Consider the following 56,053-nt stretch of genomic DNA (forward strand, 5'->3'; position numbering starts at 1 on the left):
GCGCCTCGTCGTCGTCGGCCACCCGGTAGACCACCGCGACGGGGCCGAAGAGCTCCTGGTGGTGGGCGGCCATGCCCGGGGTGATCCCGGTGAGCACGGCCGGCTCCAGATAGGCGCCCGGGCCCTCGAGCAGCCGCCCGCCGGTGTGCAGGGTGGCCCCGGCGTCCACGGCGTCACGGATCTGGGTTGCCAGCCCCTCGGCCGCGGCGCGGGAGGACAGGGGCGCGAAGGTGCCGGGTGCGTCGGCGGCCGGGTCGCCCGGGGTCAGGGCCTTCGCCTGGCGGGTGAGCTCGGCGACGAACTCGTCGTAGAGGTCCGCGGAGACGATCATCCGCTTGTTGGAGTTGCAGGCCTGGCCGGTGTTGCCCATCCGGGTCGCGAAGGCCGCCCGGGCGGCCTCGGCCGGATCCTCGGCGTCCAGCACGATGTAGGGGTCGGAGCCGCCGAGCTCCAGGACGACCTTCTTCAGGTTCCGCCCCGCGATCTCGGCCACGGCCGCCCCGGCCCGCTCGGACCCGGTCAGCGACACCCCCTGCACGCGGGGGTCGGCGATGATGTCCGCGACCTGGTCGTGGCTCGCGAAGACGTTGACGTATCCGCCGGCCGACACCCCGGCATCGGCCAGCAGCTGCTCCAGGGCCAGGGCGGCCCGGGGGCAGGACTCGGCGTGCTTGAGCAGGATCGTGTTGCCCAGCACCAGGTTGGGGGCCGCGAAGCGGGCCACCTGGTAGTAGGGGTAGTTCCACGGCATGATCCCCAGCAGCACCCCGACCGGGCGCTTCTGGATCACCGCCCGGCCTCCGCCGGAGGCCGTGATGGGCTGGTCGGCGGCGAGTTCCGGGCCCTGCTCGGCGAAGTAGCCGAAGATCTCGGCGCAGAACTGCACCTCCTCGCGAGCCTCGGCGAGGGGCTTGCCCATCTCCTCGGTGATGATCGCGGCGAGCTCCTCGGTCCGCTCGGCGAACAGCTCGCCGGCCCGGGCGGCGACGGCCGCCCGCTCCTGGATCGGCCGGGACCGCCAGTCGTGGAAGGCGGCGTCGGCGGCGGCCAGCGCCTCCTGGACCTGGCCCTCGGTGGCCGTGGGGTGCTCGGCCAGCACCTGGCCGGTGGCAGGGTTGACGGACCGGTAGGAGGACGGGGCGGTGACGGGGACATCAGCGGACATGGCGGGATCTCTCCTCGTGAAACAGGGGGTCGTCAGGATTGTCAGGGTCGTCGGGGCGGGGAACGCCGGGAAGGGGGCGGCCGGGAAGGGGGCGGCCGGAGCGGGACCCGCCGGGGTGCGGGCGGAGCCCGGCCGTCCGTGCCCGGGGCGTCGGCGGGGGCTCACAGCTGCATCGCCACCGCCCGGACCGGGGAACCGTCCAGGCCGCGCAGCCGCAGCGGCAGGGCGCTCAGCAGCGGATCCGGCCAGGTGACGGCGTGCAGGTTCGTCAGGTTCTCGATGATCGCCCCGCCCGCTCCCAGGACCGCCGCGTGCACCGGCAGCTCGAGCGGGCCGGTCGAGGAGGCGTCCGGGGTGCGGTCCGGGTTGAGGGTGTCCACGCCGAGCACGCGCACGCCCGCCGACAGCAGCTGCTCGGCGACGCCCACGTCCAGCACCGGGTGCCGCAGGTAGCGCGGCGTGCCGAAGTGCCGGGACCAGTCGGTGCGGAACAGCACGATCGTGCCGGCGGGGACGTCCTCCAGCTGCGCGCGGACGTCGTCCCAGCCGATCACGGCGTGCTCCCGGAGGCCCGGCACGTGCACCACGCGGGCCGGTCCGACCAGCCGGGAGAGGTCGAGCTCGTCCACGGGCGAGCCGCCGTCCACGGTGTGCAGGGGTGCGTCCACGTGCGTCCCGCTGTGCGTGCCCAGGTGCAGCTCGGCCACCTGGAAGCCGTCCTGCGGGACGGACGCCGCGAGCCGGGAGTCCACCGGCGGGTCCCCCGGGAAGACCTGCATGCCGGCCTCCACGGGGTGGCTCAGGTCAACGAGGAGCATCGGCGGCCTCCTCCGGCCGGCCGGCCTCGCCGGCCGTGTCGACCGCGCCGGCCCTGGCGCTCCCGTCCGCGGCGGCCCCGTCCGGGGCGCCGGGCGCGTGCGCCTCGTCCGCCGCGTCGGAGAGGTGGCGCTGCACCGGCCGGCCCGCCACGACCCTCCCGGCCGCCACGGCCCAGCCCAGGTAGAGCGCCGCGGACACGACGAACGTGGGGATCGTGGCGCCCACCGGGCTCGGCAGCACGTAGGTGAGCACGAGGGACGTGGCCGCGCCGACGAGCCACACCACCACGGCGGCGGGATTGACCCCGCCCCGGTACCAGTACCGGCCGCCGCGCCCCCGCAGGATGTCCGCCGCGTAGGCGCCGCGCTTGACCACGTAGTAGTCCACCAGCATGATCGCGAAGACGGGGATGAACAGGGAGCCGATCAGCACCAGGAAGCCGGTGAACTGGTCCAGCAGGCCCAGCCAGGTGGACCCGAGGACCGAGACGGCGCCCAGCACCAGCGCCGCGGGCAGGAACCGCACGCGGCGCGAGGGCGCGAGGTTCACCACCGAGGAGACCATGCCGTAGACGACCATGGTGTTGGTGGCCATGACCGACAGGAAGATCACCACCGCCAGGGGTGCGCCGAAGGCGGCGACGAGCACCGTCGGGTCGAAGCCGACCGCCTCCCCGCCGTCGAGCACCACGTAGGCGATCGCGGTCGCCCCGAGGCTCATGGCGGCGACCGTGGACAGGACGTAGCCCGTGCCGGAGCCGATCATGCCCGCGGCCTGCGACCGGGCGAGGCGGTTGAACTCCGCGGAGAGCACCGTCCAGGAGACGGCCGTGGCGATCACCACGTCGAGGACCGTGATGGAGGACCAGCCCGCCCCGGCGTCCACGGGCAGGGCGGCGAGCTTGGTCGGCGGATAGGAGGTGAGCGCCACGGTGAAGACCCAGGCCATGATGCCCAGGATCACCGCCGCCAGCCACGGCTCGACCCGGGCGATGCCCTCGTGGCCGAAGACGGCCAGGGTCACGACCAGCGTCTGGCAGAGCACGGAGAACAGCACCGGGTTGGAGTAGCCGCTCGCCTGCTCCACCAGGACGTTCACGGTGACGCCGGCGAGCATGGCCTGCACCCAGCTCCAGCCCATGAGGATGACCACGTTCGCGGCCACCGGGAGGAAGGAGCCGCGCAGCCCGAAGGAGCCCTTGGTCAGGGACATGGTGGGCAGGCCGGTGCGCGTGCCCATGTTCCCCACGAGCACCAGCACCGTCCCGCCGATCAGCGTGCCCAGCACGATCATGGCCAGGGCCGTGGGCCAGGAGACCCCGGGCACGAACAGCGTCCCCGTCAGCAGCGTGGTCACCACGAGGTTCGCCGCGAGCCAGATCATCCCGATCCGGCCGGCCCCCAGCGTGCCCCGCAGCGGGCCGTAGCCCTCGGAGTTCTCGTCGAGGTGGTCGGAGAGCCGGGACCAGGCGCTCACGAGCGGACCTCCGTGCGCTCGGCGCCGGCCGGACCGGAGCCCGCGAGGCGCTCGTTCCACTGCCGCAGCACCCCGGCGTGGGTGGGACGGGACAGCAGGGAGACGACCACGTAGACCAGCGCCGAGCTCGCCAGCCCCAGGTAGATGGGGGCGTTGGCGAGCACGCCGAACACTGCCATGGACGCCACGGTCACCACGGACCCGACGAGCATGGACAGGGCCGCGCCGAGGCTCGTGCCCCGCCGCCACACGAGCCCGCCGAGGATCGCGACGAGCAGACCGCCCACCAGGATGTCGTAGGCGATGGTCAGGGCGGTGACGGTGTCCGAGACGAAGATCGAGATCACGGTGATCACCACGCCGAAGACGAGCACGTAGACCCGGTCACCGCGCAGCGCCTCGACGGTGCCCTCCGGGGCGGGGGCCGCGTGCCGGGTGACCAGGGACCGCAGGGTCGGCACGACGTCCACCCGGGCGACCGTGGCCGCGGCGATGAGCGCGCCCGAGGCCGTGGACATCATGGCGGCGACACCGGCGGCGAGCACCACCCCGCCGAGCCCGGCCGGGACGTACTGCTGCGCCATCGTGGCGAACGCGTCGTCCGGGGAGGCGAGGTCCGGGGCGACCGCGGCGGCCGTCATCCCGATGACGGCCCCGGCCACGCCGTAGAGACCCACGTAGGCGGCGGAGGCGAGCCCGCCCCACCGGGCGACCCGGGGCGAGCGGGCGGTGAAGACCCGCTGCCAGATGTCCTGGCCGATCAGCATGCCGAAGCCGTAGACCACGAACTGGGTGACGATCGCCTGCGTGCCCATGCCGTCCCAGGTGAAGTACGTGGCGTCGAGCCGCTCCTCGAGCCCGGACCAGCCGCCCGCGGCGGAGAGGGAGAACGGCAGCAGGATCAGGAACAGCCCGATCGTCATGAACACGAACTGCATCATGTCGGTGAGCGTGATCGACCACATCCCGCCGAGCACGGAGTAGGCCACGACCACCACGCCGCCGAGCAGGATCGCCCAGGCCCGGTCGACCGGGAAGAGGACGGAGAAGATCGCGGCGTACGCGGACGTGGACGTCACGGACAGCATCACGGTGTAGGCGAGCATCACGAACGAGGACGCCTTGGCCCCGCCGCGCTCGCCGTAGCGCAGCTGCAGCATCTGGGAGACGGTGAAGACCTTGAGGGACTGGATGCGGCCGGCGAAGAACAGGCTGAGCGCGGCCAGGCCCGCGGCGATCGCCACGACCAGCCACATCCCGGAGATGCCGTAGGTGAAGCCGAGGCCCACCCCGCCCACGGTGGAGGCGCCGCCCAGGACCACGGCGGCCATGGTGCCCGTGTAGAAGCCGGGGCCCAGGCGGCGGCCGGCCACCCGGTAGTCCTCGGCGTTGTGCGCCCGGCGGCTGGCCCAGAGCCCGACCGCCACCATGGCGACCAGGTACAGCACGATGATCAGCACGTTCATGGATGTCACTGCTTCCTCGGGGCGCTGCCGCCCACGGGGTCGGTCGGGGGAGTTCCTCGCCGCAGGTTGCCCAACAAGAAACAAAAGTTGTCCCACATAGTATGATGCAGATCATGTTTTGGGAACGGGTCCGGGTCGTGACGGGCGGGTGAACCCGTCCGGGAGGAGGAGGCGTCGTCGTGAAAGCACTGCCCATCGAGAGCTCCGGGCACTCCGCCGCCGTGGGGTCGCGGCTGCGCAACCACCGGCGGCGCAGCCACATGACCATCGACCAGCTCGCCTCCGCGGCGGGTCTCACCAAGGGCTTCGTGAGCCGGGTCGAGCGGGACATCACCTCCCCGTCCGTGGACTCCCTGGTGCGGATGTGCCAGGTGCTGCGGATCGACGTGGGGGCGCTCTTCGCCGGGCCCGCCGACGTGGAGGTGGTCCGGCTCGAGGACGCCCCGCACATCGACCTCGGCGGCGAGGGGATCGAGGAGCAGCTCGTCACGCCGGCGGCCCAGCGCTCGGTCCAGGTCATCCGGGCCCGCGTGGCCGCCGGCGGCCGGGGCGAGGACGCGATGTACAGCATGGACTGCGAGACCGAGGTGCTGCACCTGGTCAGCGGCCGGTTCCGCCTCCACGTCCCGGACCGCACCTACGACCTGGCGGCCGGGGACACCGTGACGTTCCCCGGCTCCGAGCCGCACACGTGGGAGAACCCCGGCACCGAGGAGGCCGTGCTGCTGTGGATCCTCGGCTCCTGAGCTCCCCGCCCGTCCCGTCCACCATCCCCGTCAGCACCCACCGAGAGGACACCACGCCATGAACCCCGAGCGCATCACCGGCTCCGCCCCGGACGGCACCCGCGTCGTCGGACCCGTCAACGCCGCCCTGACCCCGCGCTGGGCCGGACTGGGCACGTTCGCCCGCCTGCCGCGCACGGACGAGGTCGCGCACACGGACATCGCCGTGGTGGGCGTGCCGTTCGACGCCGGGGTCTCCTACCGGCCCGGCGCCCGGTTCGGGGCCAACCACGTCCGGGAGTCCTCACGCCTGCTGCGCCCCTACAACCCCGCGCAGAACGTCTCCCCGTTCGCCGGGACGCAGGTCGCCGACGCCGGGGACATCGTGGCCAACCCCTTCGACATCCCCGAGGCGATCGCCGCCATCGAGGCCCAGGCCGCGGAGCTCATGGGCGAGGACACCCGGCTCGTGGCGATCGGCGGCGACCACACCATCGCCCTGCCGCTGCTGCGCGCCGTCCACGCGCGCCACGGCAAGGTCGCGCTGCTGCACTTCGACGCCCACCTGGACACGTGGGACACCTACTTCGGCGCCGAGTACACCCACGGCACGCCCTTCCGCCGCGCGTTCGAGGAGGGCCTGCTCGACACGGACGCGGTGTGCCACGTCGGCACCCGCGGTCCGCTCTACGGCACCGAGGACCTCGACGACGACGCCCGCTTCGGCTTCGGCATCGTCTCCTCCGCCGACGTCATGCGGCTGGGGGTGGACGCCGTCGTGGCGCACCTGCGGGAGCGCGTCGGCGACCGCCCGCTCTACGTGTCCCTGGACATCGACGTCCTGGACCCGGCCCACGCCCCCGGCACGGGGACCCCGGAGGCCGGCGGCATGACCAGCCGGGAGGTGCTCGAGATCCTGCGCGGGCTGCGGGGCGCGCACGTGGTCGGGGCCGACGTCGTCGAGGTCGCCCCGGCCTACGACCACGCGGAGATCACCGGGGTGGCCGCCGCGCACGTGGCCTACGAGCTCATCAGCCTCCTCGCGCTGGGCCCCGGCGCGGCCCCGGACGGGCCCGCCTACGGTCTGTCCGGGCACGTCTACGGGGACGCCGCGCCGGGCCCGGCGCAGGAGACCCCGGGGGAGCAGCGGTGACCGGGGGCGCGGCCGTGACCCCCTGGCCCGGCCACACCTCGCTGTTCGCCCACCGCGCCGACGAGTTCCGGCCCTCCCCGGTCCGCGCCGTGTTCGAGATCGCGATGCGCCCCGGGATCATCTCCCTGGCCGGCGGGAACCCGGACATGAGCGTGCTCCCGCACGACGTCGTGGCCGCGATGGCGGCGCGGATCCTCACCGAGCGCGGACCCGAGGTGCTGCAGTACGGCTCCGGGGCCGGGATCGAGCGCCTGCCCGGGCTGGTCGTCGAGCTCATGCGCCTGCAGGGCGCGGAGACCACGCCCGACTCGATCCAGATCACCACCGGGTCCCAGGCGGGTCTCGACCTCGTGACCAAGCTGTTCTGCGACCCGGGGGACGTGGTCGTGGCCGAGGGCCCCACCTACGTGGGAGCCCTCGGCGTGTTCGGCAGCTACGAGGTCGAGGTCGCGCACGTGGACGTCGACGACGACGGGCTGGACCCCGAGGCGGTCGCCGAGCGGATCGACGGGCTGCGGGCCGCCGGCCGGCGGGTGAAGTTCGTCTACACCGTGCCGAACTTCTCCAACCCCACGGGCGTGACGACCACCGAGGACCGGCGCCGCCGGCTCGTGGAGGTCTGCGCCGAGCGCGGCGTGCTCGTCCTCGAGGACGACCCGTACGCGCTGCTCGGCTTCGACCGCGCCCACCGGCTCCCGTCCCTGTACTCGCTGGACCCCGGCACCGTCATCCACCTGGGCAGCTTCTCCAAGATCTTCTCGCCGGGGCTGCGGGTGGGCTGGATCGCCGCGGCGCCGGCGGTGCGGGCGCGGCTGCAGATCGCGGCCGAGGCCGTGACCATCCACCCGTCCGTGCTCAGCCAGGAGCTCGCCGCGGAGTACGTGGCCGGCGAGCACTGGCGGCCCGCCCTGGACCGGGCGGTGGAGCTCTACCGCTCCCGCTGCGCCGCCATGATGGCGGCCCTCGAGCAGTTCATGCCGGCGGGGGTGCGCTGGACGCGCCCGGCCGGCGGGTTCTTCACGTGGCTGGACCTCGACCCGGCCCTCGACCACGGGGACCTCCTGGGCCGGGCCATCGGGCACGGCGTGGTGCTCGTGCCCGGCGGGGCCTGCTACGCGGACGGGCGTGCCTCTGCGAGCCTGCGCCTGGCCTACTCCGCGGCCTCGGAGGAGGACATCACCGAGGGGGTCCGGCGGCTGGGCGAGATGCTGCGCGGCTGAGCGGGAGCGCGGCCGAGCGGCCGGGGCGGCGGCCGGCCCGGCGCGCGGGGCAGGTCCTCGCGGTCCTGCCCCGCGCGCTCCTGCCCCGTGCCTGTGGTGTTGCGGTGTCCCCGGCAGGGGCGATACTGGCCGCATGAGCGAGGAGCCGACCGGCCGATCCGGGGGCCTGTGGTCCAGCGCCCGCGGGAACGGGCCGCACTTCGTCCTGCTGCACCCCGGGGGCACGGACTCCCGCGCCCTGGACCCACTGGTCGCGGAGCTGACCGGCCGGTACCGGGTGATCACCCCCGACCAGCGCGGGCACGGACGCACCCCCGACCGGGAGGGCCCGCTCTCCTACGCGGCGATGGCCGAGGACACCACCGCCTTCCTCGGCGCCGCGGCCGAGACGCCGGTGCACCTGCTGGGGTTCAGCGACGGCGCCGTCGTCGCCCTGACCGTGGCGCTGCGACGGCCCGACCTGGTCCGGGACCTGGTGCTCGCGGGCGGGGTGTACCACCACGACGGCTGGGAGCCCGGCGTCCTGGCGGAGGAGGCGGAGGCGCCGGAGTTCATGGCCGACGCCTACGCGGAGGTCTCCCCGGACGGCCGCGGGCACTACGGCGAGGTCGTGGCGAAGCTGCGGCGGATGCATGCGGCGGAACCGGCCTTCACGGACGCGGACCTGGCGGACCTCGGCCTCCCCGTTCTCGTGCTCGTCGGCGACGACGACGAGGTGCGGCTCGAGCACGCCGTGGCCCTGTACCGCGCCCTGCCGCACGGAGAGCTGGCCGTGGTCCCGCACGCCTCCCACGGCGTGCTCGTCGAGAAGCCGCAGCTGTGCGCGCGGCTGATCACCGACTTCCACGCCGCCGACAAGCCGGCCGGCTTCGCCCCGAGACGGCGCCGCACGGGACGCTGACCGGGCAGGCTTGGCGGGAGCGCCGGCACCGGGCAGGATGGCCGCAACGGGCCACTGTGGCCGCGCCCCTCGGGGCCGGCGCCGAGGAGGCGGGATGAGCACGCGGAACCCAGGTGCGGACGGCGTGATGCCGGCGGCCTTCTTCGGGCACGGCAACCCGATGAACGCGCTGGAGGTCAACCGGTACACCTCCGCCTGGCGGGCGTTCGGGGCCTCGGTGCCGCGGCCCCGGGCGATCCTGGTGGTCAGCGCGCACTGGTACATCAACGCCACCGCGGTCACCGCGATGCCGGCCCCGCGCACGATCCACGACTTCTACGGCTTCCCGCAGGAGCTCTTCGACGTGCAGTACCCCGCTCCCGGGCTGCCTGGCCTGGTCGAGGAGATCAGCGACACCGTCCACCCCACCTGGATCGGGGCCGACGTCGACAGCTGGGGGATCGACCACGGCACCTGGTCCGTGCTCACCCACGCCTTCCCGGACGCCGGGATCCCGGTGCTGCAGATGAGCATCAACGCCGACAAGCCCCTGGACTACCACCTGGACCTCGGGGCCCGCCTCGCCCCGCTGCGGGCGGCGGGCGTGCTGATCGTCGCCAGCGGCAACATCGTGCACAACCTGGGCGGGATGGACTGGTCGCGCACCGACGAGGGCTACGACTGGGCGCGGCGCTTCAACGAGGACGCCAAGGAGCGGATCCTCACCGACCCCACCGAGCTGGCGGCCCTGGACGCCCACCGCGACTGGGGCCTGGCCGTGCCCACCCCCGACCACTTCATCCCCTCCCTGTACCTGGCCGGGCTCGCCGGGGCCGCCGGGGCCACGGACACCGCCGTGCTCGTCGACGGCTACTCCTACGGCTCCCTGTCCATGACCGCCTACACCCTCGGCATGGCCTGCCCCCGGACGGCCGACGACGGAGGCGCGTCGCAGCCGCCGGCCGGCCTGCCCCCGGACGGCTCCAACATCTGAACCCAGCGGCCCGCCGTGCCCGCGGCCGGCCCCGGGCCGGTGGCGGGCACGTCGCGCGGCCGTGGCCGGTCGCCCGCCCGGTCGTCACCCTCCTGATGACTATGCTCGTGGGACGACGTCGAGGTGTTCCCCGGAGCGGTTCCCGTGGCCGCGCCAGCACGTGCGCCCCGGGGAAGGAGGCAGAGTGCAGACGCTGACCGTAGGTGTGCTGGCCGACCCCGGCCTGCCGGAGAAGGTGGCCCGCCGGGTGGCCGAGGACCTGCCGGGCGCGCTGTACCAGCGCACCGGCCCAGAGGTGTCCTGGGAGGTGGAGGTCAGCCGTGAGACCCTGCCCCTGACGGCCGAGGGCGACATCCCGCTGCTGGACAAGGCCGACGCGCTGCGCGAGGCGCACGGCTGGGACTGCGTGGTGTACCTGACGGACCTGCCGCGCGACCACGACGGGGACCCCATGCTGTGCGAGGTCAGCGCGGGGGCCGCCGCCGCGCTGGTCTCGCTGCCGAGCCTGGGCGCCGACCACTTCTCCCGCAAGGCCTGCCGGCTGATGGCCGCCCTGGTCGGCGAGATCCGCAGCGGCGCCGGGCGCCGCCCGTCCCCGTCCGCGGTGCACGAGGCCCTGGGCCGGAGAGCGGTGCGCCGGGTGTCCCCGGCGGGGGACGGGGACGCCTCCTACGTGGTGCTGCCCGGGTGGATGAACCGGTTGCGGCTGCTGGTCGGCATGGTGCTGAGCAACCGCCCCGGGCGGCTGCTGCCGGCCCTGGCCAGCTGCGTGGCCGCCGCCGCGGCCACCGGCGCCTTCGGCATCTTCTACGCCTCCATCTGGAACATGTCCGACGCCCTGTCCCCGGTCCGGCTGGCCATGGTCAGTCTGGTGGTCACCGCGGCGCTGAGCGGGTGGCTGATCTTCCACAACAACCTGTGGAACCGGACGCGGGGCGCCGAGGAGCCGTGGCGGGCCGGGGCGGACAACGCCTCCACCGTGATCACCGTGTGGCTGAGCGTGGCCATGATGTACGTGCTCCTGTGGGCGATGCTCTTCGTCGTGGGCCTGGCGGTGATCGAGGCCGGCTACCTCGAGTCCCAGCTGGGCCACCCCGTCAACTTGTTCGACTACCTGCAACTGGCCTGGCTGGCCGCGTCCCTGGGCACCCTGGCCGGGGCCCTGGGCTCGAACTTCGACAGCGACGAGGCCATCCGGGAGGCCACCTACAGCCGGCGGGAGCACCAGCGCCGCCAGCTCGCCGACACCTACGACGACTGAGGGCGGTGCCGGCGGCCGGCCGGTTCCGTCCTGGGGCCCGGACTCAGGCCAGCAGGGCCTCCGCGGCCCGGCGCCCGGAGCGCAGGGCGCCCTGGGTCGAGCCGTCGGTGCGGTGGTCACCGCACACGTAGAGGCCGTCGCCGAGGGCCGCGGGCCGGTCGGCCACGAGCCCGGGCGGCTGCTCGGGCAGCGCCCGGCGCACCTCGTGCACGGTCAGCAGGTCCCAGGCGGCGGTGTCGGCGGACCAGATCGCGGCCAGCTGCCGGCGGACGTCGGCCTCGGCCGGGAGCGCGGCGCCCCGCGGGAGCAGGGCGCTCGCCTGGATCAGCGCACGGCCGTCCGGGGTGTAGCTGGGGGCGGCGTTGCTGACCACGGCCGTGTCGATCAGCGGGCCGTCGGTCTCGCCCGGCAGGACCAGGCACCCCAGCTCCGAGGGCGCGGACTCCGCCGCGAACCACCAGGTCGCCTCGCCCTTCATGGGCGTCTCCGGCAGGTCCAGGAGCCCGGCGGCGGCAGGGGCATCGGCGGCCACGACCACCGAGGGCGCCCACCGGACGGCGTCGCCGGCGCCCACGGCCCACCCGTCGCCGGTGCGCCGCACCGAGTCCACGCGGGTCCCGAGGACGGCGGGGGACCGGAGCCCGTCGTGGATCCAGTCCGGCAGCGCGCCCATGCCCCCGGCCGGCAGTCCCGGCGTGCCGAGCAGGAACCAGCCGACGAGCTCGCGCACGAAGGCTGCCGAGGTGCGGCCCTCGTCCTCGAGGATCACCCCGGCCAGGAAGGGCTCGAGCACCAGGTCCCGCAGCGGGCCCCGCACCCCGGCGGCGTCGAGCGACTCGTGCCAGGCACGGTCCCGGTCCTGCTGCCGCCGGGTGCGGGGGTCCAGCCCCGGGGCGAGCCAGGCCGCCAGGGCGGGCAGCCGGCGCAGCTCCACGAGCGGGCTGCGCAGCGTGTCCGCCAGCCGGGACGGGACGCGCCGCGGGTCGGCGAGGACGTCGATCCCGTCGCCGCGGCGGACACCGGCCGCGGCGTCGAACTTCTGGATCCCCAGCGCCGCGACGTCCACGCTGCGCCGCAGCTCGGTGTAGGCGGGGTTGAGCACCTGGAACCCGCGGTCGCAGCGGAAGCCGTCGACCACGTCGGTGCGGACCCGGCCCCCGACCCCGTCCGAGGCCTCCAGGACCACCACGTCCAGTCCGTGCTGCTCGAGCAGCCGGGCGCACTGCAGGCCTGCGAGTCCGGCGCCGACGACGACGACGTCGTGGTCCACGGGAACCTCCTAGCGGATCGGGACGGCCGCGGCGGGATCGAGCTCCGCGGCCGGTGCGGCGACCCGGGCGGGGATGGTGAACAGCGCCGACTCTACGGTCAGGCCGGGTCCGAACGCCAGGGCGCAGACCGTGCGGGTCTCGTCCGCGGGAGCCTCGTCGATCACCTGGCGCAGGACGTGCAGGACGGTCACGCTGCTCATGTTGCCCCGCGTGGCGAGCACGTCCCGGGACTCCCGCAGCGCCTCGGGCGGCAGCCCCAGGGTGTGCTCGAGCTTGTCGAGGATGCCTCGGCCGCCCGGGTGGAGGGCCCAGTCGGTGATGCTGTCCCGGTCCACGGCGCCCTCGGGACCGTCGAGCAGGGCCTCCAGGGCGGCGTGGATGTTGTCCTCGAGGACCTGGGGCACGGCGGCGCCGAGGATCATCTCGAAGCCGGCGTCGCCGATGGTCCAGGCCATGGCCTCCTCACCGTCCGGGATCACGAGGGTGCGGAAGCGGTCGAGCTCGAGCAGCGGCGTGACGCCCTCGGGGACCCTCGCGCTGACCACGGCCGCCGCCGCGCCGTCGGCGAAGAGGGCGGCGCCCCGGATGGCGTCCGGGTCCCGGGCCGGGCGCAGGTGCAGCGTGCACAGCTCCACGGCGACCAGCAGGACGACGGCGTCCGGGTCCGCCGTGGCGATGGACGCGGCCTGGCGCAGTCCGATCAGACCGCCGTGGCAGCCCATGAAACCGATGTGCGCGCGGCGGGCGGACGGGTCGAGGCCGAGGTCCCGGACCAGGTGGTAGTCGGGGCCGGGGGCGAAGAAGCCGGTGCAGGAGACGGTCACCACGTCGGTGATCGACGCGGGGTCGAGGCCGGGGCACCGTGCGAGGGCGTCCCGCGCGGCCTCCGCGAAGAGGGCCGGGGCGCGCTCCACGTAGGTGGCGTTGCGGACGCCGGTCAGGGGCCCCAGGAACCGGCCGTCCGGGGTGATGTACGGCGAGCCGCCGCGGGCTCCGTCCTCGACCAGCTCCCGGAGCACCGTGTGCCGGCGCTCGACCCCGGAGGCGCCGAACACCGTGCGCAGCAGCCGGGCGTTGAGCCGGTCGGTGCCGGGCTGGGCCTGGTAGAGGTCCTGGGCGTCGGTCTGCTCGAGCACGTGCGGCGGGAGGGCCGTGCCGAGGGACAGGAGTGCGGGCGTCATCCTCTCCAGTATCCGTCCTCGGGCCGACAGGTGCCACGGAGGACGCGCGGAGGGCGGCGGCGGCGCGGAGGGACGGACGGGCCCGCGCACGGGCGGGCCCGTCCGGAAGGGCCTCAGACGGTGGTGGTCGCGGTGTCGAAGTCCAGGCGCGGCAGCCGGTCGTGGCGCGGGGCGGCGGGGGCACCGATGTTCACGACCATCAGGGAGCGGCGGGTGGTCCCGGCGTGGAACTCGGCGTCCACGCCGGCGGGGTCGAACCCGCCCATGGGGCCGGCGGCGAGACCCACGGCCCGCACGGCCAGCACGAAGTACCCGGCCTGCAGGTGGGCGTTGTCCCGGCCCATCCGCTCGCGCAGCTCCTCGTTGCCGGCGAACATCTCCTGCTTGCCGGCGGCGGGCGGGAAGACGACGGGCAGGTGCTCGTGCCAGTCCACGTCGTAGCCGAGCACCGCGACGACGGGGGCGGCGGCGGTCTTCGCCCGGTTGCCCTCGGCCATGTGGGGGAGCAGCCGCTCCCGGGCCTCCGCGGAACGGATCCACGTGACGCGCAGCGGCTGGATGTTCATGGCGGTGGGGCCCATCCTGGCAAGCTCGAAGATCGCGCGGAGCTGCTCGTCGGACACGGGCTCGTCGAGGAACTCGGAGGCCGTGCGGGCCTCGCGGAAGAGCAGGTCCGCGGCGAGGGCGTCGAGGGTGAGCTGGTCCTGCAGGGCGTCGGGAGCCATGGGATGTCCTTTCGGGTGCACGCACTTACTGGTGTACATGTCAACAAAGTAGGGGGCCGGTCTATGCCGGGAAGGACTGTGCGCTCCGTCACGCCGCGGTGGGTACGCTGGCCCCATGATCCCTCGTCCCCGGCAGCGCCCGTTCCCCGCAGCCCCCGGCCGGCGCGGGCCCCGCGGCGGCCGCGGCGGTGCCGCCGCGTCCCCGGCGCTGCGGATGGGGGCGGCCCTGTGCACGACGGGCACGCTGCATCTCGCCCGGCCCGCCCTCTTCGACGGGCTGATCCCCCGCTCGCTGCCCGGCGCGCCCCGCACCTGGACGCTGGGCTCCGGGGCGGCCGAGCTCGGCGCCGGGGCGCTGCTGCTCCACCCCCGCACCCGCCGCGCCGGGGGCTGGGCCGCGGCGGCCCTCCTCGTGGGCGTGTGGCCGGGCAACGTCACCATGGCCTGGCGCGCCCGCCGCGGCTCCCCGGCGCGGCGGGCCGTGACGCTCGCGCGGCTCCCGCTGCAGATCCCGATGATCGCCGCGGCGCTGCACATCGCCCGGACCGGCTGAACGCCCACCGCCCGGTGGGGCGCCGACCGCCCGGCGGGGCGCCCACCGGCGCCCGGGCCGCGAGGGTCGCATTGGGTCACACACGCACACGCTTCCTACGCTGGTCGGAGCACAGGAGTGGGGGCTCCGTTTCCGCAGGGGGATCGCTCTCGCTCCAGTCCATCGGGGGGTGGGCTGTGCGCGCCGTGCCGCCTCCCGTCCCGACGGCCGGAGGAATCCTTGACGACCACCCGCAGCACCACCGCCGCGCTCGCGCTCGCGGCCGCCCTCGCCCTCGTCCCGCTGGGCTCCGCCGCGGCGACGACCGGGACCGCACTGCCCGGGGCCCCGGCCCCGCGGCCGGTTCCGGAGGCCGCCGGGACCGCTCCCGGAGCGGCCCCCGCCCAGGGGCCGGCCCGGGCGACGGACCGCCTCGTCGTGAAGTTCCACGAGGAGACCGTCCCCGAGGACTCGCGCGACGTCGTCTACGCGCAGGCCGCCGGCCGCTCCGGGGACGCCGGGCTCGTGGAGACCACGGCCACCGCGGACGGCGCGCAGGTGGTGCGCACCGGCGCGATGCTGGCCGGCGACGAGCTCGAGGCGCTCACCACCGCCCTGGAGCAGGACCCCGCCGTCGAGTACGCGGAGCCGGACCTGCTGGCGACCACCGCCGCGGTGCCGAACGACCCGTCCTACGCGACGCTGCAGTGGAGCCTGTGGGACGACCCGGCCGGGCTGGGCATGCCCCTCGCGTGGGACCGGGCCACCGGCGCCGGGCAGACCATCGCGATCGTGGACACCGGCATCACCTCCCACCCGGACCTGGACGCGAACGTCCTGCCCGGCTACGACTTCGTCTCCACCGCCCGGAACGGCCGGGACGGCGACGGGTGGGACGCGGACCCGACCGACATGGGCGACCACCCGGACTCCGTGCTGTGCCCCAACAGCCCCATGCCGGTGGACGCCACCTGGCACGGCACCCACACGGCCGGTGTCGCCGCGGCCGACGCGAACAACGGCGTGGGCATCTCGGGCGTGGCCCCGGACGCGAAGATCCTCCCGGTGCGTGCCGTGGGCGCCTGCAGCCAGGGGTACATCACCGACGTCGCCGCGGGCATCCGGTGGGCCAGCGGCGCCCCGGTGGCGGGCGCCGCCGCCAACCCGAACCCCGCGACCGTCATCAACCTCAGCCTCGGCGTGGCGGGGGAGTGCCCGGCGGTGCTGCAGTCCGCGATCAGCGAGGCCCTGGGCCGGGGGATCCCCGTGGTCGCGGCCGCGGGCAACCAGGGCGTGGACGCCGCGCAGTCTGCGCCGGCCAACTGCGCCGGCGTGATCTCGGTCGCCGCGACCGACGTCGCGGGCGCCCTGGCCCCCTACTCCAACTTCGGCTCTGTCACGCTCGCGGCCCCGGGCGGTGATCCCTACGCGCAGATCCTCTCGACCGGCAACGCCGGGACCCAGGGCCTCGGGGCGCCCACGTACACGGAGCGCAACGGCACCTCCATGGCGGCGCCTGCCGTATCCGGCGCCGTGGCGCAGCTCCGCCAGCTCTCGCCCCGGCTGGGCGTGGCGGGCCTGCGGGACGCGCTGACCTCCACGGCCCGGCAGGCTCCCGGCGGGTGCGCACCGGGGTGCGGCGCGGGGATCGTGGACCCGGTCTCCGCGCTGATCGCGGTGCAGGGCGGCGAGCCCTTCACCACCCGGGGCGGCATCGGCACGCTGCACCGCAAGATCGGCACGACCACCGGTGAGGCCCGCTCCCGCGAGCTGTGCGCCCTGGGCGGCACGCCGTGCTTCCAGGAGTTCGCCCGGGGGTGGATCGTCTGGAACGCCGGCCAGGGTGCTCGCTGGCAGCAGGACCTGTCGACCCGGTGGTGGGAGGTCACCTCCGCCCGCTGACGTCCGGCCCTGCGGCGCCGTCCACCCCTGGGGTGGGCGGCGCCGTCGTCGTCCGCGGTCCGGCGCTCCGGACCCCAGCAAGTCCAGTGAAACGCATGGAACTTCCCATTCGGTAACAGAAGCAACCGCTCCGTACGCTGAGCGCAGCGGCGCCGACCCCACCCCCTCGTGGTCGGTGCGCTGCGGGTCCTCGCCGCACGCCGCACCCCCCCCACCGGCTGGAGCATCCATGACGTCCTTCCCCGGCCGCGCCCTGGCGGCCGCCCTGGTCCTGACCCTGGTCGGTGCTGCCGTCCCCGCGGCCGCCCGGCCCCCCGTGGACACCACCGTGCCGGTCCCGTCCCGGCACGCGCCCGGGGCGGAGGACCCCGGGACTTCCGTCCCCGGGACGGAAGGGGCCGGGACAGAGCAGTCCGGGACGGAGGAGTCCGGCGCGGACGGGCCCCGGCGCACCGGCGCGACCGACCGGGTGGTCGTGAAGTTCACGGACGGGGCGGAGGCCGCCCCGCGGACCCGGGAGCGCGTCTACGCGGAGGCCGCCGAGCAGGCTCTGCCCCGAGGCGCGGCGGCGGGCGGGTCCGGGAGGGCGGCGCCCCGGCTGGACGAGGTCAGCGAGACCGTGGACTCGGCCCGGGTCGTGGCGGCGGACGGGCTCCTCGACGCGCGGCAGCTCGAGACCCTGACCGCCGCCCTCGAGGAGGACCCGGCCGTCGAGTACGCCGAGCCGGACCACCTCGCGGGCATCGCCGCGGTGCCCGACGACCCCTACTACGCGACGTCCCAGTGGAACCTCCGGCCCGCGGCGGCGGGCCTCGACCTGCCCGCCGCGTGGGACCGGGCCACGGGTGCGGGCCAGACCATCGCGGTCGTGGACACCGGGATCACGCCCCACCCCGACCTGGACGCCAACGTCCTGCCGGGCCACGACTTCGTCTCCCTGCACGCCGGCGGTGTGCAGCCGGGCCACTCCCGCGACGGCGACGGATGGGATCCGGACCCCCAGGACGAGGGCGACTACGCGGGCCTGGACGAGTGCTGGTCCGGCTCCGCGGCCCGGACCTCCTCCTGGCACGGCACGCACACGGCCGGCATCGCGGCGGCGCGGGGGAACAACGCCACCGGCGTGGCCGGTGTCGCCTACGACGCGAAGCTGCTGCCGGTGCGCGCCCTCGGGGCCTGCGGGGACGGGTACATCTCGGACATCGCCGTGGCGATCGCCTGGGCCGCGGGCCACGACGTCGAGGGCGTCCCGGCGAACCCCCACCCGGCGACCGTGGTGAACCTCAGCCTCGGCTTCCGGTCCAGCACGTGCCCGGCCGTCCTGCAGGAGGGGATCGACCGGGCCCTCGCCCGCGGGACGAGCGTGGTCGTGGCGGCGGGCAACAACGCCCGCGACGCCCGGGAGGAGTCCCCGGCCAACTGCCGCGGCGTGATCACCGTGGCCGCCACCACCGCCCACGGCGCGCGTGCCGGGTACTCCAACTGGGGCCGGGTCACGCTGGCCGCCCCGGGCGGGGACCCCTCCCGGCAGATCCTCTCCACCGCCAACGCCGGGAGCGCCCGGCCCGGCAGCGGCTCCTACTCCTACAAGTACGGCACGTCGATGGCCAGCCCCACGGTCGCCGGGATCGTGGCCCTGGTCCGCGAGACGGATCCGTCCCTCTCCCCGGCCCAGGTCAAGGACGTCCTGGCCGCCACGGCCCGGCCGCTGCCCGGACCCTGCCCGGGCGGCTGCGGCGCCGGGCTCGTGCACCCGAGAGCCGCCGTCGCCCGGGCCACGCTCCAGGAGGGCTACACCGTGCAGGGCGCCATCGGGTGGCTGCACGCCCGGATCGGCTCGTCCACCGGGGCGCCGCGCTCGCACGAACGGTGCGGCCTCGCGCAGGAGGGCTGCTACCAGGAGTTCGAGCACGGAGCGATCTACTGGAGCCCGGACTCCGGTGCCCGGTGGGTGCACGGCGGCGTGCGGAGCGCCTGGCACCGGGCCGGCGGCGTCAACGGCGTCCTCGGCTATCCGCGGTCCGGGGAGCGGAGCAACGGCGCCGGGGGTGTGCAGCAGCTCTTCCAGGGGGGCACGGTCGTCTGGAGCGCCGGGACCGGCGGGGCCGCCGTGCGCGGGGCCATCGGCCGGCGCTGGACGGCCCTGGGCGCGGAGACGGGTCTGCTGGGGTACCCGCTGGGCCGCGAGCGCGGCGGCCTGGGCGGGGCGGGACAGGAGTTCGAACGGGGACGGATCCTGTGGTCGCCCGCCACCGGCGCGCAGCCCGTGCGCGGGGCGATCGGCCGGGCCCACGCCGACCTCCGGGGCGAGCAGGGCCGCCTGGGCTACCCGGTGACCCCGGAGCACCGCGCCGGGGACTCGGTCGTCCAGCACTTCCAGGGCGGAACGATCCGCTACCGCCACGGCGGGATCACGATCTCCTCCCGCTGACCGGGCCCGGCCGGCGCCGGGGACGGCCCCGCTCAGGCGTTGAGCCGGTGGATGCGGGCGCTCAGGACGGTCGCGAAGCCGCACCAGCCGGCGTAGGGGAGCAGTGCGGCGCCGCACAGCGGGCGTGCCTGCGCCGCCCGGCGTGCGAGGTCCGCGGTGCTGACGGTCAGCGCCGCGGCCGTCGCCGTGGCCAGGGCCGTGTCGTGCTTCGTGAAGAAGACCCAGCTCCAGCCCGCGTTCAGGGCGAGGTTCAGCGCGAGCGCCCGGCGGTAGCCGCGCTCGAGCCGCGCCGCCTCGGACGGGGGACGCACCGGCCGCCGGATCGTGCGCACCCGCGGGCCGCGGCGGTGCCGGCCCGGGCCGGCCTGCCGCTGCAGCTCGGTGAGCACGGCGGCGGAGGTGATCGCCAGGTCCGCGTAGAGCGCGGTCCACACGACCGGGAAGACGGCGGCCGGCGGCTGCAGCGCGGGCTTGCGCAGGTGCCGGTACCAGGGGCTGTCCACCCCGGTGGAGGCCGCGGTGCCGGCCGCGGCGGCCGCCCCCGTCTGCACGGTGGTCCTGAGCAGGTTCGTCCGGAACATGGGTCAGTCCTTCTTCTCGGTGGTGTCTTGCTCGTCCGTGCTGCCCGGCCTCTGCACGGTGCCGGACCGGGCGGTGCTGCCCGGCCGCGCTGTGCCGGCCGGTCGCGCTGTGCTGTCCGGTCGCTCCGTGCCGGCCGGTGGCTCCGTGGCGCGCGGGTTCCCTCCGGCGCCCGCCCGCTGCCGGGCCCAGGTGCCGAGGATCCCGGCGACGAGCGACCCGGCGTGGCCGGCGGCCAGATCGCCCATGGTGTCCAGGTAGCCCACGTTCACCTGGGGGTCCACCAGGTAGAAGCCGGCGAACTCGAGGTACTCCCACACGAGGGCCAGTGCCGCGCCCAGGGAGCTGACCACCACCACGTGGGACACGGGGCCCGGGGGCGAGAGCCGGGACCAGCGCTCGAGGGCGCGGAACGCGAGCTCGGCCAACACGGCGGTGGCCGCGAAGTGGACGACCAGGTCCCAGTGCTCGAGCTTCTCGTAGAGCAGGAACACGGAGCTCCAGGCCGCGAGCAGCAGCGTCAGGTCCGTGGTGATCTCCAGGGCCGCCGGCAGCCGGGCCCGCCACGTGATGGTGACGGCCAGGCACACGAGCATCATGACGGAGGCGCCCACGAGGTCGAAGAACAGGACGGTGAGCAGCACGGAGAGGGGGCCGAGCCACCGCACCGCGAGCGCGAGCCGGCTCATCCGCGGCCCCCGTCCGGCCGGTGCCCCAGGCGCGCCTGCCACCGCTCCCACGGGCGCTCGTCGGCCCAGTTGAGCCGGATCGTCCGGAAGCCGCGCGCCAGCCGGCGGACGGCGGGGCGACCGCCCCGCAGCGCCCGGGGGGACATGCCCACGGACAGGCCGGGCCGGAAGAGGATCCGGTGCGCGGGGTCCAGCCGGAAGCTGAGGTCCAGGTCGTCGTGCAGCTCCGGGTCCTGCCGGTGGACGCGGTCCCGCACCTCGAGCCACCAGGACCGGCGCATCGCCATGTTCGTGCCGAACAGGGGCGGATGGGCCAGCGCGGCGGCCGTGCTGAGCACGTACAGGCCCATGTAGAGCACGGACAGCAGCCGGTCGACGCCGGGCGGCAGTCCGTGGAAGCGGCCGGGGCCGGCCACGGCGACCACGCCCGGGCGGGACCCGAGGGCCGCGAGCAGCCCGGCGATCCACTCCGGGCCGGGGAGGCTGTCCGCGTCGCAGCGCACCACCACGTCACCCCGGGCGGCGTCGTAGCCGGCGGCGGCGGCGGACGGGATCCCCGGCACGGGCTCGAACACCACGCGGGCCCCGGCGGCGCGGGCGACCTCGGCGGTGCCGTCGCTCGAGGCGTTGTCCACCACCACGATCTCGTCCGGCGGCCGGGTCTGCGCCGCGAGCAGCCGCAGGCACCGCGCGAGGTGCGCGGCGTCGTCCCGGGCCGGCACGACCACGGACACCGCCGGGCTCCCGGGCGCCTCCGGCGGCGGGAGTTCCGGGCCGGCGTGGTCTCTGCTGTCGGTCATGGACCCATTCTCCCGTGCCCGCGCCCTAGAATCGGGACATGCAGTCCGACGAGGGCACGAACAGCACGTCCGGCGCCACGGCGCCGGACCGGTTCCCGGGCGGCAACCCGCACCAGGGACGGCGGGGGTTCGACGTGCTCTTCCTGCTGCAGCACTTCAGCACCGAGGCCGAGCGCTACGCGGACCAGGTCCGCCGCCGTTTCGGACTGGCGCACAAGGACGTCCACGCCCTCAACGAGGTCATGCAGGCCAACCGTGCGGGCCGGCCGGTCCGCGCCGGCGACATCGCCCAGCGGCTCGTGCTGAGCGGCTCGGCGACCACGTCGGTGATCAAGCGCCTGGTCTCCGCGGGCCACCTGGTGCGCGCGGTCGATCCCCGGGACCGGCGGGAGGTCAGCCTGCTGGCCACCGACCAGGCCTACCGTTCCGGCCGGCAGATGTTCTCGGCCATGGGCGAGGAGGTCCTGGCGGTGCTCGACGACTGCACCGACGAGGAGATCGAGGTGCTGCGGCGGCGCCTGCCCCAGCTCACCGACGCGGTCCGGCGGGCCGGCCGCCGGGCGGGGGAGGGCCCGGCGGCAGGGGAGGGCCCGGCGACGGGGCTCGCCGAGGAGCAGGGGGCCGCGCCGGCGGGACCCGGAGCGGTGCCGCGCCCGGCGTGACACGGACGATTGATTCGATTTTCGAAGGACTGTGGTGGAATGGGGGAATGGTGACGGTCTTCTCGCGCGAATCGGCCTTTCCGAGCGCCCGGCAGGGCACCGGGACACGGACCGGGCACGGCGGCGGCGGGGAACCCGCCCCGGTCCCCGTCCTGGAGGAGTTCCTGGCCGAGGCCACCGGTCGCGCGGAGGCCGTGGACCCCGGCTTCGCCCGGCTGTGGGGCGAGGTCGCCCGGCTCAGCTCCGGGGGCAAGCGGATCCGCCCGCACCTGGTCCGTCTCGCGGCCGGCGCCTATCCCGCGCCCGAGCCGGAGCCCGTGGTCGAGGCCGTCGGCGCGGCCTTCGAGCTGCTGCACACCGCCCTCATCGTCCACGACGACGTCATCGACCAGGACGAGCAGCGCCGGCACCAGCCCACGATCAACGCCGCCGCCGCCACCCGCGCGTTCGCGTCGGGCTCGGGGCAGGACCAGGCGCGCCAGTACGGCGCGAGCGTGGGCGTCATCGCCGGGGACCTCGCCCTGGCCGGCGCGTACCGGCTCGTGGCCCGTTCCGGGCTCTCGCCCGAACGGCTGCCCCGCCTCCTCGACCTGCTCGACGCCGCCCTGTTCTCCTCGGCCGCGGGCGAGCTGCTCGACGTGGACCACGCGCTGCCCGGGGCCCGCCCAGGCCGCGAGCAGGTCCTCGCGGCCACGTGCCTGAAGACGGCGGTCTACTCCTTCGAGACCCCCCTGCAGGCCGGGGGAGTGCTCGGCGGGGCCCCCGCCGGGGACGTGGAGGTGCTCGGCCGCCTGGGCCGGACCGTGGGCACCGCCTACCAGCTCGTGGACGACCTGCTCGGGGTCTTCGGGGACCCGGAGGCCACGGGCAAGTCCGTGCTCAGCGACCTGCGGGAGGGCAAACGGACCATGCTCGTCGCCGCGGCCCTGTGCACGCCCGCCGGCGAGGAGCTCGACGCGATCCTGGGCCGCCACGAGATCAGCGGGGAGCAGGCGCTGCGGGCCCGGGAGCTGCTCGAGGGGTGCGGGGCGCGGCAGGAGGTCGAGGCCATGGTCACCGAGTGCGCGGACGAGGCCCGGGCCCTGCTCGACGCCGCGGGGCTGCCCGCGTCCCTCGAGCGAGACCTGCGGCGCATCGTCGCCGGGGCCACGGAGCGCATCCGGTGACCGCCGCCCAGCACACCGGGTCGCCGGCCGAGGCCGCCGCCCGCTACGACGACACCGCCCAGCAGGCGGCCGCGACCGTCATCCGCCGCTACTCCACGTCCTTCGGGCTCGCCTGCCGCCTGCTGGGCCCGGAGATCCGCCCGGACGTCTACGCCGTCTACGCGCTGGTGCGGATCGCCGACGAGATCGTCGACGGCGCGAGCGCCGGCGCCGGCGTCCCGCCCCGCGGGTCGCGGGAGCTCCTGGACGCCCTCGAGGCGGAGACGTACGGCGCGATCGAGCGGGGCTTCAGCAGCAACCTCGTGGTGCACGCCTTCGCCCGCGCGGCCCGCCGGGCCGGGATCGGTCCCGAGCTCGTGCGCCCGTTCTTCGCGTCGATGCGCGCCGACCTCAGCGCGGACCGGCACAGCGCCGACTCCCTCGACGAGTACGTGTACGGCTCGGCCGAGGTCGTGGGGCTGATGTGCCTGCAGGTGTTCCTGGCCGGGCGCCCCGTGCCCGAGCAGCGCCGGGCGCAGCTCGTGGCGGGGGCCCGGCGGCTGGGGGCGGCGTTCCAGAAGGTCAACTTCCTGCGCGACCTGGCGGAGGACTACGGCGAGCTCGGCCGCGTGTACTTCCCCGGCGTGGAGCCCGGCGAGTTCTCCGAGGCCGAGAAGAACCGCCTCCTCGACGACATCGACGCCGACCTCGCGGCCGCCCGGGTGGTCATCGACGACCTCCCCCGGTCGTCCCGCGCCGCCGTCCTCGCCGCCCACGACCTGTTCCGGGAGCTGTCCGTGCGGATCCGCGCCACCCCTGCCCGGGAGCTGCTGAGCTCCCGCATCCGCGTGCCGAACCCGCGCAAGGCCGGGCTCGCCGCGGCCGCCGTGCTCCGGGCGCGCGCCCGGCGTCGCGCCCCCGCGCCCCGGGGACGCCGTGCCGTGGTGGTGGGCGCGGGGATCGCCGGGCTGGCCGCCGCGGGCCTGCTCGCCAAGGACGGCTGGGACGTGACCGTCCTGGAGCGCGGGAGCACGACCGGCGGGCGCGCCGGGCTGCTCGAGCGGGACGGCTTCCGCTTCGACACCGGGCCCTCCTGGTACCTCATGCCGGAGGTCTTCGACCACTTCTTCCGGCTCATGGGCTCCAGCGCCGCCGAGGAGCTCGAGCTCGTCCGGCTGGACCCCGCGTACCGGGTCTGGGGCGAGCGCTACGAGCGGCCGATCGACATCCGCTCGGACCTCGAGGACACCGTGGCGCTGTTCGAGTCCGTGGAGCCCGGGGCGGGCGGGCGGATCCGCGCGTACCTGGCCTCGGCGAAGCGGACCTACGAGCTCGCCGTCGACCACTTCCTCTACACCTCCTACGCCTCGTTCACGCCGCTGCTCACCGGGCCGGTGGTGCGGGGCCTGCCGGAGCTCGCCCGCCACCTCACCGGGTCCCTGCACGACCTCGCCGCCCGGACCGTGCAGGACACGCGGCTGCGGCAGGTGCTGGGGTACCCGGCCGTCTTCCTGGCCAGCGCGCCGCGGATGACGCCGTCCCTGTACCACCTCATGAGCCACATGGACCTCACGGACTCCGTCCAGTACCCGCAGGGCGGGTTCCGCCGGCTCGTCGAGGCCGTGGAGGGGCTCGCCCTCGCCCACGGCGCGCGGATCCGGACGGGGGCGGACGTGCTGCGGATCAGCACCTCCCCGGCCGCCGACGGGCCGGTCCGGGCCACCGGCGTCGTGTGGCGGGACGCGGACGGGGCCGAGCACGAGCTCGCGGCGGACGTGGTCGTCTCGGCCGCGGACCTGCACCACACCGAGACCGCGCTGCTCCCGCGCGAGCTGCAGAGCTACCCGCAGCGGTACTGGGACCGGCGCCAGACCGGCCCCGGCGCGGTGCTCGTGATGCTCGGGGTGCGCGGGGAGCTGCCCGAGCTGCCGCACCACAGCCTGTTCTTCAGCGAGGACTGGGACGCGAACTTCCGGGCGATCTTCGAGGAGCCCACGAGCGTGCCGGACCCCGCGTCCGTCTACGTCTGCAAGCCCTCGGCGACCGACCCCGCAGCGGCGCCCGGCGGGCACGAGAACCTCTTCGTGCTGATCCCGGTCCCCGCCGACCCCGCCCTGGGGACAGGCGGGCCGGACGGCACCGGCTCCGCGCAGGTCGAGGCCGTCGCGGACCGCGTGATCGACCAGATCGCGGCGTGGGCCGGCGTGCCGGACCTGCGGGAGCGCGTCGTGGTGCGCCACACCGTGGGCCCCGAGGACTTCCGCCGGGACTTCAACTCCTGGCGCGGCAACGTGCTGGGCCCCGCCCACGTGCTCAGGCAGTCCGCGTTCTTCCGGGGCGCCAACCGCAGCCGGAAGGTCGCGGGCCTGCACTACTGCGGGGCCTCGACCATCCCCGGCATCGGCCTGCCGATGTGCTTGATCAGCGCGGAGATCCTGCTCAAGGACCTGCGCGGGGACACCTCCACCGGCCCCCTGGCAGAACCCCTGGTGCCGCGCGGATGAGCTTCGTGTACCTCGGCTTCCTGCTGTTCAGCCTGGCCGGGATGGTGCTCCTCGACGTGCGCGAGCGGCTGTTCTTCGCCCAGGACCCCCGCCGGGCGGCGCTCGTGCTGCTCGCGGGGCTGGTGTTCTTCCTCGCCTGGGACGTCGCCGGGATCAGCCTCGGGATCTTCCTGCACAGCCGGAGCGCGTGGGCGACCGGCTGGATGGTCGCCCCGCAGATCCCCGTCGAGGAGGTCGTGTTCCTCGTGTTCCTCTGCTACCTGACCATGAACCTGGTCCGGCTCACGGAGAAGGCGCTGGCACGCCGCTCCGCCCGGGCCCGCGGAGAGGCGGAGGCCCCGTGACCTACGCCCTCGTCATCCCCGTCTTCCTCGCGCTCGCCCTGACCCCGGCCACCCTGCTGGTCCGCAGGCCCTCCCCGGCACCTCCCCGGCGCCGGGCCCTGGCCGTGCTCGGGATCTCCTTCGCGGTGCTCGCGGTGCTCACGGTGGTCTTCGACAACCTCATGATCGCCGCCGGGTTCTTCGACTACGGGGCCGGGCACATCACGGAGCTGCGGATCGGTCTGGTGCCGGTCGAGGACTTCGCGTACCCGCTCGCCGCGCTGCTGCTGCTGCCCTCGCTGTGGTGGGGGCTGGCCGAGCGGGGGCGGCTCGCCGCCACCGTGCGCACCCTCGTGGCCACCTCCCGGCCGGTCTCCTGGGTCAACACCGCCTACCCCTTCGCGGCGGCCTACGCCATGACCACCGGCCGGGTGGACCTGCCCCTCGTGGTGGGGACGCTGTTCTTCCTCTTCCCGTACAACCTGCTGATGTACGGGATCAACGACGTCTTCGACTACGAGTCCGACCTCCGCAACCCCCGCAAGGGCGGCGTCGAGGGCGCGCTCGTGGACCGGTCCGAGCACCGGATGATCCTCGTGGGCTCGGTGCTGGTGGCCCTGCCCTTCCTGGCCTACCTGTTCCTGGCGGGCGGCGCCGCCGCGGCGGGGGTGCTGGTGGTCAGCCTCTTCGCGGTGGTCGCCTACAGCGTCAAGGGGCTGCGCTTCAAGGAGGTCCCGTTCCTGGACTCGGCGACCTCCGCCACGCACTTCGTGTCCCCGGCGGTCTACGGCCTCGTGCTCGCCGGGGCGGACCGGTCACCGGGTCTCGTGGCCCTGTGCGCCGCGTTCTTCCTCTGGTCGATGGCCTCGCAGGCGTTCGGGGCCGTCCAGGACGTCCGGGCGGACCGGGAGGGCGGGCTGCGCTCGATCGCGACGGTCCTGGGCGCCCGCCGCACGGTGTGGGCCGCCGCGGCGTTCTACCTCGCGGCCGGGGTGCTCCTGCTGCTCACCCCCTGGCCCGGGCCGGTGGCGTCCTTCCTGGTGCTGCCCTACCTCGCCAACCTCGTGCCGTTCCTGTCCATCACGGACGCCGGCTGCGAACGCGCCAACCGGGGCTGGCGCCGGTTCCTGTCGCTCAACTACGTCACCGGGTTCCTCGTGACGATGCTGCTGCTCTGGGCGTGGGAGCTCAGCCCGTGACCGGTTCCCGCCGCCCGGGCCGGGGGCCGCGGACGGGACCGGGACCCCGGCCCCGCTGCAGGCGCCGCAGCAGCTTGTCGGTCGAGACCATGGCCCCGCCCAGCACCGCCGGCAGCCCGCCGCCCGGGTGGACGGAGGCCCCCACCCGCCACAGCCACGGCCGCAGGGGGCTCGTGTAGGACGGCGCGTGCAGCGGGCCGCTGCGCCAGGCCGGGTGCACCGCCCCGTACAGCGCGCCGCCCGCCGAGCCGTGCGCGGCGAAGTGGGCGGGATCGAGGACCTCCGTGCTCCGGAAGCGGTCCGGAAGCCGTCCGGGCAGCCCGAGCACCCGGGCGGTGCGCTCGAGCTCCCGCACGACGAACGGGTCCTCGAGGGTGTACGACTTCCCGTTGGCCGGTGCGGTGAGCAGCACGGCGAGCGTGGGGGCGCTGTTGGGGTAGACCCCGTGCGCCGGGTAGTAGTTCGCGAACGCCATGGTCTGCTCGGGCTCGGTCCCCGCCTCCAGGTCGGCGTAGAGATCGGCCGGGCGGTCGGGCAGGACGACGCCGTGCCGGGGCGTCCCCTCGGGCAGCCCGGCGCCGAGCACCGCGTAGATCCCGATCGCCGAGCAGCTGAGCCGGCGCGGCACCCGGGGAGCGTGCCCGGCGAGCAGCCCGTCCAGCCGGTGGGCGTCCAGCCCGCCGACCACGGCGTCGGCCGGGTACGTGCCCCGCTCCGTGCGGACCCGGCCGCGGGCGACCGAGGTCACGGGTTCACCGATGCGGATCTCCACGCCGGACGCCACCGCCAGCCGCCGCAGGGCCTCGACGAGCTCGTGCACGCCGCCCCGGGGGATCCAGACCCCGTCGCGGGCCATCACGGCGGGCATGCTCGCGTACAGGGCCGGGGTGCGCGCCGGGCCGACCCCGGCGTTGAGGGTGTGGATGGCGATGACCTCGCGCAGGCCCTCCGGCATCCAGGTGAGGCTGTCGAGGTAGCTGCGGGTCGTGAGCCGCCGCCCGTAGAGGCTCCCGAGCCGGCCCAGCGCGGGACGGGCCGCCGGGTCCAGCACCTCCGTGGTCAGCAGCCGGGTGATGTCCGGGCCGAGCGGCCCGTGCTCGGCCTCGAAGCGGACCCATGCCGCGTGCCAGGGGTGCCCGGGCGGGACGGGCAGCGCGCACCGGTCGCCGCGGTAGTAGTACGTGCCGACCTCGGGCAGGCGCTCCAGCTCGAGCCCGGCCGTCTCCGCGGCCCTCGGCCCGCGGTCCCCCGCCGGCGCGGCGGCGTCCCGCAGCCGGTCCAGGCGGCGGAGGAGCTCCTCCCACACGCCCGGGAAGGTGAACAGGGACGGCCCGGTGTCCATGCGCTGGCCGGCGGCCTCGATGCGGCGGCTCTTGCCCCCGAGCCGGTCGGCGGCCTCGAGCAGGGTGACCTGGTGACCGGCGTGGCCGAGCAGGGCGGCCGAGGTCAGGCCGCCGAGGCCGCCGCCGACGACGACGACGCGGCTCACGGGTACAGCCCCAGGTACAGCGCCACCGTCAGCTGCACCCCGGCCACGGCGCCGGCGACGTAGGGGAAGGCGATGGAGTGCCGGTACAGCCGGTGCCCGGTCCCGGGCCGCGGGTCCCGCAGGAGGGACACCACGAGCCACCCGGCGATGAGGGCGTTGACCGCGGCCACCGGGAGGCTGATCAGCGCGAAGCACAGCGTGGACACGGCCCACCAGCCACCGCTCCACAGGCCCGTCCCGCGCGGGCCGAGCCGGACGGCCGTGGTCGTGATGGCCACCGCGCGGTCCTCCTCGATGTCCTGGACGGCGTCGAAGGCGTGCTTGGCCACGCTCCAGGCCATCAGGCCCAGCGCGGCGGACCACACGGGGGCCTGCCCGAGGGCGAGGGGGAGGAAGACCAGGGGCAGGGCGTAGGCGGCGTTGCTCAGCGAGTCCAGGAAGGGCCGGGCCTTGAAGCGCACGGGCGGGGCCGAGTAGAGCACGAAGACCAGGACGTACAGCGCGATCCAGGCCAGTGCGGCCGGGGGCAGGGCGACGGCGAACCAGACGAGGAACGGCACGTTGGTGACGAGCACCGCGGTCCAGATCGTGCGCACCTCGGAGGAGTCGATCAGCGCCCCCTCGAGCGAGCCCTTGCGCGGGTTGAGGGCGTCGGTGTCCTGGTCGAAGACGTCGTTGACGCCGTAGATCAGCAGGTTGAACGGGAGGGTGAGCCACAGCAGGAGCGGCAGCGCCTCCCACTGCCACAGCGACCCGGCGAGCCACATCCCCACCACGCCGGGGCCCAGGGTGTTGACCCAGAGCACCGGCCGGGCGATGTGCACGATCCGCTGCACGGCGGGGGCGGATCCTGCCTGGGTCACGGCGGCGGCTCTCCTCGGACGACAGATGACCGGGGAGCCCCCGGGTGCCTCCAGACTACGTGGGTTCCGGGGCCGGCGGGGGGCAGGGGCCGGGCCGGCCCGCGGGAGCAGGCGCGGCGGACGGCCGGCTCGTGCTCCGTCCGGTGCGCGGGGCAGACTGGAGCGATGCGCATGATGCTGCTGACCTCCGGAACCCGCGGCGACGTGGAGCCGTTCGCGGCCCTGGCCCGCTACGCCGCGGCGCAGGGGCACCGCGTCCGGCTGGGGGTCCCGGAGAACAGCGGGGTCGACCTCACCGGGATCGACACCGTGAGCCTGGACGTGGACTTCCACCGGCTGATGGCCGCCCCCGGGACCTCACCGCGGGCGGCGGTGCGCCACGTCCGCGCGGAGGTCCGCCCCGGGATGCGGAGGATGTTCTCCGCGGCCGTGCGGGAGACCCTCGCGTTCGACCCCGGCCTGGTCCTGCACCACCCGCTGGTCCTCACGGCGCCGGCCGTCGCGGACGCCCTCGGCGTCCCCCGGGTGCTGGCCGAGTTCGTGCCCGTGGCGACCCCCACCCGGGAGTTCTCCGCCCCCGGCGGGCCCACGGTCTCGAAGGACCTCGGGCGGTTCAACCGGACCACCTACGCGGTCCCCCGCAGCGGCGCACGGCTGTTCCGCCGGGACGTCGAGCGCGCCTGCCGGCAGCTGCCCGGCGGCCGGGCGCTCGCCCCCGCCTCGGCGTCCCGCGCCACCCTCATGGGGATCAGCCCGCAGCTGCTCCCGCGACCCGCCGACTGGCCGGCCACGGTGCACCTGACCGGCGCCTGGCACGCCGGTGCGGGCGCCGCCCCGGATCCCGCGGTGACCGGGTTCGTCCGGGGCGGGCCGTGCCTGGTGGCGACCTTCGGCTCCATGGCGGCCGGCGACCCGTCCGCGCGGGGACGGGCGGTCGTGGACAGCGCGCGGGCCCACGGCCTGCGGACCCTCCTGGTCACGGGCTGGGGCGGGCTGGCCCTGCCGGAGGACCGCCGCGGCGACGACGTGCTCGTGGTGCCGGGCGCGCCCCTGGACGCCCTGCTCCCGGACGCCGCGTTGGCGGTCCACCACGGCGGGGCCGGGACCGCGCACACGGTGGCCCGCGCGGGGATCCCCTCCGTGGTGGTGCCCTTCCTCGTCGACCAGCCCTTCTGGGGCCGGCAGCTGCACCGGCTCGGGGTCGCCGCCGCTCCGATCCCGCACCGGAGGCTGAGCGCGGAGACCCTGGTCCCCGCGGTGGGCGACGCCCTCGCCCGCCGGGAACGGGCGCAGCGCGTGGGACGCGCGGTGCGGGCGGAGCAGGGGCTGCGGACCGCCCTCGACGTCCTCACCGGGCTCTGAGCCGGGCCGCGGGCGGCGCGCGCCCTCCGGGCAGGGGACCGGGACCCCGCGACCGGCCCGGAGACCGCGCACGGACCCGTCAGCGCGGCTGACGGATCAGCGTCGGAAAACATCGCTGTTCCGCACGGGTGCGGCCCCCGATACTGGAAGGACCGGGCGACGCCCCGCCCGGCAGCACCCTCCAGGAGGACCGCACCATGACCGTCGATCTGCTCCCGCCCCGCTCCACCCCGACCTCCTCGCTCCCGGCCGTGGGCACGGAGGCCGCGACGCCGTCCCGGGACCGCCGCGACGGGCAGCACGGGTGGACCGACGTCGAGCAGAACTGCCCGTACTGCGCGGGCCCCGAGACCGACTGAGCGGCGCCCCGCCCCGAGGCGCGGGGCCGGGGACCCTCCGTCGTAGGGTGGTCGGGAGCACCCCGCCCGTCAGGAGGTCCGCCATGGAACGGCGTCTGCCCCAGTGGTCCGAGCTGCGCCCGCTCCTGCAGTTCGAGGCCCCCGCCCTCGACCGCCGCGCGGCCCGGCTGGCCGGGGCCGCGGACCTCTGGGACCTGCGCCGGATCGCCCGCCGCCGCACCCCGCGCCCGGCGTTCGACTACACGGACGGCGCCGCCCAGCGCGAACTGACCCGGCGGCGCTCGCGGGAGGCGTTCGACGCGGTCGAGCTGCTGCCCCGGATCCTGCACGGCATCGCCGCCCCGGACCTGTCCGCGCCGATCGCCGGGACCCGGTCCGCGCTGCCGTTCGGGATCGCGCCGACCGGCTTCACCCGGTTCATGCACTCGGAGGGGGAGATCGGGGGAGTCCGCGCGGCGGAGCAGGCCGGCATCCCCTTCACCCTGTCCACCATGGGCACCCGGTCGCTCGAGGAGGTCGCCGCGGCCGCCCCGGACGCGACCCGCTGGTTCCAGCTGTACCTGTGGAAGGACCGGGCCCGCTCCCGGGACCTGCTGGCGCGCGCCGCGGCCCACGGCTACGGGACCCTGCTCGTCACCGTGGACACCCCGGTGGCGGGCCAGCGGCTGCGGGACGTGCGCAACGGCATGGTCATCCCGCCGAGGCTCACGCTGCGGACGGTGGCCGACGCCGCCCGCCGGCCCGAGTGGTGGTTCAACTTCCTGACCACGGACTCCCTGAAGTTCGCGTCCCTCTCGAGCACGAGCGCCGACCTGCCCACCATCACGAACTCGATGTTCGACCCGACCCTGTCCTACGAGGACCTCGAGTGGATCCGCTGCGAGTGGCCGGGAAAGCTGTTCGTGAAAGGCGTGCTGACCCGCGACGACGCCCGGCAGTCCCTGGCCGCCGGGGCCGACGGGCTGGTCGTCTCCAACCACGGCGGCCGGCAGCTCGACCGCGCCCCCGCCTCGCTGCACGCGCTGCCCGAGGTGCGGGACGAGGTGGGCCAGGACGTCGAGCTGATCCTGGACTCCGGGATCATGAGCGGTGCCGACGTGCTCGCCGCCCTGTGCGCCGGCGCGGACTTCGTGCTCATCGGCCGGGCCTACCTCTACGGGCTGATGGCCGGCGGGCAGCAGGGCGTGGAGCGGGCCGTCGAGCTGCTGGCGGAGGAGATCCGGATCAGCATGCAGCTGATGGGCGCCGCGACGGTCGCCGACCTGGGCCCGCACCTGCTCGGCACCCGCCGCCACCCCGACCTCGCCCGCCGGGACGCGCCCGCCGACCAGCGCTGAGCACATCCCCCTCGCGGACGGGGAGGCCGTCGGCCGGAGCGCCCGGACGGCGGCCTCCCGCCGCCCGGAGTGCTCCGGCGCTCCCGGGGATCAGAGGTCTGCGAGCACCGAGAGCGGGTTCTCCACGGCGTCGGCCACCATGCGCAGGAAGCCGCCGGCGGCGCCGCCGTCGCACACCCGGTGGTCGAACGCGAGGGAGAGCTGGGTGACCTTGCGGACGGCCAGCTGCCCGTCGACCACCCACGGGCGGTCGATGATCCGGCCGATCCCCAGGATCGCGACCTCCGGGTGGTTGATGATCGCCGCGGCCCCGTCCGTGCCGAACACCCCGTAGTTGTTGAGCGTGAACGTGGAGCCGGACAGCTCGGCGGGGCCGGCCTTCCCGGAGCGCGCGAGCTCGGTGAGCCGCCGGAGCTCGGCGTCCAGGCCGCGGGCGCTGAGGGCGTGCGCGCCGCGGATGTTCGGCACCACGAGCCCGCGGTCGGTCTGCGCCGCGAAGCCCAGGTTCACGCCGTCGAAGCGCACGATCTGCTGGCTGCCGTCCTCGAGGGTCTCGATCCGGGTGGCGAGCTCGGGGTGGCGGGCCAGTCCGGCGAGCACGAACCGCGCGATCAGGGCCATGAGCCCCGGGGCCCGCTCGGGGTCCTGCGCCTTGAGCTCGGCGCGCAGCTCCACGAGCTTCGTGGCGTCCACGTCCACCCAGACGGTGGCCTCGGGGATCTCGCTGCGGGAACGGGTCATGGCCTGCCCGATGGCCTTGCGGATCCCGGTGACCGGCAGCCGCTCGGCGACCCCCAGCCCCGTGCGGGCGTCCACGGCGGAGGGCTCCTGGGCGGAGCGTTCCGGGGTGGGCGCCGGCGACGACGGGGCGGCGGTCCCCTGCGGGGCCGGCTCCGCGGCGGCGTCCGCCGCGGCCACGACGTCGCGGCGCAGGACGAGACCGCCGGGTCCGGAGCCGCGCACGGTGGAGATGTCGATCCCGCGGTCCTTGGCGAGCTTGCGCACGATCGGCGAGACGACCGTGGGCGCCAGCCGCGGGGCCGAGGCCATCGCGTCGTGGGCGGCGTCCGCGGCCGCGGCCTGCGCCGCTCCCTGCGCCGCGGCGGCCGGCCCGCCCGCGGACCCGGCCCGCTTCGGCCGGCGCCGGCGCCCGGCCGCGCCGCCGGCCGGCGTGCCGTAGCCGATGAGCACGCTGCCCGACCCGGCGTCGTCGTCGGAGGCCCCGGCGGCCGCCGCGGGGTCCGCCCCGGCGCGCTCCTCCTCCCGGTAGGACTGCCCGCCCTTGGGGCCGCCGCCCTGCGGGGCGGGGGTCCCGTCCCGGTCCCCGGTGTCCACGGAGATCAGCGGTGCCCCCACGTCGAGGGTCTGCCCGGAGTCGCCGTGCAGCTGGTGCACGGTCCCCGCGAAGGGGCACGGCACCTCCACGGCGGACTTGGCGGTCTCCACCTCGGCGATCGGCTGGTCCACGGCGACGGTGTCGCCCACCCGGACGAGCCAGCTCACGAGCTCGGCCTCGGTCAGTCCCTCGCCGAGATCCGGCAGGGTGAACGTCTTCACGGTCATGGTCAGTCCTCCCACTGCAGGTCGTCCACGGCGTCGAGGATGCGGTCGACGCTCGGCAGGTAGTGCTCCTCGAGCTTGGGCGCCGGGTACGGGATGTCGAACCCGGTCACGCGGCGCACGGGCGCGGCCAGGGAGTGGAAGCAGCGCTCCTGGACGCGGGCCACGATCTCGGCCGCCACGGACGCGAAGCCCGGCGCCTCGGCCACGACCACCACGCGCCCGGTCCTGCGCACCGACGCGGCGACCGTCTCGTCGTCGAACGGGACGATGCTGCGCAGGTCCACGACCTCGAGCGAGCGGCCCTCGGCGGCGGCGGTCGCCGCGGCCGCCAGGGCGGTCGGCACGGACGGCCCGTAGGCCAGGAGCGTGGCGTCCTCGCCGGCGCGGGCGACCACGGCGCGGCCCTCCCGGCGCTCGGGGGCCCGGTTCTCGTAGCGGTCCCTCAGCTCGGCCAGGTCCACGGGCGCCTTGGACCAGTAGAGCTTCTTGGGCTCGAAGAACACGACGGGGTCGTCGGAGTCGATCGCCTCGCGCAGCATGAGGTAGGCGTCCTCGACCGTGGCGGGGGTGAAGACCTTCAGGCCCGGGGTGTGGGCGTAGTAGGCCTCGGAGGAGTCGCAGTGGTGCTCCACGCCGCCGATGCCCCCGGCGTAGGGGATGCGGATGACGATGGGCAGGCGCACGGCGCCGCGGGTGCGGTTGTGCATCTTCGCGATGTGCGAGGCGACCTGCTCGAAGGCGGGGTAGGCGAAGGCGTCGAACTGCATCTCGATCACGGGGCGCATGCGGTTCATCGCCATGCCCACGGCCATGCCGGCGATCCCGGACTCGGCCAGCGGGGTGTCGAAGCAGCGGGTGCGGCCGAAGCGCTGCGTCAGCCCGTCGGTGATGCGGAAGACGCCGCCGAGGGTGCCGACGTCCTCGCCGAAGACGACGACGCCGTCGTCGGCGGCCAGGGCGTCCGCCAGGGCGGTGTTGAGCGCCTGGGCGAAGGTGGCCGGCTTGACCGCCGGGGCCTCGCCGGACGGCGCGGGGGCTTCGAGGGTGCTCACTGTCCGGTCTCCTCTCGGGCGAGCTCGGCGGCCAGGAACTGCTCCTGCTCGGCGAGCTGCGGGGTCTGCTCGGTGTAGACGTGGCGGAACAGCTCGAGCGGGTCGATCTCCACGTCGGCGTTCATGCCGTCGCGCAGCGTCGTGGCGACGTCCTCGGCGGCCGCGGCGATGCGCTGCTCGGCCGCGTCGTCCAGCACGCCCTCGGCGCCGAGCCAGGCCCGCATCCGGGTGACCGGGTCCTTGGCGATCCACTCCTGCACCTCGGCGTCGTCGCGGTAGCGCGTGGCGTCGTCGGCGTTGGTGTGCGCCTGCATGCGGTAGGTGTGCGCCTCGACGAGGAGCGGCTCGGACTCGGAGCGCGCCAGGTCCACGGCGCGGCGCAGCGTGGCGAGCAGCGCCACGAGGTCGTTGCCGTCCACGCGCTCGCCGGCCATGCCGTAGCCGACCGCCTTGTGCGCGAGGCTGGGGGCCGCGGACTGCTGGGACAGGGGCACCGAGATCGCGTAGCCGTTGTTCTGCACGAAGAACACGACCGGCAGCTTGAACACGGCCGCGAAGTTCAGGGCCTCGTGGAAGTCGCCCTCGCTGGTGGCGCCGTCCCCGCACATCGCCAGGACCACGGTGTCCTCGCCGCGCAGCTTCGCGGCGTGGGCCACGCCCACCGCGTGCAGCAGCTGGGTGGTCAGCGGCGTGGACTGGATGCCCACGCAGTGCTCGTACGGGTCGTAGCCGCCGTGCCACTCGCCGCGGAAGATCGCCATGACCTGCAGGGGGTCCACGCCCTTGGTCATGACCGCCACGGTGTCCCGGTAGGTGGGGAACAGCCAGTCGCCCTCCTCGAGGCACAGGGCGGCCGCCACCTGGCAGGCCTCCTGGCCGTGGCTGGACGGGTAGACGGCCATGCGGCCCTGCCGGACCAGCGCGGAGTTCTGGTCGTTGACCCGCCGGCCCACCACCAGCTTCTCGTAGGCGTCCAGCAGCACGTCCCGGTCGGGCAGCGGGTACTCGTGGCCGGGGCCGGTGCCCTGCTCCTCGGGGGCGAGCAGCCGCCCGCTCGGATCGACCATGCGGATCTCGCCGCGGGCCGGGAGCATGTACTGCTCCGGCGTGATGCCGAAGGTCTGGGAGGCCCGGAGGATCGGGTCCTCGGGGGTCTCGACGGTCTGGCTCATGGTGTCCCCTCGGTCGGTCCCCGGTCCGCGCACGGGCCCGGGGAGGCAGGAAGGCTGGTGCAACTCTGTCTCCCCAGTATGCGAACTGGACATGCTTCGTATCCAGAGAGGCCGGAAAGTGCAGAAGACTGAGACAGACAGCGCAGACAGTGTGGACGAAATGTTCTAGTGTGGCGTGGAGCACACGCATTCGTCCGGCGCGCTGACGGACCCCGCGACCCACCCACCCCGAAGGAGCCCGCCGTGCCCTCGACCCCCGTGTCCCTGGACGAGACCGACCGGAAGATCCTCGCGGAGCTGTCCCGGGACGCGAGGCAGTCGGTCACCGCGATCGCCGCGGCCGTGCACGTCTCCCGCGCCCACGCCTACGCCCGGATCAACCGGCTGCGGGACGAGGGCGTGATCCTGAGCTTCAGCACCGTGATCGACCCGGTGCGGGCGGGGCTGCAGGCCTCCGCCTATGTGACGCTCAAGCTCCAGCAGAACACCTGGCGGGAGCTGTGCGCCCAGCTGCGGGCGATCCCCGCCGTGCACCACATCGCCCTGGTGGGCGGGAACTTCGACGTCATGCTCCTCGTGCGGGCCGTGGACACCGTGCACCTGCGGCAGGTGATCTTCGAGCACATCCAGCAGCTGCCCGGGGTGGTGGACACCCAGACGTTCCTGATCTTCGAGGACATCGACACCCGGGCCTGAGCCGCGGGCCCGGCGCGCACCGCCGGCGTCATGTTCCGTCACGGTCGTCATCTTCGGTCGCGGAGGGACAGTCACTACCTCTGCGCATAGTGTTGTTCCAGCTTCACGAGACGTGACCGCGAAGCTCCGACTGGGTCACGCACCAACCCCATGCTCATTGGGTGGTTCGGATGAAGAAGCGGCCTGCATCCTCCGTGCCCCCACCGGGGACCGCGGCCGTCCGGTGCGGGTAAGAGCAAGGCACAGGAGCAGCGCCATGTCCATCCCCGTGACCGACCACGACCTCGCGACCCGGCAGATCCACGCGGGCACCCACGGCGAGGTCGCCCAGCGCACCCTGACGGTGCCGATCTACCAGACCGCGGCGTTCGAGTTCCCCGACTACGAGGCGGCCCGGCAGATGTTCGCCCAGACCCGGCCGGGCTTCACCTACACGCGCACCGGCAATCCCACGGTGGCGGTGCTCGAGCAGCGGATCAGCGACCTCGAGGGCGGCGCGGGCGCGGTGGCCACCGGCTCCGGGCAGTCCGCGGTGGCCGTCGCGCTGCTCGCGCTGCTCGGGCAGGGCGCCGGCAAGCACCTCGTGGCCTCGGAGAAGCTCTACGGCGGGACCGTGGACCTGCTCACCGACACCTTCGCGGACTGCGGCATCGAGGTCTCCTTCGTGGACCCCACCGCCCCGGGGGCGTGGGCCGCGGCCGTGCGCCCCGACACCCGGGCGTTCCTGCTGGAGTCCATCGGCAATCCGCTGGCCACCCTCCCGGACCTGCCCGGCATCGCCGACGTCGCCCGGGCCGCCGGGGTGCCCGTCGTCGTCGACAACACCCTCGCGTCCCCGGCCCTGTACCGGCCGCTCGAGAAGGGCGCCGACATCGTGGTGCACTCGGCCACCAAGTTCCTGGGCGGGCACGGCAACGCGCTGGCCGGGGCGGTCGTGGACGGCGGGACCTTCGACTGGTCCGCGCGGCCGGAGAAGTGGCCGCAGTTCACGCAGGCCCGCGCCCGCTGGGGCGGGCTCAGCCTCGTCGAGAAGTGCGCCGGGGCCGCCCCCTACCTGCACCTGGTCCGCGCCAAGTACGTGCACGACCTCGGCACCACGCTCTCCCCGTTCAACGCCGGGCAGATCCTGCAGGGCACCGAGACCCTCGACCTGCGCGTGGCCCGCCACACGGCCTCGGCCCTGGCGGTGGCCGAGTTCCTGGCCGGGCACCCCGCCGTCGCCCGCGTCCACCACCCCGGCGTGCCCGGGGACCCCGGCGCCGGGATCGCGGCCCGGGACTTCCCGCGCGGGACCGGCTCCGTGTTCTCCTTCGACCTCGCCGCCCCGGACGCCGCCGTGGGCCCCTTCATCGACGCGCTGCGGCTGTTCAAGCTGGTCGCCAACGTGGGGGACACCCGCAGCCTCGTGGCCCACCCCGCGGCCATGACGCACTGCCGCCTGACCCCCGAGCAGCGCCGGGCCGGGGGGATCGCCGGGACCACGATCCGGCTGTCGGTCGGCCTCGAGTCCCCGCAGGACCTCGTCGCCGACCTCGACCAGGCCCTCGACACCGTCGTCAGCACCGTCCAGACCACCCGGAAGTGAGCCCTGCCATGACGCCCCCCACCGACGCCCGCACCCGCCACCGGGGCTTCACGACCACCGCCGTCCACGCCGGGCAGGAGCCGGACCCCCTGACCGGGGCGGTCATCCCGCCGATCTACCAGACCTCCACGTTCGCCCAGGACGGGATCAACGTGCTGCGCGCCGGCCACGAGTACAGCCGCGGCTCCAACCCCACCCGCAGCGGCTTCGAGGAGCAGCTCGCGGCCCTGGAGCGGGGGGAGCGCGGCTTCGCGTTCGCCTCGGGGATCGCCGCCGAGGACGCCCTGCTGCGCGCGGTGCTGCGCCCCGGCGACCACATCGTGCTCGGCGCCGACGGCTACGGCGGCACCAACCGGCTGATCACCAGGGTCCTCGCCCCGTGGGACATCGCCTCCACGCCCGTGGACAGCACCGACCTCGATGCCGTCCGCGCGGCCGTGCGGCCCGGCAGCACCCGGGTGCTGTGGCTCGAGACGCCGTCCAACCCGCTGCTCGGCATCGCCGACGTCGCGGCCTGGGCGCGGCTGGCCGAGGAGGCCGGGGCGCTGCTCGTCGTCGACAACACCTTCGCGTCCCCGTACCTGCAGAACCCCCTCGAGCTCGGCGCGCACGCGGTGGTGCACTCGACCACCAAGTACATCGGCGGGCACTCCGACGTGCTCGGCGGCGCCGTGGTCGTCGGGGCGGCCGAGTGGCGCGGGGTCCCGCTCGCGGAGACGGTCGGCTTCCAGCAGTTCGCCGCCGGCGCCGTGGCCGGTCCCCAGGACAGCTACCTGGCGGCCCGCGGGCTCAAGACCCTGAGCCTGCGGATGGAGCGCCACCAGCACAACGCGCAGCGGATGGCCGAGTGGCTGCTGGAGCGCCCGGAGGTCGCGCAGGTGCTCTACCCCGGGCTGCCCGAGCACCCCGGGCACGCGCTCGCCGCCGCGCAGATGCGCGGGTTCGGCGGCATGGTCTCCTTCCGGCTCGCCGGCGGGGAGGCCGCGGCCCGGGCGGTGGCGGAGGGCACCCGGCTGTACTCGCTGTCCGTGAGCCTGGGCGGGGTGGAGTCCCTGGTCTGCTATCCCTCCGAGATGACGCACGCCTCCGTGCGGGGCACCGCGCTGGCCGTGCCCGTGGACCTCGTGCGGCTCTCGGTGGGCATCGAGGACGTCGAGGACCAGCTCGAGGACCTCGAGCGGGCCCTCACCGCCTGACCGGGGTGCTCCGCCGGTCCCCGGCCGGGCCCGCGCTCAGCGGGCGGTGTCGGGCCTGCCGGCCGGATCGGGACTGCCGGTGGTGTCCGCGCCGTCGGCCGGGCCGGGACTGCCCGTGGTGTCCGGGCCGTCGGCCGGGTCCGGCCAGACCGGGGCGGGGACCTGCCGGCCGAGGAGCAGCCGCCGGACCAGGTGCACGAGCATCGCGGTGAACACGACCGCCCAGGCGCCCAGGGCCACCCACAGCCAGGCGGCCCCGACCAGCCCCACGATCGGCAGGCCGTCCGCCCGGCCCAGGTAGATGCTGGCCACGGCGTACATGCCCAGCGGGAAGACCACGCTCCACAGCGAGGACTCGTAGCGCAGCGGGACCCGGTGCACGCGGTGGCGCCACCACCCCGCGGCCACCAGGGCCGGGATCAACCACGTGGCGAACGCCCAGAACACCACGCCCAGGCCGGCGACGAGCCCGCGGACCACCGCGACCATGGGGGTGTCGGACATCTCCACGATCCGGGAGGCCGCGAGCACGGTGATGGCGCACGCCCCCATCGCCACCCAGTAGGGCGGGGTCAGGTCGACCGGCCGCAGCCGGTACAGCATCATGCGCAGGGTCACCAGCACGCCCGCGGACGCGTAGAGGAACAGCCCCACGGACCAGCAGACGACCGCGACGACGGACAGCGCGTGCCGGGCGGTGCCGTCGGCCACCACGGGGTCCAGGGCCGCGGCGGCCACGGCCACGGACTGGCTGGCCACCACCCAGATGAACCACGTGCCGTTGGCCGTGCTGACCACCGGCCGGGTGCGCCGGGAGAGCACGGCCGTCCAGGGCACCACGTAGCCCAGGACCAGCCAGACGGCTCCGGCCAGGCCCAGGAGCACGGCCGTGGCGCCGTGCCAGCCCGTCGTCGCCAGCCGTGCCGCCAGCACGTTGGTGCCCGCCACGAAGGTGAAGAAGCCGAAGGCGCGCCGGGGGTCGAGGAACTCGACGAGCAGCTCCCGCCGGAAGGCGGCGAACCGCCAGACGGTCAGCAGGCACAGCACGGCCCAGCCGCCCGCGCACACGGCGAGCAGCACCACGGAGAGCACGGGGAAGCCCTGCAGCTGCAGGCCCACCGAGAGGATGCCGCTGGCCATGACGAGGGCGAAGTAGCCCGGCGCCAGGCCGCGGACGCCGTCGCGGACGCGCTGTCGAAGAGTCCCGGACACCCGGCCAGGCTACCGGGCGCCGGCGGAGGCCCGGGGCGCCCGCCTCGTGCGGTGGTCGCCGCGGCGCTAGCCTGGGGCCCATGAGCACCCCGCACGACGACGCCCCGCTCGAGCTGCCCGGTCCCGTGGTGAGCACGGAGTGGCTGGCCGGGCACCTCGACGACCCCCGGCTCGTGCTGGTGGACGCGAGCTCCACGCTCAACCGGACCGGTGAGGCCCTGCCCGGGGCCCTGCTCCTGGACCTGGACGGGCCCTTCTCGGACCCGGCCTCGGACCTGCCGCACACGGCGCCGCCGGCGGCCCAGCTCACGGCGGCGGCGCGGGACCTCGGCATCTCGCGCACCAGCACGGTCGTCGCCTACGACGGCAAGGGGATCTTCGCCTCCGCCCGGGTCTGGTGGCTGCTCCGGTCCGCGGGCTTCGAACGGGTCGCCGTCCTCGACGGCGGCCTCCCGGCGTGGGTCGCCGAGGGGCGGCCCACCGGGGCGCACGCCGCGCCGCCGGCCGAGCCCGGCGACGTCGAGCTCGCGCCGCGGCCGGGCCGCTTCGTCGGGGCGGAGGACGTCGCCCGCGCCCTGGACGATCCGGGCGCCGTCGTCCTGGACGCCCGCTCCGCGGGCCGGTTCGCGGGCACCGAGCCCGAACCGCGGCCGGGCCTGCGCCCGGGGCACATGCCGGGGGCGGTCAGCCTGCCGTACACCGAGCTGCAGGACGCGCAGGGGCGGCTGCTGCCGCTGCCGCGGCTGCGGGAGCGGATCGAGGCCGCCGCGCCCGGGGCACGGCGCATCGTCACCAGCTGCGGCTCGGGGATCACCGCCTGCGTGCTCGCCCTCGGCGCCCACCTGGCCGGCCGCGAGGACGTCGCGGTCTACGACGGCTCGTGGAGCGAGTGGGGCCGGCCCGGCCCCCGGCCCGTGGTGGGCCCGGAGACGCTCAGCCCCCGGCCGGGACCTCCCCCGCCGGGGTGACCGGCCCGGCGCTCCGCCCCGCCGGGTCGGCCTGCCCGGCCCTCCCGGTCCCGGGGCCGTCCAGCGCGGCGGCGGCGGCGAGGATGTTGCGCGCCATGGACGGGAAGATGAACCCGTGGAAGGGCCACACCCCCCACCAGTAGAGCCGCCCGGGCAGGCCCCGGGGGAAGAAGATGGCCCGCTGCATGTACCGGCTGCCCTCGCCCTCGGGCTCCACGGACAGCTCCAGCCACGCGCGGCCGGGGGCGCGCATCTCGGCGTGCAGGAGCAGCCTGTGCCCCTCCTCCAGCTCCTCGACGCGCCACCAGTCCACGTACTCGCCCACCTGGAGGTCGGTGGCGTCGCGGCGGCCGCGGTTCAGGCCGGCCCCGCCCACGAGCTTGTCCATGAGGCCGCGGACCTGCCACGCGAGGGGCAGCGAGTACCAGCCGTTGCGCCCGCCGATGGACTCGATGACCCGCCACACCTGGTCGGGCCGGGCCGGGCCCGTGCGGCTGCGCTCGTCCACGAACACCGTGCGACCCGCCCAGTCCGGGTCCGAGGGCAGCGGGTCGGCGGCCGCCTCGGAGGAGCTGTAGTGGACGTCCCACGTGGTCTCCACGGAGTTGTCCTCGATCTTCTTCAGCGCGAGGGCCACGGCGCGGCGGTAGCCGGCCAGGCCCTCCGGGGGCTGGGGGATGTAGTCGTCGATGTCGTGCTCGTCCGACACCGCGTCGTGCTGCAGCGACTGCACGAGCGGCACGGCCAGGGCCAGGGGGATCGGGGTGACCATGCCCACCCAGAACCCCGACAGCCGGGGCGCCGGGAGGGGCAGGTGGAAGACCACCCGCCGGCGCAGACCGGCGACCCGCGCGTAGCGGCGCATGGCGTCGGCGTAGGTCATGACGTCGCGGGAGCCGATGTCGAAGGTGCGGTTGAGCCCCTCCGGCAGGTCCATCGCGTGGAGGAGGTAGTACAGCACGTCGCGGACCGCGATCGGCTCGATGCTGTTGGTCACCCAGGACGGCGCGGGCATGATCGGGAGGGTGTCGCCGAGGTGGCGGATCATCTCGAAGGACGCCGAGCCCGAGCCGATCACCGTCCCGGCCTGGAGGACCACCGCCGGGACGGAGCCCTCGAGCAGGATCTCGCCGACCCGGACCCGCGAGCGCATGTGCTGGGACAGCTCCACGCCCCGGGGGTGCAGGCCCGAGAGGTAGACGATGCGGCGCACCCCGGCACGCTCCGCGGCCCGGGCCACGGTCCGGGCCATCCCGGCCTCCTCCTCCTCGAACTGGCGGGAACCGCCCATGGAGTGCACGAGGTAGTACAGGGTGTGGACGTCCTGGCACGCGGCGGTCATCCCGTCGAGGTCGTTGAGGTCCGTCTCGGCGACCTCCACCTGGTCCCGCCACGGCACGGCGCGCAGCTTGCCGGGGGAGCGGACGGCGACGCGCACCGTGTGCCCCGCCTCGAGCATCCGGGGCGCCAGGCGCCCTCCGACGTAGCCGGTGGCACCGGTGATGAGGACGCGCTGGGGAGAGCTCATGGCCTGCCTTTCGTGCGGGTCCCGCGAGCCTACCAACGCGGCCCGACAGCTCCCCGGTGCGCGTCCCGTGCGGGAGCGCGTCCGGCACGCGCCCCGGGAGCGTGCCCGGCACGCGGAACGGCCGCGGTGCCGGAGCACCGCGGCCGTTCGGAGGGCCTTCCGCAGGAACGGGTCAGGGCAGGGCCAGGCGGAAGATCTTCGCCCAGTAGGAGCCGACCTGCTTGGGCAGCGGCCCGGTCGTGTACGGCAGCCCGTAGCGCTCGCAGATCTCCCGGACCTTCACGGCGACCTCGGCGTAGCGGTTGGAGGGCAGGTCCGGGAACAGGTGGTGCTCGATCTGGAAGGACAGGTTGCCGGTCATCAGGTGCATCAGCTTGGACCCGGAGATGTTGGCCGAGCCGAGCATCTGCCGCAGGTACCAGTCCCCGCGGGTCTCGCCCTCGATCTGCTCCTCGGTGAACGTGTCCACGCCCTCGGGGAAGTGGCCGCAGAAGATCACGGCGTGCGCCCAGATGTTGCGGGCGGCGTTGGCGGTCACGGTCGCGGCCAGCGCCTGCTTCCCGGAGCCGGTGAGCTTCGCGGCGGCGGGCGTGGCCACGTAGTCCTTGGCGACCTGCTTGAGGAACTTGGCGCCCAGGGCCTTGAGCCCCTGCTTGAGGTCGGCCTTCGACTTCGTGCCCTCCCGCACCTGGTCGAACTCGAGGTCGTAGATGGCGATGCCGAACTCGAACACGGGGGCGAGCAGCGCGTTGTAGAGCGGGTTGCCGAGGTTCCACCACTGCCAGGGCTGGCCCTCGTCCACGCGGAAGACGTTGTACCCGACGTCGCGGTCCTTGCCGAGGACGTTCGTCCACGTGTGGTGCAGGTCGTTGTGGGTGTGCTGCCACGCCTTGGAGGGGGTCACGAAGTCCCACTCCCAGGTGGTGGAGTGGATGTCGGGGTCGCGCATCCAGTCCCACTGGCCGTGCAGCACGTTGTGGCCGATCTCCATGTTCTCCAGGATCTTGGCCACGGTGAGCATGCCGGTGCCCGCGATCCAGGCGGGCTTGTGCTTGGCGAACAGCAGGGTGGCGCGCCCGGCCAGCTCGAGGGAGCGCTGCGTGGCGATGACCCGGCGGATGTAGGCCGCGTCCGCGGCGCCGCGGCTGGCGATCACGGACTCGCGGAGCGCGTCGAGCTCGCGGCCGAGCTCCTCGACCTGGGCGTCGGTGAGGTGGGCGGCCGTGGACGGCTTGGGCGCCGCGGCGCGCCGGCCCGAGTCGAGCAGGAATGGGGTGACGATCGTCATGGTGTCGCTCCTTCGGAACGGGGTCGGAGAACGAGTGCTGGAAGTGGTCGGGTCAGGCGTCGAGGCTGACGGGGCCGGCGGCCGTGGACACGCAGGTCTGCACGAGGTGTCCGGGCTCGCCGTGCACCTCACCGGTGCGGGTGTCGCGGACCTGCCCGGAGAGCAGCGGGGTCACGCAGGCGTGGCAGATGCCCATGCGGCAGCCGCTGCGCATCATCAGGCCGGCGTCCTCGCCGGCGGCCAGGAGGGTCGTGCCGCTGTCGGCCTCGACCTCCTTGTCGGACTTCTCGAACGTCACGCGCCCGCCCTCCCCGCCGGCGCCGGGGGCGACCACGGCGGCGAAGCGCTCGACCCGCAGCTCGCCCTCCTCGCGGTTCCAGAGCGCCTCGGCGGCGTCGAGGAAGTCGGCGGGCCCGCAGGCGTACGCGGCGCGGTCGCGCCAGTCGGGGCACGCGGAGTCGAGGTCGGCGGTGGCCTCGAGGTCGAGGCGGCGGCCGCGCTCGCCGGTGAACCACTGCACGAGCCGGAAGCCCGGGAACTGGTCGGTGAGCTCCAGCAGCTCCTCGCGGAAGAGGGACTCCTCCGGGGAGCGCGAGGAGTGCACGAGCACCAGGTCGGCGTCCGCCCGGCGGGGCACGAGGGTGCGGATCATGGACATGACCGGCGTCAACCCGCTGCCGGCGGTGAGCATCAGCAGCGGACGCGGGCTCTCGGGGAGGACGAAGTCGCCCTCGGGCGGGGCGAGGAACAGGACGTCGCCGGGCCGGGTCCCGCGGACCAGGGCGGTGGAGACCTTGCCCATCGCCGTCACCGTGATGGCGGGATCCTGACCGGCCCCCGTGCTGAGGGAGTAGGAGCGCCAGTGCCGCACGCCGTCGATCTCCACGCCGATGCGGGCCCACTGGCCGGCCTCGTGCGCGTTCCATCCCCGGCCGGGACGGAAGCGGATCGTCACCGAGTCCGCGGTCTCGGGCACCACGGAGGTCACCAGGCCGCGCAGCTGGCGGGCGCTGGCGAGGGGGTCGACGAGCCGCAGGAAGTCCTCGGGCGAGCGGGGGGTGGTGAAGGCCGAAGCCAGGCGGGTGAACAGTCGCAGTTGGGGCACCTAATAACTGTGCCCCAATTCCGGCCGCAGTTCTCGTCCTGTCGCGTACTCTTTCAGCAGAGAATTTGTGGTGCCGGCATGAAAGCGGGGAAACATGGAGCAGGCGGAGCACATGGTGCAGGCGCAGCCGGCGCGCCGGGCGGACCGGGAGCTGCCGTGGACGTCCCTCCCGCCGGCGCTCACGCCCCTCCTCGTCCCGCACCTGCCGGCGGTGACCGAGGAGCTCCTGGACGCCGTGCGGCTCGACGTCCCGGTCTACGCACGGCCGATGGAGGGCCTGTTCGGCGACAGCATCCGCCGCGGGGTCGAGGTGGCCCTGACCCGGTTCCTGCAGCTGCCCGGCACCCAGCAGACGGCGCTGATGGGCGACGACCGGCGGGTCTACGAGGGGCTCGGCCGCGGCGAGGTGCGGGAGGGCCGTCCGATGGACGCCCTCTTCGCGGCCTACCGCTCCGGGGCGCGCACCACGCTGCGCTCCCTCTCCCGCGTGGCCATGGACGCCGGGTTCGAGGCGTCCGTGCTGATCGGCCTCGCGGAGTCCGTCTTCGCCTACATCGAGGAGCTCTCCGCGGCCAGCGCCGAGGGGTACGCCATGGAGCAGTCCGAGCGGGCGGGGGAGCGGGACCGGCTGCTGGACGCGCTCGCGGACATGCTGGTGCGCGGCCACGTGGCGGAGGACGCGGTGCGCGCGGCGGCCAGTGCCGCCGGGTGGCCGGTGCCCGAGCGGGTGGTCGTGGTGACGCTGGCCGCCGACCGGCGGGTGGGGCTGCGCTCGCGCCTCGGGGAGCGCGCCCTGCTCACGTCCCGCCCCGGCGACGTCGTGGCGGTGGTCCCCGAGCCCGCCTCCCCGACCGGCCGCAAGGAGCTGGCGCGCGCCCTCACCGGGCGCGGCGCGGTGATCGGCCCGGGCCGGCCCTGGTACGCGGCCCCCGACTCGCTGCGCCTGGCCGTGCTGACCCGGGACCTGCTGCAGCGGGAGGAGCCTGCCGACCCCGGGCCGCTGTGGGTCTCCGAGCACCTCGTGGAGCTCGTCCTGCACAGCGAGCGCAGCGTGGTCGAGGACCTCGCCGCGCAGCGCCTCGCCCCGCTGGACGAGCTCAAGCCCGGCCAGCGGGAGCGGCTGGCCACCACCCTCCTGTGCTGGCTCGAGCACCACGGGCAGCGCGCGGCGATGGCCGCCGAGCTGAACATCCACGAGCAGACGGTCGGCTACCGGGTGAACCAGCTGCGGGAGGTCTTCGGGGACGCCCTGCACGAGCCCAAGAGCCGCTTCGAGCTCGAGCTGGTCCTGCGCGCAGGGTTCCGCTGAGCCGGGCGCCCCGGCGGGCTCAGCCGGTCCGCTTGTAGGCCTCCCGCTCCCGGGCGTCGGAGTCGATCTGCTCCTGGACCGTGATCGCGCTCCCGCCCAGGTGCGCCGGCATCCACCACGCGCCGGGCTCGGGGGTGACGGGGTAGTCCGCGATGCACCGGTCGATCCCGTCCTGCAGCACGGAGCGCAGCCGCGCGCTCGCGACGCGGACGTCCTCACCCGGGGCCACCCGCAGCACCGGGCCGACGTGGACGCGCACCGGTGTGCGCCACACGTCGCGCAGCCGGAGCCCTCCGCGTCCCCGGGTGAGCATCCGGTGGCCGCCCCACACGGACACCGGGATGACGGGGGCGCCGGTCTCGGCGGCCATGCGCACGGCGCCGGTGCGCAGCGGGCGCACCGTCCAGCTGCGGCTGACCCCGCCCTCGGGGAACACCGCGAGGAACTCGCCGCGCGCCAGCTTCGCCACGGCCTCGGCGTAGGCCGGGGCGCCGTCGGCGCGGTCGACGACGACGTGGTCGCACAGCCGGCACACCGCGGTGACGAAGGCGCTGCCGGTGTGCTTGCGGGTGATGAGGAAGCGGGAGTGGGCCCGCAGCCGGCGCCAGACCACCAGCTGGGCGAAGACGAAGTCGAGGTAGCCGAAGTGGGTCACCGCCACCACGGCACCCCGGCCGGGCCGGACCTCCCGGTCCAGCCCGTGCACCACCTGGTCGGTGGGCAGGTGCTCCTCGCCCGAGGCCAGCAGGGGCACGCGGAAGAGCTTCACGGCGGCCAGGCCGGCGAGCACGATGGCCCGGTAGGCGTACTTGTTGGGGCGCAGCTGCAGGGCCACGGGCCTCCCTCGGGAACAGGCCCGCGGAGGGCGGGCCGGGAACGGTCTGCCGAGAATCGTAGACCAGGGCGGGGCGGGGGCGCCGCTGCCGTGCGCAACGGCGGTCAGCCGCCGCCGCAGAGTGCGGTCATCCCCCATACCGGGCGCGGGTCCCGCCCCGATACGCTGGCAGCACCGCGCCGGTCCGGCGCCCGCGGCACCGGGTGCCGCGACCGGTTCCGCCTCTGCCCACCAGGAGAACCCGATGTCCTACCTTCCACCGTCAGCACCCCGTCCGCAGTACCGGGCGCAGGGGGACGACCGCACCATCGCGGTCCTCACCCACTTGTCCGGCCTGATCGGTGCGCTGGTCTCCGTCGGGTGGCTCGGCTTCGTGGGTCCTCTCGTCGTCTGGCTCGTCTACCGCGAGAAGAACGCGTTCCTGCGGGCCACCTCGGCCGGGTCGTTCAACTTCAACCTGTCCATGTGGCTGCTCAACGTGGCCGCGTGGGTGTGCTTGTTCACCGTGATCCTGATCCCCGTGGCGATCGTGCTCTGGATCGTCGCCGCGGTGCTGCTGGTCGTGTGCCACGTCCTGGCCGTGCTGAAGGCCAACAAGGGCGAGGTGTACCGCTACCCGCTCCAGCTGCCGGTGCTGAACTAGTCCTGGCGGACGGGGACGGGCACGGCCCGGTGCGCGAGCACCACGACCGCCACGAGGACGAGCAGCGCGGCGCTGAGACCGTCGAAGCCGATCAGCGCCAGCACCGGTCCGGCGAGCGCGCCCCCGGTCGCGCCGGCGAGGTTCATGAACAGGTCCGAGACGCCCTGCAGCTTCGGCCGCTCGGCGGGCGGGACGGCCTCGGCCACGAGCGTGGAGCCGGCGACCGTCGAGGCCGACCACCCGAGCCCGAGCAGCACCAGGCTGACCGTCACGAGCACCGGGGAGGCCGAGCCGAACCAGGACAGCACGAGGGACGCCACGAACAGGACCTGGCCGAGCAGCACCGTGGGGCGGCGCCCGGCCCGGTCCGCGAGCCAGCCGAACACGGGGGCGAGGGCGTACATCCCGGCCACGTGCAGGCTGATGGTCAGGCCGACGACGCTCAGCGACGCCCCGTGGATCGTCAGGTGCACGGGCGTCATGGACATGAGCGCCACCATCACGGCGTGGCTCAGCGCCACGGTGAGCACGGCCCGGCGGGCGGGCGACGACGCCCGCAGCACCGCCAGCCCGCCCGCGGGGGAGGGCTTGTCCTTCCCCGCGGCCTCCCCGTCGGCCACGGCCAGCAGCAGCGGGTCGGGCCGCAGCGCCGTGAGGTAGACCAGGGCGCCGAAGGCCTGCGCCACGAGGGCGATGACGAACCCGCCCGTGAGCTCCGGCAGGCCCAGGGCCCGCCCGATCAGCTCGCCGGGCTCGAAGAGGTTGGGGCCCAGCACCGCGCCGATCGTCGTGGACCACACCACCAGGGACAGGTCCCGGGCCCGGGTGTCGTCGGCGGCGAGGTCGGTCGCCGCGAACCGGGACTGCAGGTTGAGGGCCGAGCCGGCGCCGAGCAGCGCCAGGCCCACCAGCAGGACGGGGAAGCTCGACAGGACGGCGGCGCCGATCGTGATCGAGGCGCCGGCCATGGCGGTGAACGCCCCGGTGCTCAGCGAGATCCGCCGGCCGCGGGCCTGGGCGAGCCGGGCGAGGGGGACGGCGAGCAGGGCCGCGCCGAGGGTGTTCATGGTCGCGGCCATGCCGGACCAGGCCGAGGAGCCGGAGACCTCGGTGACGAGGAGGGCGCCCAGGGCCAGGGTGGCGCCGACGCCCAGCCCGCCGAGGATCTGGCCGAGCGCCAGGACGCGGACCACCCTCTGTTGCAGGGCGCGCCGGTCCACGGTGGAGTTCGTCGGGTGCATGACCGCCATCCTATACCCCTGGGGGTAACCCGGCGGTGTGTGTCGGGGCCTGCGGTGTGGTTCGATGCACGGCATGAGCTCCCTGCCTGATCCTGCGGCCCGGCCCCGCGCCGGAACCGGCCTCGTGCGCGGCGAGGACGGCCTCGCCCGCCCCGTCTGGGCGGCGTCGGACCCCCTGCTGCGCGCCTACTACGACACCGAGTGGGGTGTCCCCGTGCGGGACGAGCGGGGGCTCTACGAGCGGATCTGCCTCGAGGGCTTCCAGTCCGGGCTGTCCTGGGCCACGATCCTGCGCAAGCGGCCCGCCTTCCGCGCCGCTTTCGCCGACTTCGACCCGGACACGGTCGCCGGCTTCGGGCCGGCCGACGTCGACCGGCTCCTGGGCGACGCCGGGATCGTGCGCCACCGGGGCAAGATCGAGGCCGCCGTCGGCAACGCCCGCGCCACCGTGGCCCTGCGCGCGGAGGGCGGGCTGGCCGAGCTGGTGTGGTCGTTCCGCCCGGCACGCACCCCGCGTCCGCGCACGGCGGAGGAGGTCCCGACCCGCTCGCCGGAGTCCGAGGCCCTGTCCCGGGCCCTGCGGGCGCGCGGGTTCCGCTTCGTGGGGCCGACCACGATGCACGCGCTCATGGAGGCGGTCGGGATCGTGGACACCCACCTGGTGGGCAGCCACCGCCGCGGCAGCTCCGGGGTGTGGCCGGACGCGCCGGACGGTGCGTAGGATTCCTGGCACCGAACCCGACGACGCCCCGCGTCGCCTTCCGGCAGGAGGCCCGGCCGTGTACGACAACAGTGAGCAGCGCAGCGCGGTGCTGCCCCTGGTGCTGAGCACCGTGGGCTCCGTCCTGGTCGGCATGGTGGTGCGCAGGCTCCGGCAGGACCGGGCGGCGGAGCGCGGCGAGGCCCCCGCGCGGGGCGCCCGGCGGGCGGGACGGACCCGGCCCGCCCGGAAGAACTCGCGCGGGCCGGTGCTCTGAGACCGTGACGAGCCACGCGATCAGCTGGGTGGACGTCTTCTCGGCCGCGCCGCTGGGCGGCAACCCGCTCGCCGTGGTGCACGCGGCCGACGGCCTGGACGAGGACACGATGGCGCGCTTCGCCCGCTGGACCAACCTCTCCGAGACCACGTTCCTGCTCGAGCCCACCGTCCCGGGCGCCGACTACCGCGTGCGGATCTTCACGCCCGGCGGGGAGCTCCCGTTCGCGGGCCACCCCACGCTCGGGACGGCCTCCGCCTGGCTCGCCCTCGGCGGGGAGCCCGCGGGCGAGGACGTCGTGCAGGAGTGCGGGGCCGGGCTCGTGAGCGTGCGGCGCCGGGCGGACGGGCTCTCCTTCGCGGCCCCGCCCCTGCTGCGCTACGAACCCGTGGCCGAGCCCGCGCTGCTGGACCGGGTGGCGCGGTCCCTGCGCCTGGACCCCTCCGCGGTGCTGGACGTGTCCTGGCTCGACAACGGTCCCGGCTGGATCGGCGTGCGCGTGGCCGACGCCGAGACCGTCCTGGGGGTCCGCGCGGACTGGTCGGCCATGGCGGGGCTCAAGCTCGGCGTGGTCGGACCCCACCCGGAGGACGCGGAGTGCGCGGTCGAGGTCCGGGCGTTCGTGGGCGACTGGGTCGTGGAGGACCCGGTCACGGGCAGCCTCAACGCGGGCCTGGCCCGGTGGCTGACCGACCACGGGTGGGCCCCGGACCGCTACGTCGCCGCCCAGGGAACGGTCCTCGGGCGCACCGGGCGCGTGCTGCTGGAGCGGGACGCGGAGACCGTCTGGGTCGGCGGGCACGTCAGCCCGGTGGTCCGCGGCACCGTGGAGCTGTAGGCGACGGCCCGCGTGGCGCCCGCCCTCAGTATCGTGGGGGCATGACGACCCAGGACATCACCTTCCGCACCCGCAAGCGGGTCAGGCCGGAGGACCTCCACGCCGACGGCACCCTGATCGACGGCACCCTGATCGACGGCACCCTGTTCGGCGGGAGCCTGCTCCGCCGGTCCGGCGACGAGGGGGCCGCCCCCGCCGCCGGCGGGCACGGCCACCGGCGCGCGGCGCGCGGCACGGGGCGCTGAGATGACGGTGCGGCGGCTGAGCGCCGAACGGATCACCGACTCCGTCACCTACCACGGCGAGGGGCCGTGCTGGTCCGCGTCCTGGGGCGGGCTGCGCTGGGTCGACATGCTCGCGGGGGACGTCCTGTCCTTCGGCGCGGACGGCGAGGTGCTCCGCAAGCACGTCGGGGACGTCGTGGCCTGTGTGCGCCCGCGCGCGACCGGGGGCGCGGTGCTCGCGCTCGAGACGGGGGTGGCCCTCGAGGATCCGGACGGGACCGTCCGCCCGGCCGAGCTGCTCTGGGAGCCCGGGGCGGTGCGGATGAACGAGGGCGGGGTCGGCCCGGACGGCTGCTTCTACGTCGGGTCCATGGCCTGGGACCAGGCCGAGGGGGCGGCCACGCTCTACCGCGTGGCCCCGGACCTGCGGTGGGAGCCGGTCCTGGAGGACGTCACCGTCTCCAACGGCATCGCCTGGTCCCCGGACGGCACCCGGGCCTACTACAACGACACGCCCACCGGGAAGGTCGACGTCCTCGACTGGTCGGAGGCCGCGGGGCTGCACGGCCGCCGCACCTTCGTGGTGCCCGAGCTCGAGGCGGGGGACGTCCACCCCGACGGGCTGACCGTCGACTCCGAGGGCGCGGTGTGGGTGGCGCTGCACGGCGCCGGCCAGGTGCACCGCTACACGGCCGACGGTTCCCTGGACACCGTCGTGGAGGTCGGTGCGCGCCAGACCACCGCCTGCTGCCTGGGCGGGGAGGACCTGCGCACCCTCTACGTCACCACGTCCCGGGAGAACCTCGCCGCCGACGAGGACCCGGCCGCCGGCTCCCTGTTCGCCGTCCGGGTGGGCGTCCCCGGCCTGCCCGTCCTGCCCTTCGCGGGCTGACGGACCCCGCCGGGGGTCCCGGCCCGGCTCCGCACCCGCCGGTCTACGATCGACGCGAGGAGGACACCCATGACCGAGACCCCCCGGGCGACCACGGACGTCGTCACCGCCTCCATCCGGCTGCTCGCGGAACAGGGCTGGGAGGCCACGACCGTGGACCGGCTCGCGCTGGCCGCGGGGATCAGCCGGGCCACGTTCTTCCGCAAGTACGGGTCCAAGGAGGACATCGTCTTCGCGGACCACGCCGCGAACCTCGAGCAGCTCGAGCAGCTGCTGGCCCGCGCGGCCGGCGACCCGGACGCCGATCCGGCCGCCGCGCTGCGGGACGGCGTGCTGCTCGTCTTCCGCCACCACCTCGACCACCGCGAGCGCGCCCTGGCCCGCAACGCCCTGCTGCGGCAGGTCCCCCAGCTGCGGGACCGGGAGCTCATCACGTCCCACCGCTACGAACGGGTCCTGCAGCGCTACCTGCGCTCGGCGCTGCCGGACTCCCCGGGACGGGCCACCCTGGCCACGGCGCTGTCCGCGGCCGCGGTGGCGGTGCACAACGCCGCCCTGCGGGCCTGGCTGCGCGCCCCGGACAGTGACCCCTCGGCCGAGCTGGCGGCCCAGCTCGAGCGGCTCGCGCGCACGCTGCTCTCCGGCTACGAGGCCGGCGGCGCCGCGCGGCCGGCGGCGGCCGGGACGCGCCCCGCCGTCGTCGTCACCGTCCTGGACCCCGGCGCGGACACGGAGCAGGTCCTGGCGTCCGTGCGGGAGGCCCTCGGCTGAGGGCTCAGACCTCGTCGGCGAGGATCGCGTAGATCAGCTCGTCGCGCCACTCGCCCAGCTGGTGGTGGCTCTCGCGCAGGGTCGCCTCCAGGCGCATGCCGATGCGCTCGCAGACCTTGGCGGAGCTCACGTTGAGGGCATCCAGGCTCGCGCAGACCCGGTGCGCCCCCAGCTCGGCGAACGCGAACTCGATCGCGGCCCGGGCGGCCTCGGAGGCGATGCCCCGGCCCGCGTGGTCGGGATGGACCACCCAGCCGATCTCGACCTGCGCGGCGGCCGCGTCCGTGAGGGTCAGCACGACCTCGCCCGCCAGCTCCCGCGACCCCTTGGGGGAGACGGCGAAGCGGACGTGGTCGCCGTCCCGGCTCCAGGGGCGCATGCCGCTGTTCTCGGCCAGCGCGCGCTCGCACTCCTCGCGCGTGCGCGGGCCGCGCCACGCGTACTGCGCGTAGTCCTCGCGGCTCTGGTAGGAGTGCATGGGGTCGAGGTCCGCGGCGTCGAAGCGGCGGAACGCGAGGCGTTCGGTCTCTGGGGGCAGCACGTCGATCATCACCGGCCAGAATACGGCCTCGGCGCCCCGGGCGCGGACTCCGCACGGAGACACTGAGACTCGATTCCTTGACCTGAGACTGAGTATCAGTCAGAGTGGTGGCGATCACACCGTTCGTCAGGAGTCCGCCCATGGCACCCGCCGCGCCCGCCCCGTCCTTCCCCTCCACCGTCACGGTGGACGTCGAGCAGCTGGTCCTGCCCGGCCGGTCCGTCCCCGTCGCCCTCGTGCGGCTGGACTCCACCCCGCCGGGCGGGCTGATCATCTGGGGCTCCGCGGCCCTGGAGCAGCTCCGGGACGTCCTGGGCTCCATCGACCAGTCGGCGGTCGAGGCGATCGTGGTCACCGGCAACGCCCGGTCCTTCGGCGCGGGGGCCAACCTCAAGGAGATCCGCCACGCCCAGCTCAGCGGCGTCTCCGACCGGTACGTGGGACTCGGCCACGAGGCCTTCGGCGTCCTGGCCGACGCGAGCGTGCCCACGTTCTCCCTGCTCACGGGGCAGGCCCTGGGCGGAGGGCTCGAGCTCGCCCTGCACACGGACTACCGCGCCGCCCATCCGCGCACCGGTCCGCTCGGGCTGCCGGAGTGCCGGCTCGGCTTCTTCCCGGGCTGGGGCGGCGTGCACCTGCTCCCGCACCTGATCGGCCCGGCCGCGGCGCTGCGCGTCATCGTGTTCGACTCCCTGCGGGGCCGGAACGCCAAGGCGGCGGAGGCCCTCGAGCTGGGCCTCGTGGACGTCGTGCTCGACGCGGCTCCGGGGACCGGGGAGTGGGACTCCGCCTGGCAGGGGTGGGTCGCCGGCACGCTCGCCGCGCTCGACGCGGGAGAGCCCCGCCGCCGTGCGGGCGCCCCCGGCGGCACCGGCGAGCAGGAGTGGCACGAGGCCGTGGAGCAGGCCCGGGTCCGTGCCGAGCGCACCTGGCACGGCGCGGCTCCGGCCCCGCTCGTGGCGATCGACCTGGTGGCCGCCGCCCGCACCGAGACCCGCACCGAGAACGGGGCGAAGGCCGTGGCCGCCTTCGCCGAGCTGGTCCGCGGGGACGTGGCGAAGGCCTCCCTCTACGCGTTCGAGCTCGTCTCGGCACGGTCCCGGCAGGCCGCGGACGTGCCCGCGGCCGACCCCGTGCCCGTGCGCAAGGCCGCCGTGATCGGCGCCGGCCTGATGGCCGGCCAGCTCGCCTCCCTCATCGCGGGCGGAGCCCGGATCCCCGTGGTCATGACCGACCTCGACGACGAACGGCTCGCCGCCGGCGTGGCCCGGACCCGGGAGCGCTTCGCCGCCCAGGCGGCCAGGGGCAGGATCAGCGCGGAGCAGGCCGAGCAGCTGTCCGCCCTCGTCACGGGGGCGAGCGGGCCGGAGGACCTCGCCGACGCGGACTTCGTGATCGAGGCCGTCTTCGAGGACCTCGACGTGAAGAAGAAGGTCCTCGCCCGGTGGGAGGAGGTGGTGCGGCCGGACGCGATCCTCGCGACGAACACGAGCTCCCTGTCCGTCACCGCCATGGCGGAGGACCTCCGGCACCCCGAGCGGGTGGTCGGCTTCCACGTCTTCAACCCCGTGGAGGTCACTCCGCTCCTGGAGGTCGTCGCCGGGCGGCGGACCGGTGACACGGCCCTCGCGACCGCGTTCGAGCTCGCCGCGGTGCTGCGCCGCACGGCGGTGCGCGTCCAGGACGCCCCGGGCTTCGTGGTCAACCGGGTGCTGACCCGGCTGTTCGACGTGGTCGTCCAGGCGATCGACGCGGGCACCGACGTGGCGGCCGCCGACCACGCCCCCGATCCGATGGGCCTGCCCATGACCCCGCTGCGGCTGCTCGACTTCGTGGGCCCGGCCGTGCTGCACCACGTGGACGAGACCATGCACCGGGCCTATCCCGAGCGCTTCGCGCGGTCCC

The 56,053-nt window shown here is 75.1% G+C and carries 52 protein-coding genes and 1 riboswitch (1 of these 53 cut by a window edge); of the genes, 30 read left to right on the forward strand and 22 right to left on the reverse strand.

The features are described from left to right. From RCG67_RS15930 to RCG67_RS15945, 4 genes are all read right to left on the reverse strand, one after another. Window positions 1-1,165 (reverse strand): aldehyde dehydrogenase family protein (locus tag RCG67_RS15930; RefSeq protein WP_368827676.1); only part of this gene is annotated, 1,165 nt, incomplete at its 3' end. 161 nt (window positions 1,166-1,326) lie between these two features. Beyond that, window positions 1,327-1,983 carry a cyclase family protein gene (locus RCG67_RS15935; protein WP_368827677.1) on the reverse strand — a complete coding sequence of 219 codons (657 nt, stop codon included), beginning with the start codon at window positions 1,981-1,983 and terminating at the stop codon, window positions 1,327-1,329. Then, a complete protein-coding gene (locus RCG67_RS15940) occupies window positions 1,970-3,460 on the reverse strand; it encodes a purine-cytosine permease family protein (protein WP_368827680.1) in 1,491 nt (496 codons plus the stop codon). The genes RCG67_RS15935 and RCG67_RS15940 overlap by 14 nt, the downstream gene beginning before the upstream one ends. After that, window positions 3,457-4,926, reverse strand: coding sequence for a sodium:solute symporter family protein (locus RCG67_RS15945; protein WP_368827682.1), 1,470 nt, complete (start codon window positions 4,924-4,926; stop codon window positions 3,457-3,459). The genes RCG67_RS15940 and RCG67_RS15945 overlap by 4 nt, the downstream gene beginning before the upstream one ends. A gap of 179 nt (window positions 4,927-5,105) precedes the next feature. Here RCG67_RS15945 and RCG67_RS15950 point away from each other — a divergent pair, with 179 nt between their 5' ends. From RCG67_RS15950 to RCG67_RS15975, 6 genes are all read left to right on the forward strand, one after another. Next, window positions 5,106-5,672 carry a helix-turn-helix domain-containing protein gene (locus RCG67_RS15950; protein WP_368827684.1) on the forward strand — a complete coding sequence of 189 codons (567 nt, stop codon included), beginning with the start codon at window positions 5,106-5,108 and terminating at the stop codon, window positions 5,670-5,672. Window positions 5,673-5,730: 58 nt separating this feature from the next. After that, complete coding sequence (gene speB, locus RCG67_RS15955) at window positions 5,731-6,804, forward strand: agmatinase (protein WP_368827686.1); 1,074 nt, start codon at window positions 5,731-5,733, stop codon at window positions 6,802-6,804. Window positions 6,805-6,818: 14 nt separating this feature from the next. Continuing rightward, window positions 6,819-8,024 carry an aminotransferase-like domain-containing protein gene (locus RCG67_RS15960; protein WP_368827688.1) on the forward strand — a complete coding sequence of 402 codons (1,206 nt, stop codon included), beginning with the start codon at window positions 6,819-6,821 and terminating at the stop codon, window positions 8,022-8,024. A 133-nt stretch (window positions 8,025-8,157) separates the two neighbouring features. Then, a complete protein-coding gene (locus tag RCG67_RS15965; RefSeq protein WP_368827689.1) occupies window positions 8,158-8,925 on the forward strand; it encodes an alpha/beta fold hydrolase in 768 nt (255 codons plus the stop codon). A 94-nt stretch (window positions 8,926-9,019) separates the two neighbouring features. After that, window positions 9,020-9,898, forward strand: coding sequence for a 4,5-DOPA-extradiol-dioxygenase (gene ygiD / locus RCG67_RS15970; protein ID WP_368827690.1), 879 nt, complete (start codon window positions 9,020-9,022; stop codon window positions 9,896-9,898). Window positions 9,899-10,082: 184 nt separating this feature from the next. Then, window positions 10,083-11,159, forward strand: coding sequence for a hypothetical protein (locus tag RCG67_RS15975; RefSeq protein WP_368827692.1), 1,077 nt, complete (start codon window positions 10,083-10,085; stop codon window positions 11,157-11,159). 43 nt (window positions 11,160-11,202) lie between these two features. On the opposite strand, the gene RCG67_RS15980 is transcribed toward RCG67_RS15975, so the two are convergent. The 3 genes from RCG67_RS15980 to RCG67_RS15990 form a co-directional block, all read right to left on the reverse strand. Next, window positions 11,203-12,429 (reverse strand): FAD-dependent oxidoreductase, encoded by a 1,227-nt coding sequence (locus RCG67_RS15980; RefSeq protein ID WP_368827694.1) that lies wholly within the window; start codon window positions 12,427-12,429, stop codon window positions 11,203-11,205. A 9-nt stretch (window positions 12,430-12,438) separates the two neighbouring features. After that, window positions 12,439-13,611 (reverse strand): type III polyketide synthase, encoded by a 1,173-nt coding sequence (locus RCG67_RS15985; RefSeq protein WP_368827696.1) that lies wholly within the window; start codon window positions 13,609-13,611, stop codon window positions 12,439-12,441. Window positions 13,612-13,724: 113 nt separating this feature from the next. After that, on the reverse strand, window positions 13,725-14,336 hold the full coding sequence (locus RCG67_RS15990; protein ID WP_368827698.1) for a malonic semialdehyde reductase: 612 nt from the start codon (window positions 14,334-14,336) through the stop codon (window positions 13,725-13,727). 115 nt (window positions 14,337-14,451) lie between these two features. Here RCG67_RS15990 and RCG67_RS15995 point away from each other — a divergent pair, with 115 nt between their 5' ends. From RCG67_RS15995 to RCG67_RS16005, 3 genes are all read left to right on the forward strand, one after another. Beyond that, window positions 14,452-14,889, forward strand: a complete 438-nt coding sequence (locus RCG67_RS15995) for a DoxX family protein (protein ID WP_368827700.1) — start codon at window positions 14,452-14,454, stop codon at window positions 14,887-14,889. Window positions 14,890-15,108: 219 nt separating this feature from the next. Next, window positions 15,109-16,770, forward strand: a complete 1,662-nt coding sequence (locus tag RCG67_RS16000; RefSeq protein ID WP_368827702.1) for a S8 family serine peptidase — start codon at window positions 15,109-15,111, stop codon at window positions 16,768-16,770. 229 nt (window positions 16,771-16,999) lie between these two features. Continuing rightward, window positions 17,000-19,201 (forward strand): S8 family serine peptidase, encoded by a 2,202-nt coding sequence (locus RCG67_RS16005; protein WP_368827705.1) that lies wholly within the window; start codon window positions 17,000-17,002, stop codon window positions 19,199-19,201. Window positions 19,202-19,233: 32 nt separating this feature from the next. Here the strand turns inward: RCG67_RS16005 and RCG67_RS16010 are convergent, their stop codons facing one another. From RCG67_RS16010 to RCG67_RS16020, 3 genes are read right to left on the reverse strand one after another with little or no spacing between them, the layout of a single operon-like run. Next, window positions 19,234-19,782 (reverse strand): TspO/MBR family protein, encoded by a 549-nt coding sequence (locus tag RCG67_RS16010; RefSeq protein WP_368827706.1) that lies wholly within the window; start codon window positions 19,780-19,782, stop codon window positions 19,234-19,236. A gap of 3 nt (window positions 19,783-19,785) precedes the next feature. Then, on the reverse strand, window positions 19,786-20,469 hold the full coding sequence (locus RCG67_RS16015) for a DUF2238 domain-containing protein (RefSeq protein WP_368827708.1): 684 nt from the start codon (window positions 20,467-20,469) through the stop codon (window positions 19,786-19,788). Next, window positions 20,466-21,269, reverse strand: a complete 804-nt coding sequence (locus RCG67_RS16020; protein WP_368827710.1) for a glycosyltransferase family A protein — start codon at window positions 21,267-21,269, stop codon at window positions 20,466-20,468. Before RCG67_RS16020 ends, RCG67_RS16015 begins: the two co-directional genes overlap by 4 nt. 38 nt (window positions 21,270-21,307) lie before the next feature. On the opposite strand from RCG67_RS16020, the gene RCG67_RS16025 reads away from it, so the two are divergent. From RCG67_RS16025 to RCG67_RS16045, 5 genes are read left to right on the forward strand one after another with little or no spacing between them, the layout of a single operon-like run. Further along, window positions 21,308-21,931 (forward strand): MarR family winged helix-turn-helix transcriptional regulator, encoded by a 624-nt coding sequence (locus tag RCG67_RS16025; RefSeq protein WP_368827712.1) that lies wholly within the window; start codon window positions 21,308-21,310, stop codon window positions 21,929-21,931. A gap of 47 nt (window positions 21,932-21,978) precedes the next feature. Then, window positions 21,979-23,097, forward strand: coding sequence for a polyprenyl synthetase family protein (locus tag RCG67_RS16030; RefSeq protein ID WP_368827713.1), 1,119 nt, complete (start codon window positions 21,979-21,981; stop codon window positions 23,095-23,097). Continuing rightward, window positions 23,094-25,580 carry a phytoene desaturase family protein gene (gene crtI, locus RCG67_RS16035; RefSeq protein ID WP_368827714.1) on the forward strand — a complete coding sequence of 829 codons (2,487 nt, stop codon included), beginning with the start codon at window positions 23,094-23,096 and terminating at the stop codon, window positions 25,578-25,580. Before RCG67_RS16030 ends, crtI begins: the two co-directional genes overlap by 4 nt. Beyond that, a complete protein-coding gene (locus tag RCG67_RS16040) occupies window positions 25,577-25,924 on the forward strand; it encodes a lycopene cyclase domain-containing protein (protein WP_368827715.1) in 348 nt (115 codons plus the stop codon). Before crtI ends, RCG67_RS16040 begins: the two co-directional genes overlap by 4 nt. Further along, entirely contained in the window at window positions 25,921-27,102 is a 1,182-nt protein-coding gene (locus tag RCG67_RS16045; RefSeq protein WP_368827716.1) for a prenyltransferase, read from the forward strand. The genes RCG67_RS16040 and RCG67_RS16045 overlap by 4 nt, the downstream gene beginning before the upstream one ends. Here RCG67_RS16045 and RCG67_RS16050 read toward each other — a convergent pair. After that, the gene (locus RCG67_RS16050; RefSeq protein WP_368827718.1) at window positions 27,092-28,591 is read right to left on the reverse strand and encodes a phytoene desaturase family protein; all 1,500 of its coding nucleotides are present in this window, start codon (window positions 28,589-28,591) and stop codon (window positions 27,092-27,094) included. The two genes, RCG67_RS16045 and RCG67_RS16050, sit on opposite strands and share 11 nt — an antisense overlap. Beyond that, on the reverse strand, window positions 28,588-29,454 hold the full coding sequence (locus RCG67_RS16055) for a UbiA family prenyltransferase (RefSeq protein WP_368827719.1): 867 nt from the start codon (window positions 29,452-29,454) through the stop codon (window positions 28,588-28,590). Before RCG67_RS16055 ends, RCG67_RS16050 begins: the two co-directional genes overlap by 4 nt. A 165-nt stretch (window positions 29,455-29,619) precedes the next feature. Here RCG67_RS16055 and RCG67_RS16060 point away from each other — a divergent pair, with 165 nt between their 5' ends. From RCG67_RS16060 to RCG67_RS16070, 3 genes are all read left to right on the forward strand, one after another. Further along, window positions 29,620-30,816, forward strand: a complete 1,197-nt coding sequence (locus RCG67_RS16060) for a glycosyltransferase (protein ID WP_368827720.1) — start codon at window positions 29,620-29,622, stop codon at window positions 30,814-30,816. A 197-nt stretch (window positions 30,817-31,013) separates the two neighbouring features. Continuing rightward, window positions 31,014-31,175, forward strand: coding sequence for a hypothetical protein (locus tag RCG67_RS16065; protein ID WP_157571290.1), 162 nt, complete (start codon window positions 31,014-31,016; stop codon window positions 31,173-31,175). Between the two features lie 83 nt (window positions 31,176-31,258). Further along, window positions 31,259-32,512, forward strand: coding sequence for an alpha-hydroxy acid oxidase (locus tag RCG67_RS16070; RefSeq protein WP_368827722.1), 1,254 nt, complete (start codon window positions 31,259-31,261; stop codon window positions 32,510-32,512). A 90-nt stretch (window positions 32,513-32,602) separates the two neighbouring features. On the opposite strand, the gene RCG67_RS16075 is transcribed toward RCG67_RS16070, so the two are convergent. From RCG67_RS16075 to RCG67_RS16085, 3 genes are read right to left on the reverse strand one after another with little or no spacing between them, the layout of a single operon-like run. Further along, window positions 32,603-34,075 carry a dihydrolipoamide acetyltransferase family protein gene (locus RCG67_RS16075; protein WP_368827723.1) on the reverse strand — a complete coding sequence of 491 codons (1,473 nt, stop codon included), beginning with the start codon at window positions 34,073-34,075 and terminating at the stop codon, window positions 32,603-32,605. A 2-nt stretch (window positions 34,076-34,077) separates the two neighbouring features. Further along, window positions 34,078-35,127: an alpha-ketoacid dehydrogenase subunit beta gene (locus tag RCG67_RS16080; RefSeq protein ID WP_058873182.1), complete on the reverse strand. Its 1,050-nt coding sequence runs from the start codon at window positions 35,125-35,127 to the stop codon at window positions 34,078-34,080. Then, window positions 35,124-36,299: a thiamine pyrophosphate-dependent dehydrogenase E1 component subunit alpha gene (locus RCG67_RS16085; protein ID WP_368827725.1), complete on the reverse strand. Its 1,176-nt coding sequence runs from the start codon at window positions 36,297-36,299 to the stop codon at window positions 35,124-35,126. Before RCG67_RS16085 ends, RCG67_RS16080 begins: the two co-directional genes overlap by 4 nt. Window positions 36,300-36,542: 243 nt before the next feature. Between RCG67_RS16085 and RCG67_RS16090 the strand changes: the two genes are divergently transcribed. The 3 genes from RCG67_RS16090 to RCG67_RS16100 all read left to right on the forward strand — a co-directional run bounded on the left by RCG67_RS16090 (window position 36,543) and on the right by RCG67_RS16100 (window position 39,776). Next, window positions 36,543-36,995: an Lrp/AsnC family transcriptional regulator gene (locus RCG67_RS16090; protein ID WP_058873184.1), complete on the forward strand. Its 453-nt coding sequence runs from the start codon at window positions 36,543-36,545 to the stop codon at window positions 36,993-36,995. Window positions 36,996-37,096: 101 nt separating this feature from the next. Beyond that, window positions 37,097-37,237, forward strand: a riboswitch (SAM riboswitch). A gap of 14 nt (window positions 37,238-37,251) precedes the next feature. Beyond that, entirely contained in the window at window positions 37,252-38,580 is a 1,329-nt protein-coding gene (locus RCG67_RS16095; RefSeq protein WP_368827727.1) for an O-acetylhomoserine aminocarboxypropyltransferase/cysteine synthase family protein, read from the forward strand. Window positions 38,581-38,588: 8 nt separating this feature from the next. After that, on the forward strand, window positions 38,589-39,776 hold the full coding sequence (locus tag RCG67_RS16100; protein ID WP_368827728.1) for a cystathionine gamma-synthase: 1,188 nt from the start codon (window positions 38,589-38,591) through the stop codon (window positions 39,774-39,776). Between the two features lie 36 nt (window positions 39,777-39,812). Here the strand turns inward: RCG67_RS16100 and RCG67_RS16105 are convergent, their stop codons facing one another. Further along, on the reverse strand, window positions 39,813-40,988 hold the full coding sequence (locus tag RCG67_RS16105; protein WP_368827729.1) for a tellurite resistance/C4-dicarboxylate transporter family protein: 1,176 nt from the start codon (window positions 40,986-40,988) through the stop codon (window positions 39,813-39,815). A gap of 80 nt (window positions 40,989-41,068) precedes the next feature. Between RCG67_RS16105 and RCG67_RS16110 the strand changes: the two genes are divergently transcribed. Beyond that, window positions 41,069-41,956 carry a sulfurtransferase gene (locus tag RCG67_RS16110; RefSeq protein WP_368827730.1) on the forward strand — a complete coding sequence of 296 codons (888 nt, stop codon included), beginning with the start codon at window positions 41,069-41,071 and terminating at the stop codon, window positions 41,954-41,956. On the opposite strand, the gene RCG67_RS16115 is transcribed toward RCG67_RS16110, so the two are convergent. From RCG67_RS16115 to RCG67_RS16125, 3 genes are all read right to left on the reverse strand, one after another. Next, window positions 41,922-43,484 carry an SDR family oxidoreductase gene (locus tag RCG67_RS16115; protein ID WP_368827732.1) on the reverse strand — a complete coding sequence of 521 codons (1,563 nt, stop codon included), beginning with the start codon at window positions 43,482-43,484 and terminating at the stop codon, window positions 41,922-41,924. The genes RCG67_RS16110 and RCG67_RS16115 overlap by 35 nt on opposite strands. 172 nt (window positions 43,485-43,656) lie before the next feature. Next, window positions 43,657-44,772 (reverse strand): fatty acid desaturase family protein, encoded by a 1,116-nt coding sequence (locus tag RCG67_RS16120; RefSeq protein ID WP_368827734.1) that lies wholly within the window; start codon window positions 44,770-44,772, stop codon window positions 43,657-43,659. A gap of 52 nt (window positions 44,773-44,824) precedes the next feature. Then, the gene (locus RCG67_RS16125; protein ID WP_368827736.1) at window positions 44,825-45,877 is read right to left on the reverse strand and encodes a ferredoxin reductase; all 1,053 of its coding nucleotides are present in this window, start codon (window positions 45,875-45,877) and stop codon (window positions 44,825-44,827) included. Window positions 45,878-45,971: 94 nt separating this feature from the next. On the opposite strand from RCG67_RS16125, the gene RCG67_RS16130 reads away from it, so the two are divergent. After that, window positions 45,972-47,186 carry a PucR family transcriptional regulator gene (locus tag RCG67_RS16130; RefSeq protein ID WP_058873192.1) on the forward strand — a complete coding sequence of 405 codons (1,215 nt, stop codon included), beginning with the start codon at window positions 45,972-45,974 and terminating at the stop codon, window positions 47,184-47,186. 19 nt (window positions 47,187-47,205) lie between these two features. Here the strand turns inward: RCG67_RS16130 and RCG67_RS16135 are convergent, their stop codons facing one another. After that, window positions 47,206-48,021, reverse strand: coding sequence for a lysophospholipid acyltransferase family protein (locus tag RCG67_RS16135; protein ID WP_368827737.1), 816 nt, complete (start codon window positions 48,019-48,021; stop codon window positions 47,206-47,208). Between the two features lie 244 nt (window positions 48,022-48,265). Here RCG67_RS16135 and RCG67_RS16140 point away from each other — a divergent pair, with 244 nt between their 5' ends. Next, window positions 48,266-48,664, forward strand: coding sequence for a DUF4870 domain-containing protein (locus RCG67_RS16140; protein ID WP_368827739.1), 399 nt, complete (start codon window positions 48,266-48,268; stop codon window positions 48,662-48,664). On the opposite strand, the gene RCG67_RS16145 is transcribed toward RCG67_RS16140, so the two are convergent. Continuing rightward, window positions 48,661-49,914, reverse strand: coding sequence for an MFS transporter (locus RCG67_RS16145; protein WP_368827741.1), 1,254 nt, complete (start codon window positions 49,912-49,914; stop codon window positions 48,661-48,663). The genes RCG67_RS16140 and RCG67_RS16145 overlap by 4 nt on opposite strands. 55 nt (window positions 49,915-49,969) lie before the next feature. Here RCG67_RS16145 and RCG67_RS16150 point away from each other — a divergent pair, with 55 nt between their 5' ends. The 6 genes from RCG67_RS16150 (at window position 49,970) to RCG67_RS16175 (ending at window position 53,607) form a co-directional block, all read left to right on the forward strand. Next, window positions 49,970-50,626 carry a DNA-3-methyladenine glycosylase I gene (locus RCG67_RS16150; protein WP_368827742.1) on the forward strand — a complete coding sequence of 219 codons (657 nt, stop codon included), beginning with the start codon at window positions 49,970-49,972 and terminating at the stop codon, window positions 50,624-50,626. Between the two features lie 58 nt (window positions 50,627-50,684). Beyond that, entirely contained in the window at window positions 50,685-50,882 is a 198-nt protein-coding gene (locus tag RCG67_RS16155) for a hypothetical protein (RefSeq protein ID WP_368827744.1), read from the forward strand. A gap of 4 nt (window positions 50,883-50,886) precedes the next feature. Next, entirely contained in the window at window positions 50,887-51,720 is an 834-nt protein-coding gene (locus tag RCG67_RS16160) for a PhzF family phenazine biosynthesis protein (RefSeq protein ID WP_368827746.1), read from the forward strand. 41 nt (window positions 51,721-51,761) lie between these two features. Then, window positions 51,762-51,965 (forward strand): hypothetical protein, encoded by a 204-nt coding sequence (locus RCG67_RS16165; RefSeq protein ID WP_368827757.1) that lies wholly within the window; start codon window positions 51,762-51,764, stop codon window positions 51,963-51,965. A 1-nt stretch (window position 51,966) separates the two neighbouring features. Further along, complete coding sequence (locus tag RCG67_RS16170; RefSeq protein ID WP_368827748.1) at window positions 51,967-52,836, forward strand: SMP-30/gluconolactonase/LRE family protein; 870 nt, start codon at window positions 51,967-51,969, stop codon at window positions 52,834-52,836. A 69-nt stretch (window positions 52,837-52,905) separates the two neighbouring features. Next, entirely contained in the window at window positions 52,906-53,607 is a 702-nt protein-coding gene (locus tag RCG67_RS16175; RefSeq protein WP_368827750.1) for a TetR/AcrR family transcriptional regulator, read from the forward strand. 4 nt (window positions 53,608-53,611) lie between these two features. Here RCG67_RS16175 and RCG67_RS16180 read toward each other — a convergent pair whose 3' ends face one another. Further along, window positions 53,612-54,211, reverse strand: a complete 600-nt coding sequence (locus tag RCG67_RS16180) for a GNAT family N-acetyltransferase (RefSeq protein WP_368827752.1) — start codon at window positions 54,209-54,211, stop codon at window positions 53,612-53,614. Between the two features lie 77 nt (window positions 54,212-54,288). Here RCG67_RS16180 and RCG67_RS16185 point away from each other — a divergent pair, with 77 nt between their 5' ends. Beyond that, window positions 54,289-56,053, forward strand: the 5' portion of a protein-coding gene (locus RCG67_RS16185; protein ID WP_368827754.1) for a 3-hydroxyacyl-CoA dehydrogenase NAD-binding domain-containing protein. The gene runs 371 nt beyond the window's last position; the window shows 1,765 of its 2,136 coding nt (coding positions 1-1,765); its start codon is at window positions 54,289-54,291; its stop codon lies off the right edge, out of view.

Origin of the sequence: Kocuria cellulosilytica, assembly GCF_040981245.1 — a bacterium.
GTDB lineage: Bacteria > Actinomycetota > Actinomycetes > Actinomycetales > Micrococcaceae > Kocuria > Kocuria cellulosilytica.

Bases quoted from the DNA above. Each gene is read 5' to 3' on its own strand.
- RCG67_RS16040 (WP_368827715.1), top strand. From the start codon at position 25,577: ATGAGCTTCGTGTACCTCGGCTTCCTGCTGTTCAGCCTGGCCGGGATG.
- RCG67_RS16075 (WP_368827723.1), bottom strand. From the start codon at position 34,075: ATGACCGTGAAGACGTTCACCCTGCCGGATCTCGGCGAGGGACTGACC.
- RCG67_RS16140 (WP_368827739.1), top strand. From the start codon at position 48,266: ATGTCCTACCTTCCACCGTCAGCACCCCGTCCGCAGTACCGGGCGCAG.
- RCG67_RS16150 (WP_368827742.1), top strand. From the start codon at position 49,970: ATGCACGGCATGAGCTCCCTGCCTGATCCTGCGGCCCGGCCCCGCGCC.
- RCG67_RS16115 (WP_368827732.1), bottom strand. From the start codon at position 43,484: ATGAGCTCTCCCCAGCGCGTCCTCATCACCGGTGCCACCGGCTACGTC.
- RCG67_RS16070 (WP_368827722.1), top strand. From the start codon at position 31,259: ATGGAACGGCGTCTGCCCCAGTGGTCCGAGCTGCGCCCGCTCCTGCAG.
- RCG67_RS16130 (WP_058873192.1), top strand. From the start codon at position 45,972: ATGGAGCAGGCGGAGCACATGGTGCAGGCGCAGCCGGCGCGCCGGGCG.
- RCG67_RS16145 (WP_368827741.1), bottom strand. From the start codon at position 49,914: ATGGCGGTCATGCACCCGACGAACTCCACCGTGGACCGGCGCGCCCTG.
- RCG67_RS15995 (WP_368827700.1), top strand. From the start codon at position 14,452: ATGATCCCTCGTCCCCGGCAGCGCCCGTTCCCCGCAGCCCCCGGCCGG.
- RCG67_RS15965 (WP_368827689.1), top strand. From the start codon at position 8,158: ATGAGCGAGGAGCCGACCGGCCGATCCGGGGGCCTGTGGTCCAGCGCC.
- RCG67_RS15945 (WP_368827682.1), bottom strand. From the start codon at position 4,926: ATGAACGTGCTGATCATCGTGCTGTACCTGGTCGCCATGGTGGCGGTC.
- RCG67_RS16030 (WP_368827713.1), top strand. From the start codon at position 21,979: ATGGTGACGGTCTTCTCGCGCGAATCGGCCTTTCCGAGCGCCCGGCAG.
- RCG67_RS16010 (WP_368827706.1), bottom strand. From the start codon at position 19,782: ATGTTCCGGACGAACCTGCTCAGGACCACCGTGCAGACGGGGGCGGCC.
- RCG67_RS16065 (WP_157571290.1), top strand. From the start codon at position 31,014: ATGACCGTCGATCTGCTCCCGCCCCGCTCCACCCCGACCTCCTCGCTC.
- RCG67_RS16175 (WP_368827750.1), top strand. From the start codon at position 52,906: ATGACCGAGACCCCCCGGGCGACCACGGACGTCGTCACCGCCTCCATC.
- RCG67_RS15990 (WP_368827698.1), bottom strand. From the start codon at position 14,336: ATGGCTCCCGACGCCCTGCAGGACCAGCTCACCCTCGACGCCCTCGCC.
- ygiD (WP_368827690.1), top strand. From the start codon at position 9,020: ATGAGCACGCGGAACCCAGGTGCGGACGGCGTGATGCCGGCGGCCTTC.
- RCG67_RS15935 (WP_368827677.1), bottom strand. From the start codon at position 1,983: ATGCTCCTCGTTGACCTGAGCCACCCCGTGGAGGCCGGCATGCAGGTC.
- RCG67_RS15985 (WP_368827696.1), bottom strand. From the start codon at position 13,611: ATGACGCCCGCACTCCTGTCCCTCGGCACGGCCCTCCCGCCGCACGTG.
- RCG67_RS16015 (WP_368827708.1), bottom strand. From the start codon at position 20,469: ATGAGCCGGCTCGCGCTCGCGGTGCGGTGGCTCGGCCCCCTCTCCGTG.
- RCG67_RS16170 (WP_368827748.1), top strand. From the start codon at position 51,967: ATGACGGTGCGGCGGCTGAGCGCCGAACGGATCACCGACTCCGTCACC.
- RCG67_RS16095 (WP_368827727.1), top strand. From the start codon at position 37,252: ATGTCCATCCCCGTGACCGACCACGACCTCGCGACCCGGCAGATCCAC.
- RCG67_RS16110 (WP_368827730.1), top strand. From the start codon at position 41,069: ATGAGCACCCCGCACGACGACGCCCCGCTCGAGCTGCCCGGTCCCGTG.
- speB (WP_368827686.1), top strand. From the start codon at position 5,731: ATGAACCCCGAGCGCATCACCGGCTCCGCCCCGGACGGCACCCGCGTC.
- RCG67_RS16165 (WP_368827757.1), top strand. From the start codon at position 51,762: ATGACGACCCAGGACATCACCTTCCGCACCCGCAAGCGGGTCAGGCCG.
- RCG67_RS16100 (WP_368827728.1), top strand. From the start codon at position 38,589: ATGACGCCCCCCACCGACGCCCGCACCCGCCACCGGGGCTTCACGACC.
- RCG67_RS16020 (WP_368827710.1), bottom strand. From the start codon at position 21,269: ATGACCGACAGCAGAGACCACGCCGGCCCGGAACTCCCGCCGCCGGAG.
- RCG67_RS16120 (WP_368827734.1), bottom strand. From the start codon at position 44,772: ATGACGATCGTCACCCCATTCCTGCTCGACTCGGGCCGGCGCGCCGCG.
- RCG67_RS16060 (WP_368827720.1), top strand. From the start codon at position 29,620: ATGCGCATGATGCTGCTGACCTCCGGAACCCGCGGCGACGTGGAGCCG.
- RCG67_RS16005 (WP_368827705.1), top strand. From the start codon at position 17,000: ATGACGTCCTTCCCCGGCCGCGCCCTGGCGGCCGCCCTGGTCCTGACC.
- RCG67_RS16085 (WP_368827725.1), bottom strand. From the start codon at position 36,299: ATGAGCCAGACCGTCGAGACCCCCGAGGACCCGATCCTCCGGGCCTCC.
- RCG67_RS16025 (WP_368827712.1), top strand. From the start codon at position 21,308: ATGCAGTCCGACGAGGGCACGAACAGCACGTCCGGCGCCACGGCGCCG.